Annotated in this window: 47 protein-coding genes and 1 tRNA gene (1 of these 48 running past the window's edge); 29 read left to right on the forward strand and 19 right to left on the reverse strand. The window is 64.4% G+C overall.

Annotated features, from left to right (window positions below; genetic code table 11):
- Positions 1-178 precede the first annotated feature (178 nt).
- Both Pla108_RS18235 and Pla108_RS18240 read right to left on the reverse strand, forming a co-directional pair.
- On the reverse strand, positions 179-1,621 hold the full coding sequence (locus Pla108_RS18235) for a DUF1593 domain-containing protein (RefSeq protein ID WP_146446414.1): 1,443 nt from the start codon (positions 1,619-1,621) through the stop codon (positions 179-181).
- Between the two features lie 20 nt (positions 1,622-1,641).
- A complete protein-coding gene (locus Pla108_RS18240; RefSeq protein WP_261342530.1) occupies positions 1,642-3,087 on the reverse strand; it encodes a DUF1593 domain-containing protein in 1,446 nt (481 codons plus the stop codon).
- Positions 3,088-4,069: 982 nt separating this feature from the next.
- Here Pla108_RS18240 and Pla108_RS18245 point away from each other — a divergent pair.
- The 8 genes from Pla108_RS18245 to Pla108_RS18280 all read left to right on the forward strand — a co-directional run bounded on the left by Pla108_RS18245 (position 4,070) and on the right by Pla108_RS18280 (position 20,178).
- Positions 4,070-4,606 (forward strand): sigma-70 family RNA polymerase sigma factor, encoded by a 537-nt coding sequence (locus tag Pla108_RS18245; RefSeq protein WP_146446416.1) that lies wholly within the window; start codon positions 4,070-4,072, stop codon positions 4,604-4,606.
- A gap of 42 nt (positions 4,607-4,648) precedes the next feature.
- A complete protein-coding gene (locus Pla108_RS18250) occupies positions 4,649-6,337 on the forward strand; it encodes a LamG domain-containing protein (RefSeq protein ID WP_146446417.1) in 1,689 nt (562 codons plus the stop codon).
- A gap of 138 nt (positions 6,338-6,475) precedes the next feature.
- Positions 6,476-7,201, forward strand: coding sequence for a hypothetical protein (locus tag Pla108_RS18255; protein WP_197526685.1), 726 nt, complete (start codon positions 6,476-6,478; stop codon positions 7,199-7,201).
- 453 nt (positions 7,202-7,654) lie between these two features.
- Positions 7,655-10,291 carry a sialidase family protein gene (locus tag Pla108_RS18260; RefSeq protein ID WP_146446419.1) on the forward strand — a complete coding sequence of 879 codons (2,637 nt, stop codon included), beginning with the start codon at positions 7,655-7,657 and terminating at the stop codon, positions 10,289-10,291.
- A gap of 106 nt (positions 10,292-10,397) precedes the next feature.
- Positions 10,398-15,050 carry a beta strand repeat-containing protein gene (locus Pla108_RS18265; RefSeq protein WP_146446420.1) on the forward strand — a complete coding sequence of 1,551 codons (4,653 nt, stop codon included), beginning with the start codon at positions 10,398-10,400 and terminating at the stop codon, positions 15,048-15,050.
- 101 nt (positions 15,051-15,151) lie between these two features.
- Positions 15,152-16,117 (forward strand): DUF1559 domain-containing protein, encoded by a 966-nt coding sequence (locus Pla108_RS18270; protein WP_197526686.1) that lies wholly within the window; start codon positions 15,152-15,154, stop codon positions 16,115-16,117.
- A 70-nt stretch (positions 16,118-16,187) separates the two neighbouring features.
- Positions 16,188-16,625, forward strand: a complete 438-nt coding sequence (locus tag Pla108_RS21060) for a carboxypeptidase-like regulatory domain-containing protein (RefSeq protein WP_197526687.1) — start codon at positions 16,188-16,190, stop codon at positions 16,623-16,625.
- 292 nt (positions 16,626-16,917) lie between these two features.
- Positions 16,918-20,178 carry a LamG-like jellyroll fold domain-containing protein gene (locus Pla108_RS18280; protein WP_197526688.1) on the forward strand — a complete coding sequence of 1,087 codons (3,261 nt, stop codon included), beginning with the start codon at positions 16,918-16,920 and terminating at the stop codon, positions 20,176-20,178.
- Between the two features lie 339 nt (positions 20,179-20,517).
- Here Pla108_RS18280 and Pla108_RS18285 read toward each other — a convergent pair whose 3' ends face one another.
- The 4 genes from Pla108_RS18285 to Pla108_RS18300 all read right to left on the reverse strand — a co-directional run bounded on the left by Pla108_RS18285 (position 20,518) and on the right by Pla108_RS18300 (position 24,231).
- Complete coding sequence (locus tag Pla108_RS18285; protein WP_146446424.1) at positions 20,518-21,006, reverse strand: transposase; 489 nt, start codon at positions 21,004-21,006, stop codon at positions 20,518-20,520.
- Positions 21,007-21,021: 15 nt separating this feature from the next.
- A complete protein-coding gene (locus tag Pla108_RS18290; protein ID WP_146446425.1) occupies positions 21,022-21,375 on the reverse strand; it encodes a transposase in 354 nt (117 codons plus the stop codon).
- 493 nt (positions 21,376-21,868) lie between these two features.
- Positions 21,869-23,857 (reverse strand): esterase/lipase family protein, encoded by a 1,989-nt coding sequence (locus Pla108_RS18295; protein ID WP_146446426.1) that lies wholly within the window; start codon positions 23,855-23,857, stop codon positions 21,869-21,871.
- Positions 23,858-23,994: 137 nt separating this feature from the next.
- A complete protein-coding gene (locus Pla108_RS18300; RefSeq protein WP_146446427.1) occupies positions 23,995-24,231 on the reverse strand; it encodes a carbon storage regulator in 237 nt (78 codons plus the stop codon).
- A 387-nt stretch (positions 24,232-24,618) separates the two neighbouring features.
- Here Pla108_RS18300 and Pla108_RS18305 point away from each other — a divergent pair, with 387 nt between their 5' ends.
- The 7 genes from Pla108_RS18305 (at position 24,619) to Pla108_RS18335 (ending at position 31,704) form a co-directional block, all read left to right on the forward strand.
- Positions 24,619-25,713: a M24 family metallopeptidase gene (locus tag Pla108_RS18305; protein WP_146446428.1), complete on the forward strand. Its 1,095-nt coding sequence runs from the start codon at positions 24,619-24,621 to the stop codon at positions 25,711-25,713.
- A gap of 124 nt (positions 25,714-25,837) precedes the next feature.
- Positions 25,838-26,629 carry a tyrosine-protein phosphatase gene (locus Pla108_RS18310; RefSeq protein WP_146446429.1) on the forward strand — a complete coding sequence of 264 codons (792 nt, stop codon included), beginning with the start codon at positions 25,838-25,840 and terminating at the stop codon, positions 26,627-26,629.
- On the forward strand, positions 26,629-27,486 hold the full coding sequence (locus Pla108_RS18315; protein WP_146446430.1) for a hypothetical protein: 858 nt from the start codon (positions 26,629-26,631) through the stop codon (positions 27,484-27,486). Before Pla108_RS18310 ends, Pla108_RS18315 begins: the two co-directional genes overlap by 1 nt.
- Before the next feature lie 177 nt (positions 27,487-27,663).
- Positions 27,664-28,224 carry a carboxypeptidase-like regulatory domain-containing protein gene (locus tag Pla108_RS18320; protein ID WP_146446431.1) on the forward strand — a complete coding sequence of 187 codons (561 nt, stop codon included), beginning with the start codon at positions 27,664-27,666 and terminating at the stop codon, positions 28,222-28,224.
- Positions 28,225-28,385: 161 nt separating this feature from the next.
- Positions 28,386-28,961, forward strand: a complete 576-nt coding sequence (locus Pla108_RS18325) for a carboxypeptidase-like regulatory domain-containing protein (protein WP_146446432.1) — start codon at positions 28,386-28,388, stop codon at positions 28,959-28,961.
- A gap of 159 nt (positions 28,962-29,120) precedes the next feature.
- On the forward strand, positions 29,121-29,702 hold the full coding sequence (locus Pla108_RS18330; RefSeq protein ID WP_146446433.1) for a hypothetical protein: 582 nt from the start codon (positions 29,121-29,123) through the stop codon (positions 29,700-29,702).
- 247 nt (positions 29,703-29,949) lie between these two features.
- Positions 29,950-31,704, forward strand: a complete 1,755-nt coding sequence (locus tag Pla108_RS18335) for a serine/threonine-protein kinase (RefSeq protein WP_146446434.1) — start codon at positions 29,950-29,952, stop codon at positions 31,702-31,704.
- Between the two features lie 103 nt (positions 31,705-31,807).
- Here Pla108_RS18335 and Pla108_RS18340 read toward each other — a convergent pair whose 3' ends face one another.
- On the reverse strand, positions 31,808-32,359 hold the full coding sequence (locus Pla108_RS18340; protein ID WP_146446435.1) for a transposase: 552 nt from the start codon (positions 32,357-32,359) through the stop codon (positions 31,808-31,810).
- Positions 32,360-32,657: 298 nt separating this feature from the next.
- Here Pla108_RS18340 and leuC point away from each other — a divergent pair, with 298 nt between their 5' ends.
- From leuC to Pla108_RS18365, 5 genes are all read left to right on the forward strand, one after another.
- Complete coding sequence (gene leuC, locus Pla108_RS18345) at positions 32,658-34,070, forward strand: 3-isopropylmalate dehydratase large subunit (protein ID WP_146446436.1); 1,413 nt, start codon at positions 32,658-32,660, stop codon at positions 34,068-34,070.
- Positions 34,070-34,456 carry an aspartyl protease family protein gene (locus Pla108_RS18350; RefSeq protein WP_146446437.1) on the forward strand — a complete coding sequence of 129 codons (387 nt, stop codon included), beginning with the start codon at positions 34,070-34,072 and terminating at the stop codon, positions 34,454-34,456. The genes leuC and Pla108_RS18350 overlap by 1 nt, the downstream gene beginning before the upstream one ends.
- A 390-nt stretch (positions 34,457-34,846) precedes the next feature.
- Positions 34,847-35,464: a 3-isopropylmalate dehydratase small subunit gene (gene leuD, locus Pla108_RS18355; RefSeq protein WP_146446438.1), complete on the forward strand. Its 618-nt coding sequence runs from the start codon at positions 34,847-34,849 to the stop codon at positions 35,462-35,464.
- Positions 35,439-36,335, forward strand: a complete 897-nt coding sequence (locus Pla108_RS18360) for a hypothetical protein (RefSeq protein ID WP_146446439.1) — start codon at positions 35,439-35,441, stop codon at positions 36,333-36,335. The genes leuD and Pla108_RS18360 overlap by 26 nt, the downstream gene beginning before the upstream one ends.
- A gap of 22 nt (positions 36,336-36,357) precedes the next feature.
- Positions 36,358-36,678, forward strand: coding sequence for a hypothetical protein (locus Pla108_RS18365; protein WP_146446440.1), 321 nt, complete (start codon positions 36,358-36,360; stop codon positions 36,676-36,678).
- Positions 36,679-36,773: 95 nt separating this feature from the next.
- On the opposite strand, the gene Pla108_RS18370 is transcribed toward Pla108_RS18365, so the two are convergent.
- Positions 36,774-37,034 carry a hypothetical protein gene (locus Pla108_RS18370; protein WP_146446441.1) on the reverse strand — a complete coding sequence of 87 codons (261 nt, stop codon included), beginning with the start codon at positions 37,032-37,034 and terminating at the stop codon, positions 36,774-36,776.
- Positions 37,035-37,220: 186 nt separating this feature from the next.
- Positions 37,221-38,936: a SpoIIE family protein phosphatase gene (locus tag Pla108_RS18375; protein ID WP_146446442.1), complete on the reverse strand. Its 1,716-nt coding sequence runs from the start codon at positions 38,934-38,936 to the stop codon at positions 37,221-37,223.
- A 195-nt stretch (positions 38,937-39,131) separates the two neighbouring features.
- Between Pla108_RS18375 and Pla108_RS18380 the strand changes: the two genes are divergently transcribed.
- Positions 39,132-39,203: transfer RNA gene (locus Pla108_RS18380), tRNA-Gln, on the forward strand.
- Positions 39,204-39,470: 267 nt separating this feature from the next.
- On the opposite strand, the gene Pla108_RS18385 is transcribed toward Pla108_RS18380, so the two are convergent.
- From Pla108_RS18385 to Pla108_RS18405, 5 genes are all read right to left on the reverse strand, one after another.
- A complete protein-coding gene (locus tag Pla108_RS18385; protein ID WP_146446443.1) occupies positions 39,471-42,944 on the reverse strand; it encodes a beta strand repeat-containing protein in 3,474 nt (1,157 codons plus the stop codon).
- Between the two features lie 287 nt (positions 42,945-43,231).
- Positions 43,232-44,005 (reverse strand): UvrB/UvrC motif-containing protein, encoded by a 774-nt coding sequence (locus Pla108_RS18390; RefSeq protein WP_146446444.1) that lies wholly within the window; start codon positions 44,003-44,005, stop codon positions 43,232-43,234.
- Between the two features lie 151 nt (positions 44,006-44,156).
- Entirely contained in the window at positions 44,157-44,615 is a 459-nt protein-coding gene (locus tag Pla108_RS18395) for a hemerythrin domain-containing protein (RefSeq protein ID WP_146446445.1), read from the reverse strand.
- 389 nt (positions 44,616-45,004) lie between these two features.
- The gene (gene arfB, locus Pla108_RS18400; protein ID WP_146446446.1) at positions 45,005-45,439 is read right to left on the reverse strand and encodes an alternative ribosome rescue aminoacyl-tRNA hydrolase ArfB; all 435 of its coding nucleotides are present in this window, start codon (positions 45,437-45,439) and stop codon (positions 45,005-45,007) included.
- Positions 45,421-46,278, reverse strand: coding sequence for a sugar phosphate isomerase/epimerase family protein (locus Pla108_RS18405; protein WP_146446447.1), 858 nt, complete (start codon positions 46,276-46,278; stop codon positions 45,421-45,423). The genes arfB and Pla108_RS18405 overlap by 19 nt, the downstream gene beginning before the upstream one ends.
- Positions 46,279-46,569: 291 nt before the next feature.
- Between Pla108_RS18405 and Pla108_RS18410 the strand changes: the two genes are divergently transcribed.
- Complete coding sequence (locus Pla108_RS18410) at positions 46,570-47,199, forward strand: response regulator (RefSeq protein ID WP_146446448.1); 630 nt, start codon at positions 46,570-46,572, stop codon at positions 47,197-47,199.
- Positions 47,200-47,286: 87 nt separating this feature from the next.
- On the opposite strand, the gene Pla108_RS18415 is transcribed toward Pla108_RS18410, so the two are convergent.
- Together Pla108_RS18415 and Pla108_RS18420 are read right to left on the reverse strand one after the other, a co-directional pair.
- Complete coding sequence (locus Pla108_RS18415; RefSeq protein WP_146446449.1) at positions 47,287-47,610, reverse strand: hypothetical protein; 324 nt, start codon at positions 47,608-47,610, stop codon at positions 47,287-47,289.
- Between the two features lie 164 nt (positions 47,611-47,774).
- Positions 47,775-48,227: a ferritin-like domain-containing protein gene (locus Pla108_RS18420; RefSeq protein WP_146446450.1), complete on the reverse strand. Its 453-nt coding sequence runs from the start codon at positions 48,225-48,227 to the stop codon at positions 47,775-47,777.
- A 275-nt stretch (positions 48,228-48,502) separates the two neighbouring features.
- Here Pla108_RS18420 and Pla108_RS18425 point away from each other — a divergent pair, with 275 nt between their 5' ends.
- The 7 genes from Pla108_RS18425 (at position 48,503) to Pla108_RS18455 (ending at position 55,465) form a co-directional block, all read left to right on the forward strand.
- Positions 48,503-49,042, forward strand: coding sequence for a fasciclin domain-containing protein (locus Pla108_RS18425; protein ID WP_146446451.1), 540 nt, complete (start codon positions 48,503-48,505; stop codon positions 49,040-49,042).
- 149 nt (positions 49,043-49,191) lie between these two features.
- A complete protein-coding gene (locus tag Pla108_RS18430; RefSeq protein WP_146446452.1) occupies positions 49,192-50,706 on the forward strand; it encodes a deoxyribodipyrimidine photolyase in 1,515 nt (504 codons plus the stop codon).
- 86 nt (positions 50,707-50,792) lie between these two features.
- Positions 50,793-52,376, forward strand: coding sequence for a cryptochrome/photolyase family protein (locus tag Pla108_RS18435; RefSeq protein WP_146446453.1), 1,584 nt, complete (start codon positions 50,793-50,795; stop codon positions 52,374-52,376).
- Between the two features lie 152 nt (positions 52,377-52,528).
- Positions 52,529-53,167, forward strand: a complete 639-nt coding sequence (locus Pla108_RS18440; RefSeq protein ID WP_146446454.1) for a peroxiredoxin — start codon at positions 52,529-52,531, stop codon at positions 53,165-53,167.
- 303 nt (positions 53,168-53,470) lie between these two features.
- Entirely contained in the window at positions 53,471-54,157 is a 687-nt protein-coding gene (folE, locus tag Pla108_RS18445; protein ID WP_146446455.1) for a GTP cyclohydrolase I FolE, read from the forward strand.
- Positions 54,158-54,255: 98 nt separating this feature from the next.
- A complete protein-coding gene (locus tag Pla108_RS18450; RefSeq protein ID WP_197526690.1) occupies positions 54,256-54,735 on the forward strand; it encodes a 6-pyruvoyl trahydropterin synthase family protein in 480 nt (159 codons plus the stop codon).
- Between the two features lie 7 nt (positions 54,736-54,742).
- Complete coding sequence (locus tag Pla108_RS18455; RefSeq protein WP_146446457.1) at positions 54,743-55,465, forward strand: DUF429 domain-containing protein; 723 nt, start codon at positions 54,743-54,745, stop codon at positions 55,463-55,465.
- A gap of 19 nt (positions 55,466-55,484) precedes the next feature.
- Here Pla108_RS18455 and Pla108_RS18460 read toward each other — a convergent pair whose 3' ends face one another.
- The 3 genes from Pla108_RS18460 to Pla108_RS18470 form a co-directional block, all read right to left on the reverse strand.
- The gene (locus Pla108_RS18460; protein ID WP_146446458.1) at positions 55,485-56,387 is read right to left on the reverse strand and encodes a hypothetical protein; all 903 of its coding nucleotides are present in this window, start codon (positions 56,385-56,387) and stop codon (positions 55,485-55,487) included.
- Between the two features lie 167 nt (positions 56,388-56,554).
- Positions 56,555-57,106 carry an AhpC/TSA family protein gene (locus tag Pla108_RS18465; RefSeq protein WP_146446459.1) on the reverse strand — a complete coding sequence of 184 codons (552 nt, stop codon included), beginning with the start codon at positions 57,104-57,106 and terminating at the stop codon, positions 56,555-56,557.
- 35 nt (positions 57,107-57,141) lie between these two features.
- Positions 57,142-57,671: the 3' portion of a sigma-70 family RNA polymerase sigma factor gene (locus Pla108_RS18470; protein WP_197526691.1), read on the reverse strand. It continues 322 nt past the right edge of the window; 530 of the gene's 852 nt are visible here — the last part of the coding sequence; the start codon falls outside the window, past its right edge — the gene reads right to left on this strand; the stop codon is at positions 57,142-57,144.

Below are 57,671 nucleotides of genomic sequence, written 5' to 3' on the forward strand. Positions count from 1 at the left end.
TACGCACCACTTCTTCCGCGCTGTGACGCTTCCTTCGCTTCTCTGACATCGCGAGTCTCCTTGAGGCCCCTCCGGGGCGGTTGAGACTCTCATAACACCTGGATCCGCTTTTGGGGAGCAGGCCAGGACCTTTGGAAGTAAGCGGAATCTCCTGATGATTGCGACTTGACGCCGCCGTTCAAATTGGATCGACGGTGACAATTACTCTCTTGTAGCGCGACAGCGGCGGGTTGCCCTTATCGGTAACTCGGAGGATGAAGTGCAAGGTCTCACGCTTCGTGACTTTCGGCGCCACGCGGAATACCTGGTAGACGTTCTCCGGACCGATGCCGATATCGATGTTGAGCGGCGCTGAACCGGCCTCCGGATACTGTATCCACGCGTAGCTTAGGTTGTCGCCATCGGGATCACTCGTGCCCCCCGCATCGAGGCGAAAGCCTTCGCCGGACTTGACCGTCAATGGTTGTGGATGAGCAATCGCGGGTATCGGTGGGTGGTTTGCCTCTCCATAGGCGGAAAGGCACCAATCCATGCGTGCGGCAAAGTCGTTTTGAAAATCATCGCGCCAACGCCAGAGGGTAACTCGGTTGTCTGAAAACGATCGCTCGCCGGGACGCGTCGCTCGTCCATACTCGCTAACGACCCGTGGTGAGTAAGTATCCACCGCGTTCGTCCAGATCGGCCGCGGCTCAACCTCGATGGGGACTCCGCCCTGGACAGTGCCGCCAACTTCGATGTCGGCGGGATCGGGCTTGTAGAGTTCGTAGCGGCCGCCCCAACCACCCCAGTCGGGTCGGTCAGGGACATTCAATCCATTGGGGATGAGATTCAGGAAGGCCGGCGTATCGCCTTCGAGCCCCCAAGCGACGTCGGGGTACTCCGCCCCGAGCGGGCCGTGCCTTTGCTGGATCTGGCTTGCCAACCACGCGTTGCTGATCGTCGCGTTGTCGATCCCCTTGATGACGCTATTAATAGCCCCCCACGTGGACCTCTCGTAGCGGCCGGGGCTGACGATATAGAACAGATCGGGAAACTCTTTGCGAATCCAGATTGCGCTGTCGTCTTGATCGGAAATCGTAGAGACGCGCAGCTTGCCGATCAGACGCGAGGATTCTTCAGCACTCTTCGTATTCCGGATCTTAAAGAGCGCTTGCGCCAGCGTATTGGGACCGCCCCAAACGGAGACCCATAACGGTCGTTCGTCGTCGCGTTCCAGGATCTCGATGATCCGATCGGAACCGGACGAGTTCCAACCCTCCCCGACCCCTCTCATGCCGTACTCAGGAACGCCTTGCGTGACGCGATCGAGCAAGACCTGAGCCGCTGGGAAACCTGGTTCGTGTTCTAGAAGGTTGGCTTGGACTTTGGCGTAAGCATTGATGACCCTTCGGATCGACTCGGGAGCCACGCGGTCCTTCTGGTGGACCGACGTCGTCGCGATGATCGCTTCGATGTCGATGGAATTGGCGTACAACAGCAAGCGAACCAGCGACTGAGTATCGTCTGGGTCGGCCTCAATATCCGTCAGGACGATCAAGCGGTGCGGCTGTTCCGTAGCGTAAAGCCGCGGAGCCAATAGGCTAAGAATCAGCCCGGCAAAACCGAGTGCTAAGCGGGTCATGATCCTGGGATTCGATCGTATCATTCGGACTTGACGACGGCTCGCTGGTATCTCGTTAGTTGCGGCGTACCGGAATCCGTCACTTCGCAGATGACGTGGATCGTCTCGCTTTTGCCAAAATCGTTCGGCAGAATCAGCGAAACGTTTGGCTGATCGGCGTCCTGGATTTCAACAAGTCCGTCATAGGACCCCGCTTCCCGGTATTGCCACCAGTGATACTTCAAGTCATCGCCGTCTGGGTCGTTCGTTTCCTGCGCGCTCAGGTTAACAGTCGCCCCTGGCCGAGCCTTCAAATCGTTGGCGTGTGCCAGCGCAACGACGGGTGGATGGTTCGCCTCGTCGTAGGGCTTGACGCACCAGTCCGCCCGCGACGCGAAGTCGTTTTGGAAGGCCTCGGACCAACGCCAAACTGGCTTGAGGTACGCCACTAGCTCTTGATCGTCAGGAAGTTCTTCCTTAATCCGCCTACGGCCCCAGGCCGATTCGGTGTACCACCGTCCCTCGGGGTACTCGTACGCTGGGTCGGCAACCGGGTCGAGCCATGTGTTGTCGCGGACCTTCGTGTAGCGGCCTCCCCAACCGCCCCAGCCTGGAGATTCGAGGCTTCGGAGCCCATTGGGGATCGTGTGCAAGAAGGCGGGCGAGTCCCCCTCGGAGCGGAAGTCGCCGTTTTCTTTCGCCTTGTAGAGTGCGCAGAGCGGACCGTGGTCCTTAAGAACATGCTGGTTCATCCACTTCCCGACGAATAAGGCTCGCTGCTCGGGCGGGAGGATCGTGTCCCAGTAGTACGCAAGGGCGAGGAACTGGTCAGAGATGATGGTCGGTATCTCGTACTTGCCCCAGTGAGGCCGGATGTAATCTTGATAAGTCGCGTCCTGCTCCCAGATGAGAAAGAGGCGAAGCTTGTTCGCCACGTCCTGCATTCTTTCGGGATGCGACTCTTCGATCGTTTTCAGCGCACGGGCGATGGTGTTTGTGCCGCCCCAGGCCTGGACCCAGACGGGGCGGTTGTCGGACTCATCCAGGAGGACCTTGACGATGTGCTGCGACCCGTGCGTGATCGCTTCCATCTCGCCCTCCGTTTCCACGTTGCCAAGGAACGTCACCGCCTGGAGATGCTCTGGCGTGGGGTACCGCGAGTCGTGCTTGACCAGATTTGGATATACTTCCGTGTAGGCGGAAAGGTACGGCTGTACCCAGTCATCGCCGGCCCAATTGTGCCCGTGCCAGTGATACTGAGAGCTTGACGTAACGATGCCTTCGATGTCCCATTCGTTCGCATAGAGGAGGAAGCGCACCATCGAGCACTCGTCGTCGATCTCACCATCGCTTGTGACCAGAACTCGAGGCCGCTGGGTATCGACTGTCGTAGTAGCGCCGGGCTCGCCCTGCGCATTCAGGGAGACAAACGCGACGCTTGTTAGACAAGCTGGCGCTATGATGAAGGCTGAGAGTGGGTGTCTCACTACGGCGTTCCCTGTTGGCGCGCATCGTTCTAGACTGGCGTGCCGACGTATTTGGCGGTCGAAGTTGACCCAACGGCGGTTGCCGGAGTTTTAGGCGCTAGATATTCAGATAGAAGAGTCGGGCGAGGATCGACCGCGGTGACGCTGTGGATCAACGGGGGCTAATTCTAGAGCAAGCCCGTCGTTGCTCCAGAAGTAAAATTGCCTTGTTTTTGGCCGGTAGTCAGCGAGTGCGTTGTGCCAACCAGTAGAGCGGCGGGTAGGATTGCCGGTCGGACCTGCTACCAATCCCCTGATGGCGGGCGGCTTGCCTAGCGCTACGAAGGCGCTGAGCATTCTCCAGCGTGGGGCGATTTCGGCGAAGCAACGAATCGGTTGAGGTACTTGTGCTAGGCGTTCAAGCTAGCCTTAACGTGAGACTTGGCGGTAGCGGCCGGGCCGCGGTTGTGTCGGCTGCTCTATCTCTCCCACCCATTCTGACCTTAGCGGCGGAACTGTCTCAGGCACTCACCCCGCTCCCGCGATTCCTCGCCAGAGCTGTTACGGCGCCTGATCTCGGCGTTGTTCCGCGATGGGATGACCTGTGCAGGTCGTCTTATCGCCCCGCTACAGTTGCTTCCACTGGTCGTCGGCGCCATTGCGGCTCCAGACGCCCGACTTGGCCCCCATCGCAGGACGATCAATTGGCTAGAGCATTCGGGCATTATGGGATTATGGGGGGGAAGCGTTGCTCAAGTAAGGCCCGAACGGCAGACTTCGACCGCCTCCCGCTTTCTACCCGTTATCGATAATTACTCGGGTCCGAGTCGGCAAGCTTGGTTGCGCGTACCCCTTTCGGAGTTACTAAATAGGACGCCGGATCCCGCAAGATTTCCGCCTGCGGGGTAGGCCCGTTGCGGTTCACTGCAGCGACCCGCCCCTAGCGACGAGGGTTCGTTCTTAGGGCCGTCGTCGCTACCTCCTCTTTGTTCGCGAGTCCCGCTTGTCCAGTTCACAGCTGCCATCTGACAAGTTTGTCGGCTTCTTGACGGCGAGTCAGGACAGACTACGTGCGTACGTTCTGGCATGTGTCGGCAATTACAGCGATGCGGGTGATATCCTGCAGAAGACGAACGTTGTGCTGCTTAGAAAGGCCAGAGAGTTTCAGGAGTCGGTCGAGTTTGAGGCCTGGGCGATTGGGGTCGCGAAGTTTGAGGTGCTAGCATTCGTCCGCGACCGGCAACGAGAGAGGCTGAGCTTCTCGTCGGAGCTTGTCGAGCTGATGGTCGATGCGTCGGAGGAAGCGGTTGGGACGCTCGCCAAACGCCAGATCGCTCTGCGGTCGTGTCTCGCCTCCCTGCCAGAAGAGAAGCAGCTGCTTATCCGCATGCGATACGCGGAAGATCTCTCGATGGGCCAGATCGCGTCGCACCTCGGCAAGTCGGTTGGATCGGTCAAAGCTTTGGTGCGTCGGGTCCGCGCCCTGCTGCACGAGTGCGTCGCGACGAAGCTTGCCCAGTCATCACCATCCGCGTCTTAATTGGTCGCCCGGACCTCAGGCCTTGCCTGAGGAATCTGCATTATGTCTCCAGAACGTCTCGAAGAGCTGCTTTCAGCCGCTATCGACGGCTCACTCACAGATGAGGCAATCGACAGGGAAGAGCTCAACGCGGCCTTGCTGGGAGATGAGGTCTTACGCCGCTCAGCGGCGGCGTGGCTGAGCGAGGAGTCACTCCTGCGCCAGGAGGCAGCCACCCTCCCGGTTAGCAACACCCACCACAAGCATGCCGGCGCAGCGGCGCCGACGTTTCGGCGCGAGCGGGGTATCGGCGCTTCAATCGTCCCGCCGCCCTCGATCGCCGCGGCGATCGGCTACGTCGCACTCGCCTGCTCGCTTCTGCTGAATGTGACGCTCTGGCTCGCAAGCCGAGAGGCAGGGCCAGCCGCCCCGAGCAATCCAACCGATCCGGTAGCGAGGCTTACACGTGTGACGGGCTGCATCTGGGAGCCCTCCAGCAACCATGCCCCGGAGCGGGGGGATCTGCTCCCCACAGGGGAACGCCTCTCGTTGAAACAGGGAATCGCTGAGATCGAGATCCGAAACCGCGATGTGCAAGCCACTGTGCGGCTAATCGGTCCTTGCACCGCGAGAACCCACGCGGGCGGAATCCCCGATCTCCAGTCGGGCAAGATGGTGGTCGACGCCAGGGTCTTCGGTCGATCGCTGCACCTCGACACTCCCGCGGGACACCTTAAGTTCGACGACAACTCGAGCCTTGGCCTAGTCCGATCGCACGACAATTACGAGCTCCACATGCTGGATGGCTCCGTCGGTTGGACGCCTGGCTTGTCGACGGTCGCGGCTGACCCATTCTTGATTGAAGGTCAGATCACTGAGGGCGACGCGATCCGGTGCTATTTGCGGGGCAGAAATGCGGTCCGCATCGAGCGGATTGCCCCGGCGTCAAACAAGTTTGCCGAAGAACTTTCCATGACGAACGACCGACTGGAACTCGGCGCGAGTTACCGTCGAGCGGTCATGGAGTCGTTGCCGTCCAACTACTGGCGGTTCGGCCGCACGAAAGGCGCTCGGCTTCAAAACGAGATCGCCGACGGGATAGAGCTGACCATCGGGGGCGACGTCAAAACCGTAAGCTACGGCGCCAACACGGCTCTTGAGTTCGGCATGACACGACAAGCTGGCTACTTAAAGAGCGAAGACCGCTGGCCGAAGGCGCCGCTAAGGGATCTAACCGCAGAGGTCTGGGTCAAGCCGAGCCACTACCACAACGGCACGGTCGTCGCTCTTACTACCGAGCGGTTGTCCGGGCACTTTCCGCGTCATGCGCTAGCACTCGAACTGGGCGGCTCTGAGGCACACTGGCGTTCACCAACTCCACTCACCTCGCTCCGCTACCTGCTCCGCGACGAGCCGTCGGATCTCCCGGACAACGAGTTCGGATCGAGTGTCTCGAATGGGTACGACATCCGCCGGTGGCAGCACTTGGTCTACGTCAAGCGAGGCGATCGCCTTGAGCTCTACCGAGATGGCGTGCAGGTAGCGTCCAACGACGCCGGCCAAGACAAGCACGTGGCGGCGAGCTTGCAACTCGTTTGCGGACGGCTCTACCCTCCCGGCGCACCGGCCGAGCGTCTGTACATCGGGCAGATGGACGAGCTCGCCCTCTACGAGCGAGCGTTGACCGCGGAGGAAGTGAAAGAGCACCACGACATCGGTACGCAAAAGCCCCCTCCACCAGGATCGATTTGATGCCATTCGCGCGCCGACCTTGAGCCCCATCTAATGCACACCCAACGCTGATCCCTCTTCTACTGTTTTGGCGACGACCGTCGCCACGATCTTCAAGCGTGAGTCCTGTTCCTCTTCTCAACCTGAAGGATGCATCTAATGACTTGGCTACGTAGTACTTCCAACCTCCGAGCCCCCACGGTTGCGGCCCTTTCTATCGCTGTGTGCTCTGCGGCGATGGCGGGCAGTCTCAGCATCGTTAATCCGGGATTTGAAGTGGATGTCGCACCGGCGACCGGAGCCACCGGCTGGACGATCACTTCGGGGGGCACAGATTGGTTCGTTGCCGATGGCAACCAAGCCGACTCGTCGAATGATCCGTCTGCAGCTTTTGAAGGGAGCAACTGGCTCTCTGGCAACCGCCTGGTCAACGGCGCGAGCTCGAGTAGCAACCCCCAGACGATTGAGCAACTGATCGATATCTCGACGGAGGCCGCACTGATTGACGCCGGATCAGCGTCAGTGGATCTGTCCTTTCAATTCTCGGACAGCGACCAAAACGACGACTCCACAGTGAATATCTCGTTCTTCTCCGATGTTGCGGGAACGTCACCACTTGGGGCCGTGCTGACTTCCAACGTCCTCGAGCCGACCGCTGCGGACGGCGTGGCCGATGCTCCTTGGGCGCTGCGTGAGCTGTCCGGCGCAATTCCGGTCGGTACTCGCTCGATGAGCCTCGAGCTTGTGATCCAACGGTCTGCTGGCTCGGCTGGCAACACGCATTTCGACGACTTCCGCGGCTCCATCGTGCCGGAGCCAGCGGCGACGTCATTGATAAGCCTGGCAATCGTTTCGCTAGCCGCTGCCGTTCGCCGGCGCGTCTAAGCGCCGGCTGTGACCGAACCCGAGCGGGCAGCGACGCTTGTTCGACATGGCGGCGCCTCACTGCCTCTGAGGCGCCGCCTATCGGTCGCTAAGCGATTTGGGCGCCACGACTACGACTACTCTGTTACCCCACCTGGATCAACTGTGCGTCGAACCGATTTTCTAAAACGACTTCGCTGGTTTCTATCCGCGGCTCTTGCTTCGCTCGGCTTGTGCTCGTGCTGCATCTCGGCTCAACCGATCGTCCTAACGAACCCGAGCTTCGAGCAGGGCGTTATCGGCACTCTGCCTTCCGGTTGGCAGGTCACGCCGGGCTACGAGTTGCTGTACGCAACTGATGGGGCTGGGTTGAGTGAGATCGACCCAGCCGGCGCTTTCGACGGCGACCGATTCGCTACGGCGACATGGCAGGCAACCCCGGCTGGCTCCACCCCATTCCCTGCCGGTCAGACGATGAGCGTGTTCCAGGACGTCGATCTGTCTCCTTATGCCCCAATTCTGGCCGCCGGGGACCAAGCAATCAACCTGGCGCTCGCCTACAACGACGCCGACGCCTCGGACTACGGCGAGGTCTCTCTGACGTACCTCGACGCCGCTATGCAGCCGATGGGTTCGCCTGCATTGTTCACGACCCTGGACCGAACGACTGCACCGGGCGAGTGGGGCACGCGGACGCTCTCTGGGCTTGTCCCCGGCGGCGCCGCCCACGTGCGTGTATCACTATCGGCATTCCGAAACGGCTCGGGTACGGCTCGCAACATCAGCTACGACGCCGTCGCCGCAGAGATCGGCGACTACGTTCCGCCGCCGGCTCCGAATGTCGTGAACGGCACGTTGGTGCAGTTCAACCCGAACGGCGCTTGGAGCTGGTATCAGGACGAGCGCGCCATAGTCGATGTTGATCGAGGCGAAATCCTGGTCGGATCGATCGCCAGCTACGGCGGCCTTGGCGGCGAGGCGGAGGACGGCAAGGTGCAAACCTCGCACTTCAGCCTGGCCGACCGCTCGCGGCGAATCGTCACGCACAACGACATCGAGTCAGACGGTGGCGGCGACGACCACAATGTGCCGGCTTACCTTAAGAAGCAGGACGGCGACATTCTCACGTTCTACGCCGCGCACAACCGACGCAACGGGGTCACTGGCCTCGACGACGCCAGCTACTACCGCACGTTCGACAACGACACCGAGACCTGGGGAGCCGAGACAATCTGGCACTGGTGGCCTGAGATCCCCAACGACGCGCCGGGTTCGGGAGGCACCACCTACTCAAACCTGTTCCAGCTCTCGTCGGTTGATCCCGATGGCGATGGCGCCGGCCGCATCTACAACATCGCGCGGACCCAGCAGAGCCCGCACTTCATGTACTCCGACAACAACGGAGCGAGCTGGGAGTATGGCGGTCAGTTCACCGAGGCTCCCGCGGCGAGCCCGGCCGGCGGCAACTACGTGAACGGGTACTACAAGTACTGGTCCAACGGCGTCGATCGCATTGACTTCGTCGCGACGGAGTACCACCCGCGTGACTTCAATACGAGCATCTACCACGGATACATCCAGGACGGAAAGGTCTACGACTCGCAGGGAGAGGTAGTCGACAACGACATCCACGACGCGGCCGACTCGTTCAACCCGGCGTTGGTCCCCTCGACCGACGACTTCACTTCTGTGTTTGTCGCGGACGGAGTGAACCACTCGCGGGCGTGGAACACCGACGTGCTCCGCTACCCCGACGGGTCGATCGGCGCGCTCTTCAAGACCCGCCCGGCGCCGTACGACGAGAACCCGAATGTCGATACCGGGGACCACCGCGTGTGGTACGGGCGGTTCGACCCCGCGACTCAGCAATGGTCGACACACGAGATCGCGCGGGCTGGGGCGCGGCTGTTCAGCGTCGAACAAGATTACACGGGCCTCGGGGCGCTAGACCCGCGTGACCCGAACACGATCTACATCTCGACCGAGATCAACCCGATCGACGACAGCGCTACCGAGCACCACGAGATCTACAAAGGGGTGACGGCCGATAAAGGCGCCACGTGGACTTGGACGGCGATCACGGAAAACTCGTCGTTCGACAACCTGAGGCCTATCGCCCCGCAGTGGGACGACAGTAACACCGCTGTCATCTGGTGGAGGGGATCAAAGTTCAGCCACGCCAATACGAATGCAGCGGTGGTGGGGGTCATCCTGTCCGACGGCGAGTCGTTGGGGCTACGCCAATACGCCGACGCGACCACCGACAACACGACGCTTGCCGATGGGTCGCCGCTCAGCCTCTCGGTCGGCAATGGCCCGGGAGCCGCCGACAACGCGTGGCGGCTGCGGACCGACGCCGGAAACGGGGCAACCGTATTCACGGCTGACGAGGTCGGCAGCGAGGATGCGCCAACGCTCAAGACCACGGTCGACGGTGTCGATGCTGGCGTCTACGACATATTCGCATACTTCTGGGTCGACGGCGGAACCGATTGGCGGTTGCGTGCCGGGCTTGAACAGGGAAATCTCTCGGTATTCCGCACCCGTGGTAGTCAGCACGCAGACGGCGAATTGTTCGCCCCGATACTAGTCACTGAAGAAGCGAACCGTGTGCTGTATCAGGCCTACCTGGGACGAGAGGCCGTTGACGAGACGGGGGTTATCGATGCCTTTATCGACGACGGCGACTCAAGCGGCGACGGCAGCGTCTGGTACGACGGGCTTGGCTACGCACTGGTCACCGAAACGCTACTCGGTGACTTCAACGCCGACGGCGTGGTCAACGCGGCGGATTACGTTGTGTGGCGTGACAACCTTGGTCTGTCGGTGACGCTGCCGAACGAAGATCCTTCGGTTTCGCCAGGCGCCGTGACAGCCGACGACTACCAGACTTGGCGAGAGAACTACGGCGCGTCACTGGCCGGTGTCGCGAAGTCCTCGACGCCGACGCCCGAACCGGGGTCGATCTGGCTGGTCTGTGTCCTCGGAGGGTGCGTCGCCGGCGCCTCGCCCTCGAGGGCATCTGTCGTGGAGCCGTCCCTGCATGTCAGTCGTCACAATGCAACCCTTTCGGTTGGAGAAGAATGTCCCGCGAGGGCGAGGGCGTTCTGAGCGGTCGAACTCCCAAGCCATCATTAGATGCTCAATACTCCTCGCATAAAACACCCCCTTCTCTTCGATCGCACTTCTCAATAGCGTCGCCCCAGGTGCTCATCCGATGAAAAAAATCCTTCTTGCCTTCGCTAGCACGTGCCTCGTGACGAGCGGGGCCTACGCAATCAACGTCGTGAACAGCGCGGGGACTCAGATCGCGTCCGGCGTGTTCTCTTATGATTACACAGTCCAGCAGCCCGACAGCGTGCTAGTGGTCGCAACCTACCGCGACGGCGGCGGTTCGGCATACCCGTCGCTCGAATTCGGGGGAGACTCGCACGACGGATCCTTGGTCGGCAACCGCACATCGCTCTTTTACTACCTGGCGCCGAGCGTTGGTGACCTGACCATCAGCACCACGGCCAACAACGCCAGCAACTCGGGGATCTACGTTTGGGAGTTGACGGGTGTCGATCTCAACGCCCCGGTCGCTTCGGCCATCGGCGCCACCGGAGATGCACTCAACACACAGATCACGACGTTTGGTGATAATTCGTTTGTCGTTGACGCGATCGGCTGGAACCCATCGTCTGTGGCGAGTGGAACCACGGTAGAGTTGACGCCCGACGTGGATAACTCGGTCATCGCCGGGTCGGATTTCGCCTTCACCATCAATCTGCCTGCCGGCGGAGTCCTTGGCGGCGGGACCGGCATCGCAGGTCCAGAAGGCACCTACGACCTGGGCTGGACAATCAATCAGAGCGAAGGGGTCCAGCTCGATTTAAACGAGCTGGCGTTCGCCTTCGCCCCCCCTGGGGCGGTTTCGCTGGTCTCCTGGGCGGTTGATGGCAATGGCGAATGGTCAACTGGTGCAAACTGGTCGTCCGGCAGCGCTCCGATCGCGGGCGGCTCGGCGCTGTTTGGGTCGGCTTTGTCGGCGGCCAACGCACCTGCGATCGTCAACCTGAACACGGCCGGGATCAGCGTCAGCAAGATCACGTTCAGTAACCAGAGCAGCTACAACATCGCCGGCCCAAACACGCTCACGCTGTCGGGCTCGACGCCGGAGGTCGAAACTGCTTCGGGAACGCACGAAATCAGCGCTGTCATTACGGGCTCCAGCGGGCTCACGAAAACCGGCGCCGGCGCCCTGCGGCTCTCGGGAGCGAACACCTACTCCGGTGGAACGAGCATTGAGGCCGGCGAATTACAACTCGCCAGTGCCGGCGCACTTCCGGGCAACGTCACTGTCGCCGCTGAGGCGGAGCTCGCCTTCGTCGATGGCTATAGCGGATCCTATGTCGGCACGATCGGCGGCAGCGGTTCGGTTGTCGCGGACGAGAGTCTTGCGGGCGGGACCGCGACTCTGTCAGGCGTCAACACCTACGATGGCCCAACGATCGTCCGTGGCGGCACGCTTACGGTTGCTAACAGCGAGGCCCTCGGCTTCGGCGGCGATGTCACGGCGTCAGGAACCGTCGTTGAAGGCAGCGCATCGACGGGCACGCTGGCGATCGTCGGCGGTACGACGGTTTCTGGCGAGGTCTTGACACTAGGAGCTCGCGAAGGTGGAGCAATCGATGCGGCGCATGTTAGCAGCACGGGCAACAACGCCTGGAACGGTCCGATCCGGGGCGATCTCGGCGGCGCCAACTACAACTTCGAGTCGACTTCCGGCACGCTCACCCTGGGCGGCACAATCTCCGCTCCAGAAGTTAACCCGCGTAACTTCGTATTCTCTGGAGACGGCAACTTCTCAATTGTCGGCAAATTGACCGACGTAGCCACCGACGAGAATGGCGCTGCGCCAGTTGATGCAAGCCTTGCAATCAGCGACGCGTCGAACGTCAACGTGGTGAAGAGCGGAAACGGTACGCTGACCATTGCTACGGAAACGAATGTGAATGCGGACTACTGGTACGGCAGCACCGTTATTGAGTCGGGAGACGCCAATACGGGTCGGCTAACCGTACTGGCCGACAGCAGCGACAACGGCGAGCTACGTTCTTCAAGCATCACGGTTCAGGCCGGCGCCACGCTGGATATCAGCGACTTCGGCACGTACAGCCTTTGGACGCAAGACTTCTCTGATGCGGCTTTTAGCGTTAACCCCGTGCCAAGCAGCCTGGGCGGCAGCGGCACGATCGACGCCAACGGGGGCGGCGTGCTGAAGACGTTGCGAGTCTTCGAGGCCAACACCATCTCGCCCGGTGACGGCGTGGGTACCCTCACGGTTGACGGCAACCTGCTTATGACCTATTTCGACAATGGCGCGTTAGAGGCGCCGACCCAGCCGATCGTGCCTGATACCGGGTCGCTGAATTTCGAGCTCGGGTCGGACAACACGACCGTCGGCGGCGGCGTCAACGACATGATTGCGGTCACTGGCAACGTGACCATTAACCAGTTGGGCGATTCCGGGGCGAACCAATGGGTGGTGAACGTCACGGCGGTCGAGAATGAGCTTTCCGGCGGCGGCTCTGGCAGCTACGCCCTAATTGATGCGGGAGGGGCACTCAACGGCAGCGCGAACAGCGGCAACTTCGCTGTCTCGCTGTCGGACGCCACGGGCAGCGACTTGACGGGAACCACCCGGCAAAGCCTCTCGGTCAATATGAACACGGCCGCCAACCAGCTGCAGCTGGTTGTGACTGGCGCCGCCGGCGACCTCACGTGGACCGGCTTTGGAGGCGCCGCGTGGGACATCAACAGCGCCGCCAACTGGTCGGGCGGCCAGACATTTTACAACCTCGACCATGTCCGATTTGACGACACGGCGGGCGTAAACACAGTGGCGGATATCTCGACGGCGGACGTGGTCCCAGGCTCGGTCACCTTTGACAGTGGGACCGGCAAGACGTTCACGATCACAGGCGCCAGCGGTATCCGTGGCGGCGGCGCAATTAGTGTGACTGGCGACGCCAGCGCGGTCTTGGCCGGAAACAACGAGCTCATCGGCCCGGTCAACATTGAGGCCGCCGCGACGCTGCAGCTGGCTGGCTCGCCCGCCTCGCGAACAACGCTCAACGGTGTCATCAGTGGAGCCGGGGCCTTGAACGTCACCTCGGGGGACCACGTGATCTCTGGCGACAACACGTTCACCGGCGCCGTGACCATCAGCGGGGGGCAGCTCAACATGAACTCGCCCACCGCCCTCGGTGATTCGGCCACGGGAACGACCATTGTCACCGGTGGCACGCTCGCATCCTTCTCGGACACGTACACGACCAACGAGCCGCTGAACATCGACGGGGGCCGTTTGCTTGTCGGCTCCGCCGGGGCGCCCACTCTGGCCGGCCCGATCACGGTCGGCGCCTCGGGGGTCGAGTTCGAGGTACAGGACACGGCGTCGACGCTGACCATCGCGAGTAACATCGGCGGCGCCGGTGCCCTCACAAAGACCGGCGTCGGAACGCTCGTCCTTAGCGAGGCCGCATCGATCGCTTCAACCATTGAGGTTGCTGTGAATGGTGGAACCCTGGACGTCACGGCCCCAGGCGGCATTGCGATCGCAAGCGGTCAGACCTTGGCTGGCTCAGATGGGGTGGTGCTCGGCCAGGTCACCGCGTCCAGCGGTTCTACCATCCGCGTTGGCCAGGCCGTGATGGCGGAACTGCCGGTCGGCCGCTACGTCGATGCGACCTTCGGGCCGGGCGGCAACACTGAGCTCGCCGCCGGCGGTGAGTTCAATCCGGTTCCTGCGCCGGGGTCGGGTGGAACAGACGACACCAACTGGGTGACCCGCTCGTTTGCCAACGGCGCCACGGTGCTGCAGGGCGCGACGGCCACTGAAAATCCCAACGGCGTGCCAGTACTTAAGACCACCATCTCGGGCCTGACCCCGGGTGAGGACTACACGGTTCACGCCAACTTCTGGGACGACACCGTTACAGCCTGGCGCATCCTGGCGGGTGACTCCGAGTCGAACTTGACACTGTTCGCCTCTCCTCTGGACGGCCTCGAAGGTGCAACCGATGGCGTCGATCCGAGCAAGTCGTTCGTGTACGAAACCGAGACGCTCGTCGCTGAAGGCAACCGCACTATGTGGGGCGCCAACCTCGGTACACTCACAGCGGACGGCCTGGGCGAGATCGAGGTATTCCTTGATGAGTCAAGCTCCGTTGGTGGTTCGTTCGACCGCACCTGGTACGACGGACTCTCGGTCAGCACGGGCGAGTTCGCGGCGATCGGCGAGACCTTCACCATCAACGGTGATCTAAGCCTATCGGCGGGATCGACGCTTGAGGTCAACATCGCGGGATCGGGGATCAACGATTTGCTGAACGTCGCCGGTTCGTTGTCGGTCGATGCGGCCGCGGCTTTGGTGGTCTCGCTCGACAGCGCTACTGACGCTGCGAACCTGGCGGGGGGGGACTCGTGGGACCTGATCGACTTCGCCACAGGATCGGCCGGTTTCAATGCAGCAAACCTGACGCTGCCGTCGGGGCTCGGATCCGGGCTCGCATGGGCGTTCGACCAAGCGACCGGCGTCCTGTCGGTCATCGAGGGAGGGCTCGCCGGCGATTTTAACGGCGATGGCTCAGTTAACGCCGCCGACTATACGGTCTGGCGTGACAGCTTCGGCAGCGGCGACGCCCTGCCGAACGATGGGGGACTCGGCACGCCTATTTCTTCGGCCCACTACGACCTATGGGCGAACAACTTCGGCGCGACCTTGCTCGGCGGGAGCGCGGCGGCCGCGACGCCGGAGCCAACTTCCCTCGGCTTGGCTGCGATTTTGCTCGTCGGCGTCGGGACCCGTCGGAGGGGCGTGTGAACAACCCCACCACGCCAGTGGCCCTACAACCCGCTGACTGCTTTTCCAATTGTTATGCTGACTGCTTTTCCAATTGTTATATAGATCGGAGGGCTGAAAAGATGAAGATGACAGCTCAACGCGCGGCCCGTCTTCTGACCGGTTTTACGCTGGTAGAGCTCTTGGTCGTAATCGCGATTATTGGGATTCTGGTAGCGCTGCTGCTGCCTGCGGTTCAAGCTGCTCGAGAGGCCGCTCGCAGAACGCAGTGCGCGAATAACTTGAAGCAGATCGGGCTGGCGGTCCAGAACTACGAGTCTACCAGAAAGCAACTTCCACCTTCACGTGTGTCCGACCACCACCCAACCTGGCTCTACTTGATCTTGCCCTTTATGGAGGAGAACAGCCTGATTTGGGACGATGTCTTCAAGCAGAGTGTCTATCGGATGCCAGAAGCGATTCGTACGCACGTGGTTGAAGGCTACCTTTGCCCGTCGCGTTTCCGCGACGCCGCGGTTACCGAGGTAGATCCGCAACCGCGATATGGGGTGCCGACGGCGCCAGCAATCACCGGATCGGTTTCAGACTACGCGGCTTGCTCGGGGTCGTTGCCTTTAGGGTTTGTCTACACCACAGAGAATCTAGAGAACCTAAACGGCGCGTTGCTCACCGCCGAGGCCACGTTAAGCGGTTCAACGATCACCTCTTGGAAGTCGAGAACCAGCCTCCGCAAGATCACCGACGGCACAAGCAAGACGTTCCTATGCGGCGAGATCAGTGACTGCCAGCTGTCCGGTGAGTGCAACACCTCCGGTCCGACCGACTACGACGGCTGCCATGCCTACAACGGCGACCAGAACTATGGGATGACCATTGGCATCCTCACCCCGCCAGCCTCGGTGAGGGAAGACTACGCATTTGGCAGCGATCACGCCGGGGGAGTCTTCCTGATGGGAATGTGTGACGGCTCCACCCAGACCTACTCCAACGACACCGACACGGCGATCCTCGAAGCCTTCGCGACGCGAGCGAATTCCGATCTGTTCGGCGAGCTCGAGCGCAGCGGTGGTGACGATGGCGGGTTCTGACGCTCGCCCCTTTTACCTGTTCACGACCGCCTGACTAACTAACTCCGGCACAAAGCCGGTCGCACGAAGAATGATACGGCTCCACAAGACGGCACTTGCTACGTTTGCGTCCCCCTTGCTGGTGTTGGGCGTCGCAGTATCAACCATCTGCTGTGTCGGCTGTTCAGACGGTGGGGTCCGTGTCACCGGCACCGTCGCCGACCCCCGGGGCGTTCCAGCGCCAGCAGTTCGAGTGCTGTTCCGCCACGTAGAGCAGCCCTCAATCAAGGCCAACGGCCTGACCGACGAGAGCGGTCACTACACATTGCGGCGCGGCAGCGAAGAATTGGTCCCGGCCGGTGCGTACGACGTGGCCCTGACGCCTGTCCAAACGCTCGGCGACACCATACCGCACACAGTTAAAGTGCCGATTGTCTACGGCTCGTTTGATACGGCGGGCCTACGAGTCGAGGTCTCCAATGCATCCAAGGTGCACGACTTTGCGATCCACGCGTCCACTAGCCGATAGGCAGAGGACAAGGGGCGCCGATGACTGTGTTCGCCGGCGAATCGCTTGTAGTCACTTCCGTGGAGAGCAATTACGCGTCAACGCGTCAATCAGCGGGACCGTCCTTTACTGACAGTTTTTTAACTCCATTTCAACCAGCACTGATCGCTCAACACGAATTGCCGTCTCGGTCTACGGTTGTTTTAACCGAAGACTCACAACAGCGCTCAAACAAATGGCAAAGACACCACGACGAGCCATCGGCCACACTGCAGCGCGTTCGCTACGCGTTGAAGCGCTTGAGCAACGCACTATGCTGAGTTTGACGCACCACTACACATTTAACGACGGCGACGCGGCCGACGTGGTAGGAGGCAGCCACGGCGTGTTGCGAAACGGCGCCATTGTGGTCGATGGCGCCGTACTGTTGCAGAACACGGGTGTCACCAGTGGCCAAGCGTCCGATGTCCAGTACGTGGAACTCCCGAGTGACCTGCTCGCCGATGAGGGAAGCGCGACCTTGGAGGTCTGGTACACCTCCGGTGGTTTGCCGAACTGGGCCCGGGTGTTCGACTTCGGCGAAGAAGCGGGCGACTCCGACGAGAGCTACCTGTTCTTCACTCCCCAGTCCGGATCAAACGACTCCCGCGCCGTCTATCGGAAGGCGAGCTCGGCCGAGACGGTTGCTTCGACTGCTTCGACCGACGACGGCCAGCAACATGTCGCGGCCGTCGTGTACGACAACGCGACCCGTTATCTGCGACTCTACCTCGACGGTGTCGAGCAGGCTGCGACCAGTCTAGGGCGTAGCGGCTTGCTCGGTTCGGTAAATGACGCCACCAATTCCCTCGGCCGCTCCCTCTTCGCTGCCGACCCGGGCTTCACCGGATTGATCGACGAATTTCGCATCTACGACCACGCTTTGACGCCGGCTGAGGCCGCGGCCAACGCGGCGGCCGGGCCGGTCGTCGAACTGCTGCCCGGCGACTATGACCGCAACAGGGTGGTCGATACTGCTGACCACGTCGTTTGGGCCGCCAGCTACGGCTCCACAACGGAACTCGACGCCGACGGCAACCAGGACGGCGTTGTCGACGCGGCCGACTACTCGATATGGCGAGACAACCTCGGGGCTGGCGAACCCGACCCGGCCGACCAAATACTCATCAACGAGTCGCTGACTGTCGACTCGCTGTCGAGCACGGTCATCGAGCTGACCGGCCAGTCGGAGCTGCACATTAGCCACTCCCGCGGCGTGATCGTGAACAGCGAGGTGCGACTCAACTCGCCGGACGCCTGGCTTTTCCTCCACAACGTCAAGCCCTCCAACGTCGATGGGGTACTGCTTGGCCAGCTGCGCGTCGATGGCGCCCCGGCGCTGCCAGGGATCAACTTGCGAATCGTCCAACACGGTCTCGGCGCCGTCCTCATTCCACATTCGGTTGGCTTCGAGCCCCTGGAAGCCTTCGCCGGCATGCACTTCACGGGCGAATCGAAGACTTTCGAGCAGTACTCTTACCACGACTCGCCCGGTGAGTTCGGAGTTGTGGCGGGTGACCTCAGCTCGTTCAAGCTGAAGCGAGGCTACATGGCCACTCTAGCGACCCAGGCCAACGGCGGCGGCTTCAGTCAAGTCTTCGTGGCCCAGGACTACGACCTGGAGATCTCGATCCTCCCGACCGGCATGGACAACGAAGTCCGGTTCGTTCGCGTCTTGCCGTGGCGCTGGGTTTCTAAGAAGGGCGCTTCAGACATCTCACCTGTCACGCTTGACGCGGCTTGGTTCTACAATTGGAACAACAGTGCACAGTCGACGCTCGACTATGAGTACGTGCCGATCAAACAGCAGCGTTATTGGCCCGGCAACCCGACGAACAACACGGACGTCACCCACTGGCTCGGCTTCAACGAACCGAACAACCCGGTCGAAGACGCCTATACCTCGCTTGGCAATGGGTCGGTCGACAACGCTGTTGCGTATTACGCGACCATGCAGACTACCGGCCACCGAATTGGCTCACCCGCTGTAACCGACGGTGGCAAGGCATGGCTCTACGAGTTCATGGACAAGGCGTTGGCTCAGGGACTTCGGATTGACTATATCGCCATCCACAACTACCAGGCCAACCATTCGGCGACCTCATTGAAGGCTTGGCTAAAGGACATCTACGACCGCTACCACTTGCCGATCTGGGTCACCGAATTCAATAACGGAGCCAACTGGACCGGCAACGACCCGGCGTCAAACGCGGCCAACGCCGCGGTAATCGACTCGTTCATCCAGATGATGGACGACACGCCCTGGATCGAGCGATACTCAATCTACAGCCGCGTTGAAGCGGTGCGTGAGCTGACCTACTCGGATGGCAGCCTAACGCCGACGGGTGTCGTGTACGAAGCAAATGAGTCGCCCATTGGCTACACACAAGAGATCGCCGCGCCGGCCTCGGCCGCCGGGGGAGCCATTGCGCAACTCAACTTCGACGGCGACACTCTCGACTCCTCCGGCTACGGCCTAAACGGCCACGCGTTTGGCGTGCCGCGGTTTGTCGCCGGCGTCTCCGGCCAGGCGCTCGAATTCGACGGCGTCGACGATCGCATCCAGCTGCCTACGGGGGTCGCATCGGGCGACTCTTTCAGCTTCGCAGGCTGGGTCAAGTGGAACGGCGGCGGTAACTGGCAGCGGATCTTCGACTTTGGCAAAGACACCGACTCTTTCTTGTTCTTGACCCCCTCCAACGGTTCGACGATGCGATTCGGCATCAAGAACCACGGAAGCCAGCAGATCGTCGAGACAACGCCGCTGACCGTCGGCGAATGGACGCATGTTGCCGTGACACTCGGCGGCAGTCAGGCGCGGATGTACGTCGATGGCGCGCTGGTCGACACCAACAACGCGGCCACATTGCGGCCCAGTGTCCTCGGCGTCAACAAGAACTACCTGGGCGACTCACAGTACGCACACGACCCGAGCTTTAACGGTCAACTCGATGAGGTGCTGTTCACCGATTATGTCCTTACGCAGTCGCAGATCCTTGCTTTGATGAGCGGCAATCAGGCGCCGGTGGTCGCCGACCGTGACGTCGATGGCGGCTCGGTTATGGTTGGGGCGACCTACTCCTTCCCGCTTGCTAGCGTAGCGACTGACGCCGAAGGCGCTACGATCACCTACTCGATCGCCCATGGACCCGGCTGGGCGAGCATCGACTCCCGGGGTGTCCTGAACGGAACGCCCAACGGGCTAGAAGTTGGTGCCAATCAATTTGTCGTGGTCGCAACCGACGATGCCGGCGCTGTTTCGTATGCAGTGGTGTCGGTCGAGGTGAACGAGTTCCCACCGTTTGCATTCGTGACCAGCAAGTCTGGTCTGAACACTGTCACACTGCGGGGCCGGCCTCCAGCCCGCGCGACGCTCATCGCCGACAGAATCGACCAGGCGATGTTGCTCGTGACGCAAGACGGCTCATCGCCGAGAGATTCGACCGACCTTTCTGTCGAAGTAGAGCATGATGACGCCGAGACCATCCGCGAGGCCGATGACGGGCCGCTCCAAATCGCTTTCGCGGCGTTTTAATGCAACTCGCCCGTCTCTGTTCGCACGGCAATTAGGGAGTCGTGATTCATTCACGGCTTGCCGTGGGGCCATTGCTGGTCGATTTGAGCGGTCCCTGAACCGGCTTCATACTTGGAGGCCGTACCGGAACTGAAACCCGATTATCGACTACGCATTATTCCGACCGCCGCCGAGACGGTACGCCTGGAGAACGCGTCTTCTGCAGGTTCAGCGAAAGGTCGGGTTATCCGTATTAATTGCTTGCAGCACAATTCATCGTGCCGGGAGTCTGGGTCAGCTCAGTCTGCGCTAGCTTTCGAGGCACCCTCTGTGGCTATACTCGCGGCCGAGCCTTGTCGCCTAACCCCACGCGAACAGAGGCATGCCGAGGGGCACGAAGTGATTGAGGAGTTTGCAGCGTAGAGCGGCCTCGGTCGCTTGGTTGGGGAGGGTGCGGTTCTTGAGGCGGTCGCCGCAGTTGGCTTTCAGCCGGCTCATCGCGGTCTCGCCGAGGCTGCGGCGGAGGTAGCCGATCGACTCCTTCCACGCCTGCTTTCCGTCGCGTCGGATCTGCCGCACGCTCTCGTCCCGCTCCAGCGGGTCGGCCGAGCTGTTGCCATGCTGCTTGATCCTGGCGTTCTTCCGCGGCGGGATGATCTGGTGGATCGACTCGCTGTTCAGGTAGTCCCGCACGGCCCAGCCGTCGTACGCCCCGTCGCCGTAGAACGTCTCGACCTCCGCGTCGATTTGCTCGACCAGCGGCTCGACCTGCGAGGCGTCCGTGGCGCCGCTCTCGGTGAGCGACTCGGCCAGGATCAGGTGGGTCGAAGGATCAAATGCCAAGAGCAGCTTCCGCCACGTTCGTCACTTGCCGGCGCCGTGCTTCTTAACCTTCCACTCGCCGCCGCCGAAGACCTTCAGGCCCGTTGAGTCGACGACCACATCGATCGAGACGCCCAGCCCCACCGCCCGCTTCTGCAGGCTGATGTAGTCGGGGATCGGCATGTCGGCATTCATCAGCCTCGCCAAAGCCTGGCCGAAGCCTTCGGTCTGGCGGTAGGACAGCCGGAACAACTCACGGATCGTCAGCAGGGTCTCGATCGCCAAGTCGCTGTAGACGAACGGGTGGCCCGCTCGCTTCTCGGCGTTCTCGTGCTCCCAGGCGTCGATCACCTCGTCCGAGAACCAGAGCGTGATATCGCCCCGGCTGATCAGCAACTCGTTATACTTCGCCCAGTTCTTGACCTGTTTAGGCGATCTGCTTCGGCTCGCTTGCGGCTGCTGACATCGCTTCGCTCCGTCCGTTGAAGAAAGAGGACTCCGTCCGACGGCGAACTCGCCGAGGTGGCCCCTCGCCGGCGAGACCTCGGGCGTAAGCGTATGCGGTCAATCTGATCGCGTTGCCCGACCAGGCGCCGACCTCGCTTAGTCGGTCTCGGCGATCTCGGAAGTTTTTCGAAGCCGCACCGGCCCGACACTCCTCGGGCTGATTCATCCTCCCCGATATCCGCATCGGCTTGAAACGCCAAAGGCGCCTCAGATCACCCGGCGCCCCGGCGGACTCTTCCAACGGCGAGACGGGTCTCAACCCCCGATTTGGCCACGTGCGCGAAACCGAATTGTTGGAGCGACCTTGCGCCCCGTTCGGGGCCGCGTTCCAAAAAAGGACCGATTTGGCCACCCGGCGCGGACCCCCGTTGGCCCCGCCGCGCTAGTCCATCACGCCGCTCACCAGCCGCACCGGTCGCTGGTCGATCACCGGCGGTAGGTTGCGGATCTCGGCGTTGAGGTCGGCGTAGCGGTTCGGCCCGAGCGACGCCAGGTGCTCCATCAGCACCCGCCGCACCTCGGCGATGCTCTGCGGGTGGCGGTGCAGCGTGACATGGTCCTCGGGGACGATGATCTGCGAGGCGAGTTGCGGCAGGTCGTCGAGCCGCGCGCTGTCGAGCGACACGACGCCGTCGCCCCGTGAGCTGAACCAACCGGTGAGCCCGCTGCGCGGCTGGTCGCCGACCACGTTGTGGTAGCGGACCCACGGGCCTGGCTTGGCGGCGAGCAGGGCGTGGAGCATCGGCGACTCGGGCGACAGCGAGTCGATGCTCGTCATGACGCGGGCCGCCATCCGCGGGTGGAAGAAGCCCGGGTTGCGGCGGAACAGCTCCTGCCGCTTCGCCATCTCTTGCATCGGGAAGGCGATCAGCTTGGCGCCGACCCATTGCGTGAAGCCGTTGGCGAAGCGGCTGCCGCGGTGGGGCGTGCCGATCGTGACGACCCGCTGCACCGACGCGCTGGGCTGGAAGTAGAAAAGGTTCGATAAGTAGTCGCGCACCTCGGGGTCGGCGTCGAGTTCTTCGAACTGCCGGTCGCTGACGAGCCGCCAGAATTCGTGGTCGCTATCGACCGACTGGAGACGCGAGATGAGCCCCCCCATGCTGTGGCCGACAAGGATGGTCTGGTCGAGCGCGAAAGCCCGGCCGCCGGGGTCGAAGGTGGTGCGGAGCTGCGCCAGGTCGGTCCGCATCTTGGCGGCGCTGACCCAGAACGGGTTGCCGGTCGGGTAGAGATAGAACCAGAACTGGTAGCGGCTGCGGACGCGGGGGTCGCTCCGCAAGTCGTTGAACATCTCCATCCAGGTGGCGGGACTTGACCAGAGGCCGTGCACCATCACCACGGGGATACGGTCGGGGTCGTAGGGCTCGAGCAGGTAGAGCCCCTCCAGCGGCTTGACGCTGTCGGGCTGCAAGAGGCCGATGGTCGAGACGTCTTTCTCGTGGAGGTCGGGCTGGTCGAGGTAGTACGCCAGCGGCGTCGTGAGGTCGGTCTCGAGCGGCCGGCGTTGGCCGGCGAGATCGAACGTCTCGTGGTCGGTGGTGTCGTGCAGCTCGAGGACGAGCCGCACGCCCCCCTCCGGCGCCGCAAGCGACGGCGGGTAGCTCTCGGCGCGGGCGACCGCGGTGAGGGGGTAGCAGAGCTTCCGCGGGTAGTACTTGTCTTGCGGGTGGTCACGGTCCGGGTGGAAGCGGACGCCGATCAGCGGGGTCCCCACGCCGCTGGTGTGGTAATGGTTCCGCAGGGCGAGGACCTGGAAGTCGCCGGCGAACTCGAAGCCTTGGAAGTCGGCCTCGGTCCATCGCTTGCTGTGGAGCTCGATCGCGATCGAGCAGGCGCTGTGCGTCAGGGGCAACGGCACCAAGGCGCCGGGCCGGACCTGGTCGCGTTCGCGGAGGATCCGCAGGAGGGCTTCGAGCGATTCGTTGTAGCGCCGGGTCGTGCCGGGGATCCGCTGGCGCTCGTCGGCGGCGAGGGCCCGGTAGCCGTGGACGAGCGATTCGGCATAGAAGCCGACGGCCGCGTCGGGGTCGGTCTCGGCGTGCTCCTGGGCCTGGGCGGCAGCGAGCTCGCTGAGGGCGAACTCGAGGTCGGGAGAAAGCCGGCTGTGCGCTTCCTGCTCGAGAAGTGCTAGCAGCTGCTCACGCTGCGCGGAGTCCGCTGGATCGAGCCCCCGTGGCTGCGCGACCGCCAGCGTGGCGGCCGACAGTTCGGGTTGCGCTGCCGTCGACCAAAACAGTCTCGACGCGAAGGGCTGGTCCGGCGGGCGCCGTTCGATCCACTTCTCGTGGCTCGCACAGCCGCCGGCGAGCGCAATCGCGACGACGAAGAGCGCTAGGGTCGCCGGCGTTGGTCGCGTGCGGCAGGTCACCGGGACGGCATACAGCGGGCGGGAGACCCGACGTACGCGGGCCCGCACTGCAGCGGACTCGGGAGACGACACGACGCCGGACTGCGGACGCTACGAGGATCGCGTTAAGCGGTCAAGGCGAGTGCAACCGCCGCGAATCAGGCCGAAACCGCGGTCTGAGGGCACAGATCGCTGAGTTTGATCGTCATCGTCGTCTCCTCCTCGTCGCCATCGAACCCGAGGGCGGACTCCTTCAACTCGCTCCGCAGAATCCGCACGTCGCGCGGCGCCTGTACGGCGAGGGCGACTCGGTTTCCAGAAACACGACGCACCTCGATGGTGATGTCGTTGCCGATCTGGATCTGCTCTCCGGCTTTGCGGCTCAGTACTAGCATGGCTTGGCTCTCCGGTGCTCTGCGATGACGGCTCCGCCGTCGCAAGGGGGATTAGGGACTCGCACGCACTTGTCTTGCAGATCACGTGCCAAGACTTCCCCAGGCCGGATAATCCGCCGCTATCACCGCCGTATTGGGGGACAGGTACCGACTTTGCATCAAGCCACGAGCGGTGGAATGCCGAAGAGAACCGGATCGGAAGTCTCTACCTGAGACGAAAGGGCTAGGGTTGCGTCTCGTATTGAGATTCTAACGACGCGACCGCCCCGCCGAACGGGGCGAGCCGACCCCCTCTCCATCCGCAGCGTCTCGCTGCGACAATGGCGGCGGAGGCTTGCGTCAGCCGGCCCCACCGATCCAACGAGAGTCCTCAACGAAGGAAACGCTGTGATTGATTCCGTCGCACTGAAAGCCCGCCAAGATCGCCTCGTCGCCGAACTGAAGCGGCTCAAATGCGGGATGGCCGTGCTGCTGCGTCCCGAATCGATTCAGTGGCTGACGGGCGCGTATGTCGGGCCGCTCTTCCAGCCGGCGGCGTCGATCGACGACGAGGGGCGTGTCACGCTGGTGATGCCGAGCCGGAAGGTCGAGACGCCCGCCCTAGCGGACAAGGTATGCGCCTACGAAGAGAAGCGGCTTTCAACAATGCGGGACGCTAGCGAACAGCGCCACGACGCCATCCTGACGCTTCTGGATACGTTCAGCTCGGCGCCGAACCGCGCCGCGTGCGAGTTTTCGCTGGCGCCGCAATCGCTCTTCTCCGCCCTGGCGGGAGACTGGATCGACTTTGATCCGGTCCTCTTCCGGCTGCGTCGCAAGAAGGCCGCCGACGAGCTCGCCCTGATGGCCCGCGCCAATCAGGCGAACGAGGCGATGTACGCCCGCGCCCGCGAAATCATCGAGCCGGGCCTTAACGAACTCGACCTCTACAACGAACTGCAGACGGTCGCCGTAAGGACGCTCGGCGAGCCGTTGACCTACTTCGGGCAGGACTTTCGCGCGAACGCACGCGGCGGCGCCCCGCGGGACCGAGCGGCCGAGGCGGGCGAAATGTGGATCCTTGACCTCGGCGTCGGCTACCGCGGCTACTTCACCGACAACGCCCGCACGATCGCGGTCGGCGAGCCGACCGATCTGCAACGGAAGGCGCACGAGCGGCTCGCGGCGGTCTTCCCGATGATCGAGGCAAAGGTCCGCCCCGGCGTGAAGTGCCAGGACGTTTTCAACGAGTCGGTAAAGATGCTAGCAGACGCCGGGCCTGGCGTGTTCAACCACCACCTGGGCCACGGCGTCGGCCTCGCGCCGCACGAGGCGCCCCACCTAAACCCCAACTGGGACGACACCTTCGAGGTCGGCGACTACTTCACCGCCGAGCCGGGCCTCTACCACGACGACCTCCGCCACGGCTTGCGGTTGGAACAGAACTATGTCGTGACGGAATCGGGAGTCGAGCTGCTCACGGATTGGCCCCTGGGGATGTAGGCCGCGGGATACGGCGGTGGCGAGGGGCGAGAGTTTCGGCTTCCCTCGCTGGGGAGGCGTCCCTACACTCCGCGCCGCGTCGGGCCGCGCTGGCGGACGCCCCCCTCGGATGGAACCTCCCGCGATGAACGGACTCGTCGATATCCATTGCCACCTGTTGCCAGGGATTGATGACGGGGCCGCCGACCTCGAGGCGTCGCTCGCGATGGCGCGCTTGTCGGTCTCTCAAGGGGTCGAGACGATTGTCGTCACGCCCCACCAGCTCGGCGCCTTCGAACACAACCACGGCGACGAAATCCGCCGACGGACCGCCGAGCTCCAGGCCGAGCTCCGGCGGCACGACATCCCGCTCCGGGTGCTGCCCGGCGCCGATGTCCGCATCGAAGACAACCTCATCGCGGGGCTCGAGTCGGGCGCGGTGGTGTCGCTCGGCGATCACCGCCGCCACGTGCTGCTCGAGCTGCCGCACGAGCTCTACTTCCCGCTCGAACCGGTGCTCGACTCGCTTGAGAGGCTGGGCATGGTGGGCGTGTTGTCGCATCCGGAGCGGAATGCCGGCCTGCTCGCTCGCCAGGACCTCATCGACTCGCTGGTCGGTTACGGCTGTCTGATGCAGGTCACGGCCGGGAGCCTGATCGGCGGTTTCGGCCCGAAGAGCCAAGCGATGGCCGAGCGGATGGCGACACGCGGCATGATTCACTTTCTCTCAACCGACGGGCACAGCCCGACGCGTCGGCGGCCGCGTCTCGGCGACGCCTACCGCGCGGCGGAACAACTCGTTGGCGAAGAAGCGGCGCGGCTCTGGTGTTGTGAAAACCCCCTCGCGGTCGCCGAGGGACGCAGCGTCGCGGCGGGCCCGACACAAGTCCGCCGTCCCCGCCGGGGTTGGTCGCTGTTCGCCCGGAGCGCCGCCTGATGCCGGGCCGCCGATCGGCAGGACCGATCACGCGTCGGCAGGCGCTGGCCGCTGGACTCGCCGCCGGGGCTAGCTTGCTGGCGGGTCGTTCTTCGCTCGCCGCCGCCGAGCCGGTTTGGGTCGATCAACGGCAGCTCGGCCCGTTCATCTGCCGCTCCGCGTTTCGGCTGGACGATCGGTTGCTCGCCGAAGCCGATTTGTCGCGCCTCGAGCAAGAGCTGCGGCGCGTGCTGGCGCTGGGTCCGTGCCAAACCCAGGTCGAGGTATTGCTGCTCGGCGACGCCCAGCAGCACCGCGCGCTAATTGCCGAGCGGCATCCCGACGCCCCCTACCGCCGCGCCCTGTACTATCAAACCCAACGCCGGGCGGTGATCTATGCCTACCGGCACCGCGAGCTGGCGATCGATCTCCGCCACGAGTGCACCCACGCGTTGCTTCACGGCGACCTGGCGATGGTGCCGCTGTGGCTCGACGAAGGCCTGGCCGAGTACTTCGAACCCTCGACCAACGAGCGTGCCCGGGGCCCGGGGCACCTCGACGCGGTTGTCGCGGACGCGGCGCGCGGTCGGCTGCTAACGCTGGCGTCGCTCGAGTCGAAACACGACCTGGCCCAGATGACCGAGGTCGACTACCGGTACGCCTGGGCATGGACGCACCTGCTGTTGCACGGCCCTCCGATCGCGGCGATGCAGCTGTGGGCGACGCTGGCGTCGCTGCGGCGATTGGAGCCCCCCGCGGCGGTGTCGGAACGGCTTGCCGCTACGTTGGGGTCGCCCGAACAGGCGTTTCTACAGCATTTTCGGGCGTGGCCCGGCGTGTTGAACGCGTCGCGACGGGGCGCCAGCAACCGACGCTGACTTTTCCGGTTAAAGAGTTGAGAGAAAGACTGGATTTGGCTCAGAACCCATGCCGAAAGCGGAGGTAGGAAAAGTCTTTGATGCGGTCTCTCTTTGCGGCCGCTTAAATCGTACCGAGCGCGGCGCCTCCATTGGCGTCACTAGGACGACTTCCGTCACTAAGGAGAGAGACGAGTCATGAAGATCGTAATCGCTCAACGCGTCGCCGCCGTAGTGGCCTGCGTTGGAATGGTCGCCCAGCCCGCGCTCGCGACGACTCCGGTCGCCGTTCCCGCGATCGCCGACATCGCGCTTGCCGAAGGTGGCTTGTTCACCGGCAAGGTGGTGAACGCCCAGGGCGCCCCGCTCACTACGTCGGCGGTTTCGCTGCAGCAAGCCGGTAACGAAGTCGCCTCGACCGTCACCGACGAGCAGGGCGTGTTTGCCGTGCAGGGGCTGCGTGGCGGGCTCTACCAAGTGGTTTCGGAAGGTGGCGTCGTGTCGTACCGCCTGTGGGCGCCGAACACCGCTCCTCCCGCCGCCAACCAGTCGGCCCTGATCGTCACGGGCGACGAAATCGTCAACGGCCAGTACTGTGGGCCCGCCGGCTGTCCGCCGGCGAGCTGCCCCCCGGGTGGACGTGGCGCTGGCGTCCTCGGTTGGATGCGTGAGCACCCGATCCTGGTGGCCGCCGGCATCGCCACGGCGATCGCCGTGCCGCTCGCCCTCGCCGACGACGACGATCCGGCCAGCCCGTGAGAACGCGGCTCCGAGATACGTTAGAAGGATGAACCACCAACCCCGCCTGCCGGCATCCGGCAGGCGGGGTTTGCTATTGGGGTTCCTTCCGCTCTCCGCTACGGTCCCGGCCGCGTTCGCGCGAAACCGACTCTACAGACCGTCCGGGAGCCACAAGTCCCATGTCGACCCGCCTCGTTATCCAGCCGTTTCTCCGCAGCCTCCTCAGCATGGCTGTCCTGCTCGCGCCATCGCTGGCGACTGCCCAGGACGCCGTCCGCTCGAAGGCCGCTGCCGAGCCCGTAGCGTCCGCTCCCCTGGCGATCGATGTCGCCCTGCAAGCGGACGGCTTGCTGATCGGCCAACTCGTCGGGGCGACCGGTAAGCCCGAAGCTGGCGCCAAGGTGCAGCTCACCTTGGCCGACGGCCGCGAGGCGGAAGCCAAAACCAACGCCGACGGCGGGTTTGCCTTCAAAGGCGTCCATGGCGTCGCCAGACTTGAGAGCGACAAAGCGGCCCTGCTCGTCCGGAGTTGGACCGCCCAGGCGGCGCCGCCAAATGCGACCCCCGCCGTGCTCCTGGTGGAGCAAGGGGAAGTCGCCCGCGGGCAGCGGTACGCGGGGACGGGCGTCCAGAACACGGTAAGTCACAGCAAGCGGCTGCTCGCCAACCCGCTGTTCGTCGCCGGCGTGATTGGCACCGCTGTGGCTATTCCCGTGGCGATCCACAACTCGGACGACGACGACCCCGCCAGCTGAAACGCCCCAAAAGGCCGCCGGGCGGGCGCCGCTTCCGCAGCCGTCACGCTTTCTCATCGGCCCTCGCCGGCCCGCCTCGCGGGGGCGACTTCCGCTGTATCGCCGCGGCCGCCGTGTCGATTACTAGGGTGAGTCGCAGGGACGCGACGATCCACAGGATTGGCACGCACGGAAGGCGCCATGGCGGTCGGCGATCTATTCAGGTACGCGCGTCGCGCGTTCTTCTCGAAGCCAACGCCCGAGAGGCAGTTGCTGCGCCTGGCGAAGCAGCACGCCATCCGCCGCGTTGTCGAGGTCGGTCTCGAGTCGGTCGACTCGACCGCCCAGCTGCTCGACCTACTGGTCAAGCAAGCGAAGGGCGAGCCGGTTAAGTACACGGCCCTCGACCTGTTCGACGACCGCCCCGCCGAGGCCCCGTCGATGCCACTGGTCGCCGCCTATCGGCGGTTGGTCGGCGTCGGCGCCAAGGTGCGTCTCACACCGGGCCGCTTGGGGGCGTCGCTCGCCTCGGAGGCCAATTCGCTGGCCGACACCGACCTGCTGCTGCTGTCGCGGGACGCGTCGGACGAGGCCCTCGGCCCCGCGTGGTTCTACGTGCCGCGGATGTGCCACCCGGGGACGCTCGTCCTGCGTCGCATCGATGGCGAAGGCGACGACCCCAGCAGCGAGTGGCGGGAGATCCCGCTGCCGGAGGTGGCCGCTCGGGCGAACGCCCTCCTCCCCCGACGCCGGGCCGCGTAGCCAAAGGTGCGTAGCCAAGTCCCGTAGTGAGGCGCCGGAGCGTGCCCCGTTTCACCGTCGGCGTGGCGTTGTGCCCCCCGATTGGGTTGATAGCTGCCCGTTTCGTGGCGAACCAGCTACCATCTAGCTGCGTCCACTAGGGATCGGTGACGTGTCGGCTTCCGAACGGGGAGTTCGACGCCGCCGCCAGTCCCTGTCGCCACGCCCTTAGGGCGAAGCCATCGCCCGTGGCGGGGAGGACGACTCTATGGGAGCCGCGGCTGTGCCGGCTGAATCGATCGATAACGCTGAAACCGTCGCCGCTCCGGTCGGCATGTTGTCGGCTATCCGAGCCGGCGCCAACGCCTCGAACGCGAAGGACTCGGGCTCCCGCGGCTCGGGCGCCATCAGCGCCGCCGCGCGCGGCCTGGTCCGGCTCGTTGAGGGGGGCAGCCTCCACCTGAGCAGCGAGACGCGCGACATCCTGCAACGGCGGTTGCTGCTTGCCGCCGCGTTGTTCACGTTCGGCTACGTGGCGTTCCTGGTCCGAGGGCTCCTGTACTGGGACCAGACGTTCTCCACGGCGGCGGGAGGCATGCTCGTCTTCTACGCCCAGGTCGCTGCGACGCTGTTCACCGGCTTGATCGCCCTCGGCCTCGCCAGGTCCAAACGACTGACCCTCGCCCCGCTGCGGATCGCCGAGTGGTCGATCTTCGGCGTCGCGGCGGCGTTTTTCACGCTGATCACGCAACACCGCCTCCACGCCGCGGCCAACATGGAGATGGGCAGCCACCTGCCCGTCGTCGTCGGCCCCTGGCTGCTGCTGATCTTCATCTACGCCTTGTTCATCCCGAACACTTGGCGCCGCGCGCTCCGCTTCCTGCTGCCGGCGGCGGCGCTGCCGATCGCGGTGATCTACTTCCAGAAGACGGTCTGCACCGGTTTCCAAGCCTGCCTCTCACGGGGCGGCTACGGCGACTACATCACCGAGCAAGCCTTGGAGATGCTCTTCGCGCTGTTCATCGCGGTGGTGGGCGTCTACACGATCAACACCCTGCGGCGCGAGGCGTTCGCCGCCAAGCAGCTCGGCCAGTACCGGCTGAAACAGCTGCTCGGCTCGGGCGGGATGGGCGAGGTCTATCTGGCCGAGCACCAGATGATGAAGCGCCCCTGTGCGATCAAGGTGATCCGGCCCGACAAGGCGGGCGACAAACGCAACATGGCCCGCTTTGAGCGCGAGGTCCGGTCGACCGCCAAGTTGTCGCACTGGAACTCGATCGACATTTACGACTATGGCCGCACCGATGACGGCACCTTCTATTACGTGATGGAGTACCTTCCCGGCCACAACCTGGGCGAACTGATCGAGCAGGAAGGCGCGCTGCCCGCTGCGCGGGTTGTCTACCTCATGGACCAAGTCTGCCGCGCCCTCTCCGAGGCGCACGGCATCGGGCTGGTGCACCGCGATATCAAGCCGGCGAACATCTTCTGCTCGTACCGCGGCGGCGAGTTCGACGTCGCGAAGCTACTCGACTTCGGCCTCGCCAAGCCAACAGGCGTCGAAACCGAAGGGACCGCGGGCGCTTTCCTCACGCAGGAAGGTGCGATCACCGGGTCGCCGATGTTCATGTCCCCCGAACAGGCAACCGGCGAGCGTGAAGCGGACGCCCGCAGCGATATTTATTCGCTGGGCTGTGTCCTCTACTACCTGCTGACAGGTAAGTCGCCCTTTCCGTACGAACAGGTCGTGAAGGTCATCATCGCCCACGCCTCGGAAGAGGTCGTGACCCCACGGGAGCACAACCCGCTGCTGGCGATCGAGCTCGAAGAAGTGATCCTGCGGTGCCTCGAGAAGGACCCCGAGGACCGCTTCCAGACGGTCGAGCAACTCCGTCGGGCGCTCGTGGACGTGCAACTCGACGACGAATGGTCCCCCGAGCGGGCCGCCGATTGGTGGAACTGCAAGGCGTGCCCCGAGCGAAAGGCGATGGCCGCCGCCGCGATTGAAGCCGCCGCGGTGTGAGGAATACCGATGCAACTTACCAACCCTTCGGGCCTGAGCCGAGGGCGCGAGCCCTCGGTGGGAAGTGAGTACCCGGCTCCCACCGAGGGCTCGCGCCCACGGCTCAGACGTTTTCGGGTGGTTGATTCCAGACGCACAGCGGCTTTTGTTGGTTGAGCACGTAGTTCACGGCTCGATCAAGCGCACGGACGTCCCACAACGGGCGGCGCGAACCGCTCCGCGTCCACCAGAGATCAGCGCCTTGACTGCCGGCGTGCTGGTTCAGCGCCCGGCTGGCGTAGGCTTTGAAGTCTCGCAGCAACTTCTCGGCTCGCACGTCGGGAGGAGCGCTGGCCACAACGTGAAAATGGTTCGCCATGACCGACGAAGCGTGGAGTGTCCATCCGCGATACGCGGCGGTGGCGACAAAAGATTCAGTGACAAGGGAGGCGTGCTGGGCGTTCAGCCAGACGGCGGAGCGAGCCATCTGCGCCGTAGCGCATTGCGCCAGCTTCGGGATCGGCGCCTCCCACAACTCGCCATGGCGGTCGTGCTCAACGCGAACCCTACGGTCGCCGTCCGTGGTCCGGTAGTCGCGGACGGACGTTACCGATCCCCGGGCGTCGCCGGGCAGCCAGGTCCCGTAGGTCGTGCTGGTTAAGAGCCAGTGTCGCATTGCGAAGGACCTTGAGGGTCGGGGGGTTCTGGAATAGTGGACAAATTAACACCTCCACTTGGGGCGTCAAGAAAAACCTCCAGAAAAACGTGCCGATCTCGAACCGTCTGAGCCGTGGGCGCTAGCCCTCGGAGTGTGGCGGGTACCAGCTTCACTCCGAGGGCTCGCGCCCACGGCTCAGACGGTTACGGTGGCTCAGACAACTACCGATGGGCTGCAACTACCGCCGCGCGAACCGGCGCCGTAAACTGAGGGTCTGTCGAGTGTTTCCGCCCCTTACCGGTTGCCCCTGCCCGCGATGTCTGCCCCGCGTACGCTGTTCGAGAAGATCTGGGACCAACACGTCGTCCACGCCGAGGCGGGACGCTCAACGGTCCTCTATATCGACCTGCAACTGGTCCACGAGGTCACCAGCGCCCAGGCGTTTGAGGGGCTCCGGCTCGCCGGCCGCCAGGTGCGGCGACCCGAACGGACCGTCGCAACGGCCGACCACAACGTCCCCACGACTGACCGCAGCCTGCCGATCGTCGACCTCGTCAGCAAGACGCAGATCGACACGCTGACGAAGAACTGCGCCGACTTCGGCATCACCTACTACGGCCTGGGCCACGTCAACCAGGGCGTCGTCCACGTGATGGGCCCCGAGTTGGGCTACACCCAGCCCGGCATGACGATCGTCTGTGGCGACAGCCACACCAGCACGCACGGCGCGTTCGGCGCGCTGGCGTTCGGCATCGGCACCAGCGAGGTCGAGCACGTCCTGGCGACGCAGACGCTGCTGCAGTCGAAGCCCAAGACCATGGAGCTGCGGGTCGATGGCGAGCTCGGCCCCGGCGTCACCGCCAAGGACATGGTGCTCTACCTGATCGGGCAGCTCACGACGTCCGGCGGCACCGGCTACTGTCTCGAGTTCACCGGCGACGTCGTCCGCGGTCTTTCGATGGAAGGCCGCATGACGGTCTGCAACATGTCGATCGAGGCGGGCGCCCGCGCCGGGATGATCGCCCCGGACGAGACGACCTTCGCCTACCTCAAGGACAAGAAGCACGTCCCGCAAGGCGCCGCATGGGACGAGGCGGTCGCGCGTTGGCGTGAGCTGCCGACCGACCCGGGCGCGAAGTACGACAAGTCGCTCAAGTTCAATGGCGCGGACATCCCGCCGCAGGTGAGTTGGGGCACCAACCCGGGACAGGTCGTTGGGGTGAACGACAAGGCGCCCAACCCGGCCGACTTCAGCGACCCGACCGACCAAAAGACCACCGCCGCCGCGCTGGAATACATGGACATCGCGGCCGGCACGCCGATCACCGACCTGATGATCGATCGGGTGTTCATCGGCAGCTGCACCAACGGTCGCATCGAGGACCTTCGCGCGGCCGCCGCGGTCGCCAAGGGGCACAAGGTCTCTGACCGCGTCAGCGCGATGGTCGTGCCGGGCAGCGGCGTGGTGAAGCGTCAGGCCGAAGAGGAAGGCCTCGACAAGATCTTCACCGAAGCCGGCTTTGAATGGCGCGAGGCTGGCTGCAGCATGTGCCTCGCAATGAACCCCGACAAGCTCGCCCCCGGCGAGCGCTGCGCCTCGACCAGCAACCGCAACTTCGAGGGCCGCCAAGGCCGCGGCGGCCGGACGCATCTGGTGAGCCCCGCGATGGCCGCCGCCGCCGCGTGTGCGGGGCACTTCGTCGATGTTCGGGAGTGGGGAGCAACTTGATGGGACGTATCGTCGCGCAAATCACCGTCGGCAACTTCGCCTTTCCAGAACAGCGCTTCGAATGCGCCGCGATGGTTGACACGGGCGCTTCGCATCTCACTTTGCCGAACTCCTGGAAAGACAAGCTCGGCAGCTTCCCGATCAATCGTAACGAGACGCTGCACATGGCGAATCAATCGACGATCGCCGGGCAGGTATGCGGCCCTGTGAAGATCGAGATCGAAGGCTTTGAAGCGATTGCGTCGGAAGTCTTGTTCATCGAGATGGACGAGGCCGACGGCGGCTACGAACCCCTGCTAGGCTATATCCCTTTAGAACAGTCCAAAGCCGCCGTTGATATGCTCGGCCATCGGCTCGTGCCCGTAAAACACCTCGACCTCAAATAGTTCGATGTCCCTCCTGACATGCCATCCTGCCCACACCTGGATAGGTCTAAGCCTCTTCGGTTTGGCATGGGCTACTGGAGGCCGCTGGGATTCACTATCAACGGCGTGTCTATTGACCGGCTTGCTACTCCTACTCAGTGGAAGCTTGGCTATCGCCTATGAGTGTTGTGTAGAACGCAATGAGAGCTTCCATCCATTCGTCTGGGGATTAGCGTCCGTTGTCGTTGTACTGATTAACGGCTTGTTTGCATTGTTATCCATTAATGCTGGAGAAGCGGACGCAGTGTCGTTAATTACGCTTGCGTGCGTCACAACGATCGCTTCAACACAGCTAGGTTTCTTGTGGCTAACCCGCCCAATCCGCAATCCGAAATCCGAACTCCGCAATCGATGACCCCCTTCACCACCCACACCGGTCTCGCCGTCGCCATGGATCGGGCGAACGTCGACACCGATCAGATCATCCCCAAGCAGTTCCTCAAGCGGATCGAGCGGACCGGCTTCGGTCAGTTCCTCTTCTGGGACTGGCGGGCGGATGAGAACGGCGTCGAGAACCCCGACTTCGAGCTCAACAAGCCCGAGGCGAAGGGCGCGAGCGTGCTCCTCACACGCCGCAACTTCGGCAGCGGCTCGAGCCGCGAGCACGCCCCCTGGGCGCTGGAGGACTACGGCTTCCGCGTCATTGTCGCGCCGAGCTTCGCCGACATTTTCTATAACAACTGCTTCAAGAACGGCATGCTGCCGATCGTGCTCAGCGAGGAACAGGTCGAGGACCTCTTCCAGCGGGCCGCCAAGCACGCCAACGACGCGGGGGGCTATCAGCTGACGGCCGACCTGACGTCGCAAACGCTCACCGACGAGCACGGGCTCAGCCTGTCGTTCGACGTCGACCCGTTCCGCCGCCACTGTCTGCTCAACGGGCTGGACGACATCGGCCTGACGCTTGAGAACGAGGACAAGATCACCGCCTTCGAGGCCCAGCATGTCCACGCCGCACCGAGCGCGTAAGCGGCTCGCCTGGGCGGTCGCGTTTGTCGGGATGGCTGGTGGCGCAATGGCCGCCGAGCCGACCGTCGCCCTCGACGGCCTCGACAACCCGGCAGCGATCGCGGTCCGTGAAGGGCCGCGTGGCGGGATCGAACTCGTCGTCGCCGAAGCGGGCGCCGGCCGTGTCACCGCGGTGGTGCTGCTCGGCGAAATGCGGCAGGGCGCGGTGACGCTCGCCGATGGCGTTGCCCCAGCGCCGGCGGCGCTCGCCTGGTCGGCCGACGGCTCCTTGTATGTCGCGAACACAGCGATCGCGGCGTACGCCGTTGAACGCCCCGCCCTGCCCGCCACGCAACGGTCCGTCGCCGAGGCGGCGACTCCGCTGCATCGGTTCACCGCGCTCGCTCCCATCGGGGAGTTCGTCTACGCGATCGGCGACGGCGCCCTCTGGCGCTGCCGCCGTCTCGCCGATCGCCTTACCGAGATTCGTCGCGTCGAGACGAGCGGCGACTTCATTGGCCTCGCGACCAACCGATTGGGCTACCTCGCGGCGCTCACACAGGGACAAGTCGGCCACGCATTGCTTTTTCTCGACCCCGAAAAGCCCAACGCCGCCGCGACCGACGCCATCTTGGTGACCGGTCTCAAGGAGCCAACCGCCCTGGCTTATGGCGCAGTCGCCCGGCCGAGCGAACCGCGGCTGTACGCGCTCGACCACGACGGCGTCTATCGCCTCGACGCCCGTGTCGGCGCCGACGGCTTCGCAACGGCGACCGCTGTCCAGGTCGCCGAGGCGGCGGCGCCCGTCGCGATGGCTTTCGGGCCCGACGGCGCCCTCTATCTTATCGAAGCGGACGGCAGCCAGGTGCTCCGGTTCGCAGGCGACTTCTAACCCCCTACCCCTCGGCGGCGCCATGACCCGACGCGAAAAGATCGAGACGATGCTCGCCGACGACCCGACCGACACGTTCCTGCGCTACAGCCTAGCGATGGAGCTCGACAAGGAAGGCGACCACGACGCGAGCCTCACTCGGTTTGCCGAGTTGACGAAGGACGCGACGCCGTACGTCCCCGCCTACTTCATGGCCGCTCAACAACTGGCGCGCCTCGACCGAGTGAACGAGGCCCGCACCTACTTGCGCGACGGCATCGACCAGGCCCGCGCCCAAGGCGACGCCCACGCCGCCGGCGAGATGAGCGAGTTCTTGGCGTCGCTCGGCGCGGCGGGGGAATGATTGTCTAGCGCAGAGACGCGGAGACGCAGAGGGGGCTCACGCTAAGGCGCGAAGCAGCAAGCAAAGCCGAACCGCGACCGTCAGGGAGCGACCAATCACGATTCCGTTAAGTTGTACTCAGGCCACACCAGACGCACTGCCAGCTCGCAATCTGAAAAGATGCCAGTCAGATTATCGGTTGCGTTATCGGGAATGACTTTGTGGATCCGTCGCACCATCGCGCCGAGTTCGCCAAGCATTTCTGACGAAGTTGTGTAGGCATCCGTACGCGTCTGGCGAAGCCAGCTTGCATCCTCGTACAGCCCAATTTCTTGAAGGCCGCACTCCAGGGCCTCAAAACAGTCAAGGTTTGGCATGATGTAGATGCTCGTCGATTTCCAACCACCATCGGAGTCGGTTGGTCGCTCCCTGACGGTCGCGGCTCAGCTGCTGGATAGCGCTGCTTTGCGCCTTCCCGTCTTGGCGTGAGACACTCCGACGACTTGCGTCGCCGGCTCGCCTTCATCGCTCTGCGTCTCCGCGTCTCTGCGCGAGACAAAACGCTAAACGGCGTCGCGGCCGAAGACGCACAGGCACATGTCGTCGGATTGGTCGAAACCGTCGACGAACTTCTTGACGTCGTCCAGCACGTGCTGCCCCAGGTCGGCGACGCTGACGGCCGCGAGCTTGACCTGCTCGATCAGACGCTCGGTCGTGTAGAGGTCGCGGTCGGCGTTCATCGCCTCGCTGAAGCCGTCGGTGTAGATGGTGAGCGACTCGCCCGGCTCGAGGGTGATCGTGGCCGACTCGAACTCGAAGTCGTCGATGACGCCGATCGGCAGGCCGGTGATCTCCTCGTGGACCTCGACCGCCTCGCCATTCACGCGGCGGAGGATCGGCGGCATGTGGCCGGCGTTGGCGAGCGTCACCTCGTTGGTCGCCGGGTCGACAATCGTAAAGATCATCGTCACGAAACGGTCGTCGAGCCCCTGGGCGGCGAACGCCCGGTTGACGTACTGGACGGCCTTGGCCAAATCGGGCTCGGTCGCCAGGGCGAAGCGCACGTCGCTCGAAAGGCGGGCCATGACGATCGCGGCGGCCACGCCCTTGCCGGCGACGTCGCCGAGGATCACCGCGAAGCGGCCGCCGGGCAAGTTGATGTAGTCGTAGTAGTCACCGCCGACCTGCCGGGCCGAGTCGTAGTAGTCGAAGAACGTGTAGCCGATCGTGTTAGGGGGCGTCGACGGCAGCAGGGCCCGCTGCATGCGGGTCGCCAACTCGAGGTCGCGTTGCAAGGCGCGTTGCGAGATGACCTCGTCGTGCATCCGGGCGTTGTCGACGGCGACCGACGCTAGGCTCGCCACCGCGGCGAGGACGTCGAGGTCGTCCTCGGTGAACCGGCTGCGTTGGTTGAGCGTGTCGATCTGGATGACGCCGAGCGGCTCTCCCTCGCTGTCGAGCAGCGGGACGCACATCATCGAGCGGATCTGGAACTGAGCGATCGATTCGGCCATGCCGAACCGTTCGTCCGTCGCGGCGTCTGCCGAGAGGATCGCCTTCTTGCCGGTCATCGCCTCTTCGACGATGGTGCGGCTGATGCGGGCCGCCTCCTCCATCTCGCCGCGGCGGGTCTTGGCGGCGACCGGCACCAGGGGGGCGTCGGGCGCCGGCCGCATGACGACAAAGCCCCGGTCGGCCTGCGTGAAGACCTTGAACAGGCTGTCGAGCAGCTTGGGCAGGACCTCGTCGATCGAGATTGCCCGGCCGAGGCCCTTGGAAATCTCCACCAGGGCGGCGAGCTTCACCTCGGGGCGGGCCGACATCGACCAGCCGGTGTTGCCGCCGACGTCGCCGCCGAGCTGGATCGTCTTCTGGTAATCGCCCCCGCTCTCCTCGGCGGTCGACTCTTCGCGACGGTCGTCGACCATCTGGACGAGGCTCGACTTGGTCTCGCCGGTGCCGCCCAAGAGCGACGGCTTGCTGCCCGGGAGGCCTGATTCGTAGGCGAATTCCTGGTCGCAGATGCCGATCCGGTCGCCCTCGCGGAGGACGGTCGAGGCCTCGATCCGTTGGCCGTTGACGAACGTGCCGTTCCGGCTGCCGAGGTCCTCCACGACGAACTGGTCCCCCTTGCGGATGACCTCGGCGTGGCGACGGCTGACGGCGGCGACGTCGAGCGAGACCTCGCAATCGCTGCTCCGCCCGATCGTCGAGCGCTCGGCGGTGAGGGGGAACCGCTTGCCCGGTTCGACTCCTTGGACGAGACGGAGGTGGGCCATGGGGTCGCGGCGGGTCAGCGGGGAGGCGGGCGACAGCTTGCGGCCGACCGAGAAAACGCGGCCGACTGCCGGAGTTTAGGGCAGTGGCCCCCCTGCCGGAAGACGTCCGGACTTGATCCCCCGCCCGCTGCGCCGTAATCTTCTGAATCTCGCGGCCGACGCCGGGCTCCGGCCCTCAGCGGCCGCGGGACCGATTGGGGATTGGTGTAATCGGTAGCACGATGGATTCTGATTCCATTAGTCGGGGTTCAAGTCCCTGATCCCCAGCTTGCGGTTTTCTTGCCGGCGGTGTTATCCCTTGCCGGCGATGCTTTCCGAGGCGGACGCGTCACCGTCCTTGACCTGCCCGGTGCGACTGCCCGCGGCTAGCGCCGTTCGGCTCAAGCAGCCGCGCCATGCAGTGAGCCGACGGCGCTAGCCGCGGGTCGTGGCGGGTTCGACTCTCCGCATCAGAGCTCGCCCCCCTAACGAACACCGACGCCCCGGCCCGATCGGCCGGGGCGTCGGTCGTTCATAAACTCTCAACCGGCTCGTTCAACCGCGGCGGCGGGTCGCTAGGCCGGCCATCGCGATCAGCACGAGGCCCGCCGCGGCCGGCTCGGGGACCGAGGCCGCCGTCGCGAAGGCCATCGCCGGCGCCGGAGCGACGGCGCCGTAGTTGGCCGCCCAGACGGCGTGGTCCGCGGCGGCGACGCTCCCCGGTGTCGGGTCGCCCGGCAGCGTGACGGCAAGCCCGAGGTTGTCGCGGTAGACCGTGTAGTCGGCGGCGTCGACCATGCCGTCGTTGTTGAAGTCGCCCGGCAGGAGCAGTTCGACCCGGACTTGCACGGTCGTGGGGTTGTAGACCGCCTCCCAGACGAGGCCGTCGCCGAGCGGAGCGGCGCCGGTGTCGAGATCGGCGAACGCGCCGAGAACGCCCCCCGCAGCCGACAGGACGGTGAAGCTCGACCCGAGCCCCGGGTTGAACCCGCCCAACAGGTCTAGCGACAGCGTCCCGTCCACCTCGGCGATGCCCGAAGCGACGATCCGGTCGAACGCTCCGACGCCGGCGCCGGCGATATCGACGTTCCAGAGCCCGGCGACGGACTGGACGAAGTCCGCCACGTCGCCCCTTCCCGTCCCGCTGCCGGCGATCTCGAGGTCGCCGTCATTGGTGACTTGCACGCCCACGGTGGCGCCATCGAGCAGCGTCATCCGGCTGCCGTTGACGTTCCGGAGTTCGCCGGCGCCCGCGAAGCTCGCCCCCACGGCGATCACCGTGTTGAGGTTCTCGACTTCGAGATCGGCGTTGAGTGTCGTGCTGCTGCCGTTCTCAAAGACGACCGTCCCCCCGACATTGATCCGCGACCGCGCGCCGGAATCGACGATCACCGTGCCGCCGATGTCGGTCGCGTTGGTCGATCGATAGGTGCTCTCGAACAGCCGGAGCGTCGAAGCGGGCTCGAACTCGAGCTCGAAGCCGTTCGCATAGACCACGCCGAGGCCTGCGTCGACCGTGCCGGTAAAGAGCACCGGGGCGTTGTCACGCAGTTCGAGGGTCGCCTTGCTGGCGTTCAAGGAGCCCGTTCCGGTTGTCCCGTCCCAATCGTTGAGCGGGTTATCGACGACGAGGGTCCCTGAGTCCGACGCGGTAATCGACGAGTTGTTGATGACGCGGGCGTTGATGGTTCCCTTGCCGTTGACGCCGCCGACGCCGTTGTTGGTGATGGTCGAACCGGTCAGGGCGCCGAATTGCAGCGAGACGCTGTTCGTGACGTTCGTGTTCCAAGGGTTGGTGACGTTGAGCACGGCTGCGACGCCATTGGTCCCGATCGTACCGACGTCGGTGACGCCTCCGTTGATGTCGAGCTGCCCCCCTTCGGCGATCACCTGGGCGGTTCCGTCGGCGTTGATCGACGCGTTGATGACGCCGCTGCCGCGGAGAGCGGCGCCGCTGCTGATCTGCAACTCGCCTGGGCCATTGATCACGCCGCCGTCGATTTCGTTGGTCGCTCCGGCGACGAGCGTCCCGCCCTGCAGACGGAAGTCTTCGCCGACACTGTTGATATTCAGCGCGCCGCCGCTGAGCTTGATGCGGGCGTTGGAGGTTCCGTCGCCGGTGACGTTCAGTTGGGAGCCGCTGTCAAAGCGGAGCGCCGATCCTCCTGCGGGAGCCGGTAGGAACAGGTTGCCACTGGCGTTGCCGTTGTAGTTGAGGCGGCCCGCGTTGTCGAAGACGACGTCGCCGCCGCCGGCGAGGTTGACGGTCAGTGAGCCGGTGTCTTCGACCGTAATCGTCGTGTCGATGCCGTCGCCCGAGTCGTCGATGCTGTTCGCATTAATGGTGAGCGCCGCCCCGTTGTTGACGGTCGTTGTGCCGTCGTCGAGGTCGATCGTATCGACGCCCCACGTCGTGTTGTTGACGATCGTGGCGGTCCCTTTCTTGAACACGCCGCCGCCGTTGTAGGTTCCGCCGCTGTACGAAGCGACGCCGTGGTCCAGAACGCTGCCGGCCGCAATCACGACCCGTGCGGACGGGCTGTATTCGCTCGCGGCGTTGATGCGGAGCGTCGAATCGCCGGTGACGTCGATGTCGCCGTCGATGACGAAGGTCTCGCCGTTGATCGTCGAGGTGGCGCCGCCGGCGGCGTTGATCTGGCCGTTCGAGGTCAGGCTCCAGTCGTTGTCGGCCGTGGTGACATCCAGCTCCCCGCCGTTGAGATTGATCGTGTGATCGAAGTCTTCATCGGCGCCGACGCCGAGGTCGAGGTCGAGGTTGCCGCCGGCGTTGATCGTGGTGACGTTGGTGACCAAGCCCTGCCCATCAAGATTAAAGTCGGGCGTGTCGATGTTCACGGTCGCATTGACGATCAGCGACGCGTGGGAGTCGCCGCCGGGGATCATGTTGAAGTCGACGCCGCTCAGGAAAGTCGCGTCGGCGTTGAAGATCATCGTCCCGCTGTTATTGATAGCGCCGGCCGATGCGGTCACGGCCGAGTCGAACTGGAGCGAGTCCCACGCGTCATCCACATTGATGACGCCGCCCGTCATCGCCCAAACGCCGCCCGCGATCCGCGCCGCGGCGCCGGGCGACGGGTCTTGGCCGATGATGACAAAGCCGAACGCAGGGGTGTTGGCGTTGATCGTTCCCGACGAGAGCGACCAGGCGTCTTGGATATCGATCGTCGAACCGGTCGCCAGGTTCATGGTCCCGTCGAACGAGTCGCCGAAGGTGCTGACATCGATGTCGAGCGTGGCGTTACCATTCGCGTTGAGCACGCCATTGCCGCCTCCGTCCCAGTCGAAGCGGGCGTCGGGGCTGGTCGCTGTGATCTGCAGCGTGGTCGCTGGCGGGGCGAAGAGGAAGATCGATCCGAGGCTCGACGCGGTGATCTCGCCGTCGTTGGAGAGCGCCGTAAACACGGCCCCGGCGCTGGCCGTTTCGAGGTCGAGCCGGCCGTTGCCGATGATTTCGCCGCCGGTGTTCACGTCGAGCAGCCCGCTGTCGACCTCGACGACGGCCGTTCCGACCCCCGCCTGCGAATTGAGCGACACCGTGCCGCCGCTGTTGATCGTCAACGTGTTCGTATCGAGCCCGTCGCCGGGCCGGCCGTAGATCACGATCGAGCTGCCATTGTCACCGACCGTGGTGGCGCCGTTGACAATAAGCTCGCGCGTGTTCGCCGCCGTGGCGCCGTCGTCGGTGCTGTTCACGACGTCCGCGCCGTTGGTGATCGTGAGCGAGCCGATCTGAGTGGCGATGTCGAACAGCGTCCGATCGTTCGCGGCGTTCGCCAGGTTGCCGATGAAAATGTCGGCGTTGACCGGGACGGCGCCGTCGGGGCTCCAGTTGCCGTTGTCGCTCCAGAGCTTGCTGGCGCTGTTGCCGGCGTCGTCCCAGTTGATCGCGCAGGCGGCGTCCGGGGCCATCACGATTGAGCAAGCGGTCGCGGCGCCGATGGCCGACCTCCGCAGCGCTTTTGTCAGGCGGCTCGTAGGGGTCCGGTGGCGCGAAAAAGGCCGACGCATGGCAGGGCTCCGAAGAGAGGGACAGATCCAGAGCGCCGCCAACGGACGACGCCAGTTGTCCTGCCAATCAGAGAGCCCCGCCCCGGCCCGACAGCGACGGAGAGAGAAATCTGAGAAAAGTTTCCTGGAGCCCGCTCCGCCGTGGGCCACTGAGGGACACAGGGGGGAGGGGGGCGCCCCGGGTACACAGGTTCTTCACCCCTCCCCGACCCTCCCCATCAAGGGGAGGCGGATATAACTGGCGACGGTTTCGCCCAATGGAGTCGCCATGAGAAGGCGAAGACGACCTAAGCCTGGCGGCTGCTGTCGAGCCGGCTGCGGCGGGCGATGCGGTCGCGCAATTCGGCGGCCAGCTCGTACTGCTCGCGGGCGATCGCGTCGGCCAACAGCTCGGAGAGGGGCGCCTTGAGGTCGTACTCGACCAGGATCGAGCGACGCAGCTCCTCCAGGCGGTCGACGAAGTCGAGCGACTCGTCGTCCCCGAGGTCGTCGCCGATGATGGCGGAGAAGTCCGCCAAGGCCTCGCGAAGGGTGCGGACCCCGTCGTCGATCACCAGGACCGCTGCTTCCGGGTCGGTCCGCTGCAACTCGGCGAGCGCCGCCGCCTGGGTGCGATGGAACAACACGAAAGGGCGGTACTGCTCGTGCTCTTCGACCCACTCGTCACTGGGCGCGTAGGCGGAACTGAAGTCCATCAGAGCGAGCGTGTGGTCCGCGTCGGCGACCACCTTGTCGAATTCCCGCAGCGCGAGCCACGCCACCCGGCGGTGATAGTACTGGACAAACTCGCGATCGATCTCAGAGCAGTGTTCGTCGTCAAGCTCGAAATCGTCGCCCGCGGTCGCCTCTTCGACCCGAAGGGCCTCGAGGTAGGAGTCTTGCCCGCCGGGCCGCGTGCCATCGGGCCTGCCGGCGACCTCGATCTGAAGGACCCCCAAGTCAATCCGCAACTGCAGGACCGGCCTGCCATCGGCGCCGTGGGCGCGGCGGGCCGAAACCTCGCCATGGGCGTACGACCAATCCTTGAGTAACGAATCGAAGTCCAGATTCGATGGATTCATTTCAGGGCCGCTAGGTTGCTACGAATGCATTTCACTATGAGCATTCTACTACGCAACCGGTCGTCGAGGCGAGCCGCGAGCCGGTCTCCGGGGCAAATGGCGGTTTGCCCCATCGGAAACTCCGCCCCCTCAAAAAATGCGGGCGCGACGGTCAGCCCTCGCCCCCCTCGTCCATCGTGTGGGTCTCTTGGAGCAGAGTGATCTCGTCGCGGTCGTGGCGATCGACCTCGTCGAGCAATTCGCGAATCGCCCGGCAGGCCGACTCGAATCGCTCCGATTGCCAGACCCCCTCGTCCTCGATCTGAGGGATGAGCTTGCCGATATGCTCGCGGAGCTGCTTGTGCTCGGCCCGCAGCAGATCGACGCGGTGCTCCCAATTCGGCCGCACGCTCGAGACGCCGGGCAAGTAGCCCCCCTCTTCCTCGAAGCTCATGAGCCGTTCCAGATGCCGGCAGAAAGACCGCAGGGCAAACCGGACACTCGAGCGTTTGCGGCTCTGGCTGACCGAGGGCGCGCGCCAATCGACCATCACCCGCAGCGCTTGTTTGATGTGCGAAAAAACTTGCTGCTCGGTGGTCAGCCCATGTGTGGCGACTTCATTAGCGATCATCGATCCCTCCCTTCAGACTGGCGACAAACGGTCGCGTCCAACCCGGCCTAGCCACAGACCCGGGTCAGAAACCGACCTGAAACAACGTCCCTCCGCGGCAGCCAAGACCTAAAACCCTGCCGATCGTTCCGACTTCCGGAAAGACGACTTCTCTTGCTGGCGAACTTATCTTGTTGGCGAACCTACAAAATCAGCTGAACGGCTCGAGCGACGCGTGACGCCCCGGCAGATGAAGAAGAGGAGGAGCGATCGATGAAAAGAACCGGTCGCATCACGCGGGCTGCTGTAGCGAGCGCCTGCAGTTTACCCACCAAGAACGCGGAATCAAAAGAATTCTTGAGCCGGCAAACCGGGCAAACTGGGGAGAAAATCGCCGTCGGTCGCCCGCGCTACGACTCTTCGTCCGGCTTTGCCCGGCGAGACGCCTTTTTCGCGGCGGTGGTCCGCTTCGCCCGTAGCCGGCGTTCTTGCGAACCGCGGGTCGCCTTGGTCGGGCGGCGGACCTTCGGCCGCGCAACGGCCGACGTGATCAGCGCGCGGAGCCGATTGAGACACTCGCCGACGTTACGGCCCTGTTCGCGGTGCGTGTCACTCGCGATCACCAAGTCGCCGTCGCGCGTGAGCCGCCCGGCATGGCGAGCCAGCAGCCGCTGCAACACCGCCGGCGGCAGAGCGGCCGATTCGGCGGGACGCCACCGGAGGACCGCCTTCGTGTTGACCTTGTTGACGTTCTGGCCGCCGGGCCCGCCGCTGCGCGCGAACGAGAACTGGATCTCGCCCCTCGGGATCGCCAGCCAGTCGTTGATTACGAGATCACTTTGCACGCGTCGATGCGGGTGGGGGTCGGTTCACTCAAGACATCCGCTGTCAGACGTGTGAACGCCCGACGCGACTGCCGCAAGACGCCATGATAATCGACCGCATCGAACGCAGGCCCCATCAACTTGACGTCGAAGAACCCGGCGTAGCCCGCTTCGACCAGCGTTTGCACGATGCCCGCGAGCGGGGCCTGTCCCTCACCGAGCGGGACGCGGCTCTGGTCGACGTCGTGCGGCTGGTCGACATCGCCCAGATGGACGACCGCCAAGTAGCCGGCAAGTTCGCGCAACAGGGGCCAATCGGCCGCTTCGATCGGGAAATGGTAGGTGTCCAGCGCCATCCGCAACGCGGGCGACCGGTACTCCTCGAGCAATTGCAGCGTTTCGGGCAGGCTGGTGAGGATGGTCCACCCCTCGGCGCACGCCGCGTGCATCGGCTCGATGGCGATCGGCACGCGGGCCGCTTCGGCGTAGGGGAGCAGCCGGTCGAGGGCCGCCCGCAACAGCCGGCCGGCGTGGCGGTTGGTGTGGCTGTTGCGACCGCCGCTGTGGATGGTCAGGCACTCGGCGCCGAGTTCGCCACAAAGTTGGAGGGTGTCCTGCGCAGCGGCGATATTCTCTTCCGACCCGGCGGCGTCGGCGCCGGTGAAGCCCCCTTCCCACGAGACATTGGCGACGGCCAGCCCGCTCTCGAGGAGCATCTCGGCGGCCCGCTCCTCGCCGAAGTCGCGGAGCTTGCGGACCCAGACGCCGATCCCGTCGTAGCCGGCGTCGCGGCAGTGCAGTAGGTCTTCTTCAAAGGACCACCGGTAGGTCGTCAGTTGGTTCATGGACAACCGCGCCATAGCCGCTCCGTAGCCGTGGGGTGTCTTGTCGGCGCCGTGGTGAGGCGTCACTAGGCCGAGGAGTATGCCCGAATCGCCCGATACGAGTAAACCTTGCTAGCGTCGAGGTTTTTTGCGATTCGAGCCGGCCCACCCAAGGGACGCCGCCATCGGCTTTTCGGTTCCTTGGCAAGGAACTTGCTTTACCGCAGGCCGAACCTGGGCATAATCGCCAGTGGAACGAGAAGCCCCTCGCGGGGGGCGCCTGGAACGGCTTGCCGAGCGTGTCCCGCCCCGCCCCGCCAAGAATCTATGCCTACCACTGTGCTGCTTGCGGACGACCACCCCGTCGTCCGCGCCGGACTCCGCGCCTGGTTTGCTGACTCACCCATCCAAATTATCGGCGAAGCCGAGGATGGCTCGCAGGCCTACCGGCTCGTGGAAGAGCTGCGTCCCCAGGTGCTGCTGTCCGAAGTCCTGCTCCCTCAGATCGACGGCCTGCAGTGTCTGGGAAGGCTCCGCGACGCCGGCCTCGAGACCCCCTGCTTGTTCTATACGGGACACACGAACCCGACCTACGCGGCGCGGGCCTCGGCCCTCGGCGCGGCGGGCTTCGTCGCCAAGTCGGCCGACCGCGACGAGCTCGCCGCGGCGCTGCAGACCGTCGCCGCCGGCGGCGTCTGCTGGCCGAGCGAATTGGTCCGGCGCCTCAGCGGGCCGATCGCCAACGGCTCGCCCTCCGGCGTCGCCTCGCCATTAACAGCGCGCGAAGACGAGGTGCTCAAACAACTCGCCTTCGGTCTGAGCAACAAGGAGATCGCCCAGGCGTTGGGCATCAGCTACGAGACGGTCAAAGAGCACGTCCAGCACATCCTGCGGAAGCTGAACGTCGCCGACCGAACGCAAGCTGCCGTCTGGGCCGTCCGTCAGGGGCTGGCGTAAAGCGGCTACCAATCAAAAAAAAGGCCGCGACGGGTTCGCCCGTCGCGGCCTTTTTTTTGTTATCCCGAAGTTCGGCTCGACGCCCTTTCAGTAGAGCGGCGTCACGACGGTCGTGTACGGGTAGCGGACACGGGTCACGGTGCCGCCGAGGATCGGTCGGTAACGCCGCGTCACGACCGGCCCGCCAACGACGACAGTCGGGGCCGAAGCGACCACAGCCGGGCCCGGGGCGACGACGACCGGCGAGTAAGCAAAGTAGGGCGTCGCGGGGCGGTAAACCACGGTCGGCGCTGGGTAGACCACCGGAGCGGCCGGCGCGTAGCCGGTCACGTAGACGACCTGGGCCTCTGCCTCGGCGGCGGCGAAGTAACCTATAGCGACAACAGCGGCGGCGATGGTGGCGAGTCGCATGGGGGGACCTCTTCCAAGCGGTGGTGACGGGCGGCTACCGGATCGTTGCACTCCAAGAGCCAGGGAGGCTCGGGGAACGGCGGACCGTATCCCTGAACTGTACTCCGCCGCCGACGCTGGCGCCGCTTGTCGCGATCAGAAAAACCGCCTCGACCCGCCTCCCCTCACCGGTCGTATTCCTTGAGGAAGCCGCGGAACAGCACCAGGTGCTCTTCTTCGTCGCCCATCAGCTGGATCGCGAGGTCCTGGGTGACGTAGTCCTCGCCGTCGGTCGCCTTGACGATCTTTCGGTACTGGGCGACCGCGGCCTCCTCGGCGGCGATCACCGCCTTGATGACCCCGACGACGTCCGTCGTGTCCTCGGGGGGCTGGATCTGGTTGCCGAGCTTTACGCCCGAGGAACCGGGAGCGACGCCCCCTATTTGCTTGATCCGCTTGGCCAGCATCTGGGCGTGGCCGAGCTCTTCGACGATGTCGGCCGCGAGCGACTTCTTGATCTCTTCGGCGCGAACGCCGTCGAGGTTGGTGCTGTTGGCGAGGTAATTCATGACCGTCTCGAGCTCCATGCTGTAGGCGGTCGTCAGCAGCTCGATGACTTCGGCGGGGGAGGCAGCCATTTCAGAGGCCTTGGTGGTTCGCTGTGAAAAAAAGGGGGGACGCGGGCACTGCATCCGCGCGTCGGCAGTTCCCGAAGTGTCCGTCGTCAGCTGGCCGTCGGCAACCGTCCGTTGGCTTCAAAACGACCGCGACGGTCGACCAGCGAGCAAAAAGGCCTATTTCCCTCCGGAGTTGTTGCCACAACCGCTTGCCGCCCTATAGAGCCAGGACAACCCCCCAGCGCACTCGGCCGAGCCTCTCTCGGTCGGTTCTCTCAACCTCAAGGATTTGAATCATGACGAAGACCTTCTTGCTACTTGCTGTCGCTCTTGGATTTGCTGCATCGACCGCCGTCGCTTGCGACACCTGCGGCTGCAAAGACGCCAAGCACGACGAAGCCCACGCCGCCTCGGCCGACCATCAGCACGATATCGTCGACACCGCCGTCGAAGCGGGCGACTTCTCGACGCTCGTCGCCGCGGTGAAGGCCGCTGGCTTGGTCGAGACCCTGAAGGGCGAGGGCCCGTTCACGGTCTTCGCGCCGACCGACGCCGCGTTCGCCAAGATCGACAAGGCCACGCTGAATTCACTGCTGAAGCCCGAGAACAAGGAAAAGCTGGCCGGGATTCTCACGTACCACGTGATTCCCGGTAAGGTTCTCGCCGCCGACGCGGTCAAGCTCGACGGGGAAGAGGTCGAGACCGTCAACGGCGCCAAGGCCGAGATCAAGGTCGACGGTGAAACCGTCTCGATCGGCGGCGCCAAGATCGTCGCTACCGACATCGAGTGCACCAACGGCGTGATCCACGTGATCGACACCGTCATGATGCCGTAAGCCGTTTGAGCGACGTTCTGCTAATCTACCGGCCCTCGGCGACCGTCGCCGAGGGCCGGTTATTTTTGTTGAACCACGAAGGAGCTTAGGACTGGCGCGATGAGAAGCGTTGGTTCCGTCGTTCCATCGTGGTTCCCCTATCTGAAAGCATGGCAAAGATCGACTCGGCCGTTCCCGAAATTCGTCTCCGCTCCGGGCACGGCGAGCGATGGGGCGACGCCAGCGATTCCGGCGCGTATGTCCTGTACTGGATGACCGCGTTCCGCCGCCCCCGGTGGAACTTCTCGCTGGAGCGCGCGGTCGATTGGGCGCGGGCCCTCGACAAGCCGCTAGTTGTTTTCGAGGCCTTTCGGGTCGACTACCACTGGGCGTGCGATCGCTTCCACGCGTTCGTCGTGGCGGGGATGCGGGACAACCGCGACGCCTTCGCCGGAATCGACAGCGTCGCCTACTACCCCTATCTGGAGCCGTCGCCCGGCTCCGCGTCGGGATTGCTCGCCGCGCTCGCCGAGCGGGCGTGCGTCGTCGTGGGCGACGACTTTCCCAGCTTCTTCCTCCCGGCTCAGGCCCGCGCCGCCCGGCGGGCGATCCCCTGCCGGTACGAGCTCGTCGATTCCAACGGCCTCTATCCGATGCGGGCGACCGACAAGGTCTTCAGCCGGGCGTTTGACTTCCGCCGCCAACTCCACAAGGACTTGGCGCCCCACCTGAGCGAACTCCCCAAGCCGGCGCCGCTGCAAGGGACGCGGCTCCCTTCGGCGGCGGGCGTGATCGACTCGGTACAAGCAAAGTGGCGCCCCGTCGGCGACGCCGATCTCGAAGAGCCGGTGCAATTGATCGCATCGCTCCCGATCGATCACAACGTGAAGCCGGTCGAGCGCGAACCGGGGGGCTACCTGGCCGCCGGCGAGGCGCTCGACCGCTTCCTCGGCAAGCGGCTCGAGGGCTACGGCGAGCTCCGCAACCAACCCGAGGAGGACGCCGCCAGCGAGTTGTCGGCTTATCTCCACTGGGGGCACCTCTCGGCCCACGAGACCTTCGCCGCTGTCGCCGAGCACGAGGAGTGGAACCCGTCGCGTCTGGCCAAAAAGCCAACCGGCGCCCGCGAAGGCTGGTGGGGGATGAGTCAAACGGCCGAGGCGTTCCTCGACGAGCTCATCACGTGGCGCGAAGTCGGCTTCAACATGACGAGCAAGCGGTCGGACTACGATCGCTTCGAGTCACTCCCGGAGTGGGCGCAAGACACGCTCGACGAACACGCCGCGGACGAGCGAGAACGGGTCTACACACTCGAAGAGTTCGAGCAGGCCCGCACCCACAACGAGTTGTGGAACGCGGCCCAGCGGCAGTTGGTGCGGGAGGGCCGCATCCACAACTACCTCCGCATGCTGTGGGGAAAGAAGATCCTTCACTGGAGCGAATCGCCGCGCGAAGCGCTGCGAATCATGATCGAGCTCAACAACAAGTACGCGCTCGACGGTCGCAACCCCAACAGCTACTCCGGCATCTTCTGGGTGCTCGGGCGCTACGACCGGGCCTGGGGGCCCGAGCGGCCGATCTTCGGCAAGATCCGCTACATGACCTGCGACAACACGGCCCGCAAGGTGCGCGTCAAGGACTACGTCAAACGCTACGCCGCCGACGCAGAGCGCTCGCTTTTCTGACTAACCACGGAGGACGCGGAGAGCGCGAAGATCAAGGGTGACGCTCGAAGAACTCCGCGCTCTCCGCGTCCTCCGCGGTGAATTTTATGCCGAAGACGAAGACCTTAACGATTGTCCTTGGCGATCAGCTCGATCGGGAGTCGGCGATCTTCGATGACTTCGATCCGCAGCACGACATCATTTGGATGGCCGAGGTCGCGGGCGAGTCGACACACGTCTGGTCGCACAAGGTTCGCACCGCCTTTTTCCTCTCGGCGATGCGGCACTTCCGCGACGAATTGCGCGAAGCAGGGCGCCGCGTCGACTATCGCGAACTCCCCGCCAAGTCGGATGGCCGTACGAAGGTCGGCGGCGAAGAGACCCTCGCGGCGGCGCTCCGCGACGCGATCGATCGGCTCAAGCCAGAACGGCTCGCGGTAGTCCATCCGGGCTACTGGCGGGTGCAGGACGACATGCGCCGCGTCGCCGAGGAAGCGGGCCTTGAACTCGTCGAGCTTGACGACTCGCACTTTTACACGACGCCCGCCGACTTTGCCGCCCACGCCGAGGGCCGCAAGCAAGTGCGGCTCGAGTACTTCTATCGCGAACTGCGAAAACGCTTCAACGTGCTCATGGACGAGGGCGACCCCGTCGGCGGGGCCTGGAACTTTGACAAAGAGAACCGCGGCGCCTTCGGCAAGAAGGGCCCAGGCGCGTTGCGGCAGCCCCGTCGCAGCAACCCCGACAACACGACGCAGGCGGTGGTCGATCTCGTCAACGAGCGCTTCGCCGATCACCCGGGCGAACTCGACGACTTCGACTGGCCCGTCACGGTCGGCGACGCCCGCCGCGCGCTGACCGACTTTGTGAAGCATCGGCTGCCCGATTTCGGGAACTATCAAGACGCGATGTGGACCGACCAGCCTTGGCTCTACCACTCGCGGCTCTCCGCGGCGTTGAACGTGAAGCTGCTCAATCCCCGTGAAGTGGTCGAGGCCGCCGTCGCCGCTTACCACGCTGGCGACGCGCCCCTAGCCGCGGTCGAGGGGTTTGTCCGCCAGATCCTCGGCTGGCGCGAGTACGTCCGGGGCGTCTACTGGAACCACATGCCGGCGTACCTCGACCGGAACACGCTCGGCGCCGACCAACCGCTGCCCGCCTTCTACTGGACCGGCGAAACCGACATGGCGTGTCTCCGCGACGCGGTCGGCCAGACGCTCCGCTACGGCTACGCGCACCACATCCAGCGGCTGATGGTGACGGGGCTGTTCGCGATGCTCCTGGGCGTCGATCCGCGGCGGGTCCACGAGTGGTACCTGGCGGTCTACGTTGACGCCATCGAGTGGGTCGAACTGCCCAACACCCTGGGAATGTCCCAGTACGCCGACGGCGGGCTGATGGCGAGCAAGCCGTACTGTGCAACCGGCAAGTACATCGACCGGATGAGCAACTACTGCGGCGGCTGCGTCTACGACCCCGCCAAGGCGATCGGCGACGAGGCGTGCCCCTTCACGACGCTCTATTGGGACTTCCTGGCCCGCCACCGTGACCGGCTCGCCGGGAACAACCGGATGGCGATGCAGCTCAAGAACCTCGACCGGAAAGCCCCCGACGAGGTCGCGGCGATCCGCCGGCAGGCCGACGCCCTCCGCGAACGGCTGGCCGAAGCACCCGACAAGCCGCGGGCGTAGGCCGCATGGCTCGTATACGGACGGCGCATGGCTGGCGGCACTTGTGAGGCCCCTGTGGGGGTCTATAACTACGGAATCCAAACGCATTTTCCCGCCCGTCGGGCGTTTCCTGCCCCACCGTCTTACCGGCCCACCGTTATAGGAGCTCAGCCATGAGCGATATCGACAGCTACGAGGAATTCGAGCTCCCCCCCGCCTCTCTGGTTCAGCGGGAAGCCCCCGACTTCGCCGCCCAGGCCGTGATGCCCAATGGCGAGTTCAAGGAAGTGAAGCTCTCCGACTACCGCGGCAAGCACGTGCTGTTGTTCTTCTGGCCGCTCGACTTCACGTTCGTCTGCCCGACCGAGATCATCGCCTTCTCCGACGCCGCCGGCGAGTTCGAGAAGCTCGGCGTGCAGATCCTGGGCGTCTCGGTCGACAGCCACTTCACGCACCTCGCCTGGACCAACACGCCGCGCGAGCACGGCGGTATCGGCAAGACCGCCTACCCGCTGGTGGCCGACCTGACCAAAGAGATCGCCGAGTCGTACGGCGTGCTGCTGCCGGGCGGGATCGCCCTGCGGGGGCTGTTCCTGATCGACGAGAAGGGCATTGTCCGCCACCAGGTGGTCAACGACCTGCCGCTCGGCCGCAGCGTCGCCGAGGCGCTCCGTATGGTCGAAGCCCTGCAGTACTTCGAGAAGAATGGCGAGGTCTGCCCCGCCAACTGGAAGTCGGGCGCCGCGACGATCAAGCCGACCGTCAACGACTCGAAGTCGTTCTTCTCGACCGAGTACGCCACCAAGGCGTGAGGCCCCACAGGGGCTTGAAGGCCTCTTCCTCAGGCCGCAAAGTCTTCCCGAGCCCGTCCGCCGGCCTACCGGCGGACGGGCTCGGTCCTTTTCCGCCCCCGTCAGGCCCGACCGGTTGTCTCGGCGGTCCGTTTACCTACAGTTACCTGATCGCAAGCAGGTCGCACCGATCGGGCTCCGACCAGCCCCGCCGCGTCGCCACTCGCTTCCGGCCCTTTCCAAGAAAGGGAGCGGTCCTAATTGACGGGGACTTATCCTCACGGCCAGGCGGCCTGGGTCCCCCAAACACACGGAGACCCCGGCATGTCAGTGGCTTTTGAATCCGGCGCGACAGCCGGCGGACGCCCCTCCTCGAACGGCAATTGCTGTTCGTCTAACCGCATCGAATCGGTGAAGGACTCCACAACACCAACGGGTTCCGACTACCCCAACGTCGACCTCGAGGCGATCAAAGGCGCCGTCCGCACGATCCTCCTCGCCGTCGGCGAGGACCCCGATCGCGAGGGCCTGCTCGAGACCCCGCGGCGCGTCGCGAAGATGTACGCCGAGATGTTCGAGGGGCTCACGAAAGACCCCGGCCGGCACCTCGACGTCACCTTCCCCGAGTCCTACGACGAGATCGTGCTAGTCCGCGACATCCGCTTCACGAGCATGTGCGAGCATCACCTGCTCCCGTTCAGCGGCGTCGCCCACGTGGCGTACCTCCCTAACGGGCGCGTCACGGGCCTCAGCAAGCTGGCCCGCGTCGTCGAAGAGGTCTCGCGGCGACCGCAAGTCCAAGAGCGGATGACGCAGACCGTCGCCGACCTGGTGGAATCGAAGCTCGACTCCGCCGGCGTCGCAGTCGTCGTCCGCGCCGAGCACTCTTGCATGAGCATCCGCGGCGTCAAGAAACACGGCAGCAGCACCGTCACCAGCGCGCTGCGCGGCGTCTTTAAGACGAACCAAGCGAGCCGCGCCGAAGTCATGTCGCTTATCAACAACGGATGAAGCGATTGCGGATTGGGGATTTCGGATTGCGGAATGAATCGCAAGCGAACCTCGGTCTCTCGCCAATCCGCACTCCGCTATCCAAGCTCCGCCGTCCCATGATTATTCAGAAGCAGTACAAGTTCTACGCGGCTCATCGCAACGAAGAGCTGCAGGACAAGTGCCACAACCTGCACGGGCACCGCTACGGACTCGTGTGCCACTTCGAGGTCGAGCGGACCGGCGCGTTGACGACGCTCTTCGGCGACTTCGACGCCAAGATCGAGCCGCACCTCAAGGAGCACTACGATCACGGGATGCTTATCAACCGGACCGACCCCCTCTACGAGACGCTGCAGGACCACGAGCGGCGGACCGGCGAGCGGTTCCGCTTCAAGGTGTTCGACGCCCCGACCACGGTCGAGAACCTGGCGTTCATGCTCTTCAGCGAGATCACCGAGATGGGCTTCCGCCTCGCCCACCTCGAGGTGCGCGAGACCGACTCGTCGGTGATCACCTACTCGCGCGAGGACTGGATCGCCGACAACCGCGACGCCTCGCGGCTGACCGGCCAGCAATCGGCCGGCGCCACCGAATGAGCCGTCGATGACGAGGAATGCCCCGCTGGTCGCCGGCGTCGACGGCTGCCCGCGGGGGTGGGTCGCGGCGGTCGGTCCGCTCCAAGGCGACGCCATCTGGCTATCGGTCGCCAGCTCGTTGCGCGAACTCATCGACTTGCACCCGGGGGTCGTCGCATGGGCGGTCGATATCCCGATCGGGCTGGCCGAAGACGGGCCGCGCGAATGCGACGGGCTCGCCCGGCGGCGGCTCGGACCGCGGCGGGCGGTGAGCGTCTTCTCCGCCCCGCCCCGCTGTGCGGTCGCCGACGTCGATTACCCCGAGGCTTGCCGTCTGGCGGCCGCGGCGAGTGGCAAGAAAATCTCGAAGCAGGCGTGGCATATCGGTCCAAAGATCCGCGAGACACGGTCCCTGCTGATCGCTGAGCCGAGACTCCGCCGCCGGCTCTTTGAGAGCCATCCCGAGCTTTGTTTCCAACGGCTCGCTGGCGGCGCCGCCCTCGGGGAGCCCAAGAAGTCAATCGCCGGCTCCGTCCAGCGACGCCGACTGCTCGCCGAGGCTTTCGGCGCCGAGGCGGTTGATCGTGTCCTCACGCAAGCGGCCGCGAGCCGGCGTGTCGGCGTTGACGATGCGCTCGACGCCATGGCGTGCTGGACCGCCGCAGCCCGCGCCGCGGCGGGAGAAGCCGAATCGCTGCCACCGAAGCCACCGGCCGACGCCGACGGGCTGAGGATGGCGATGGTCTGCTGAGGCGTGCGGCTCTCGAATCTTAGTAATCGAGGTTGGCTCCGAACTCCGGCGTCTCGCCCCGTTCGACTTGATCGGTCCATTCGGACAGCTTCTCGCCACCCATTGCCCAGAACTTGCGGCAGCGCTGGAAGTATTCAAGCACGGTTTCCTTCTCGCCCTGCTCGAGCAGCTCCTTGGCCAACTTCATGTTCGGTCCGAATGAGTTCATCTGCGGCGAACCCTTGCTCTCGGCCGAAGCGAGCAGCCGCCCTTTCGCTTCTTCGACATTGCCGTCGGCGAGGGCGATCCGGCCCAGCACCTGATTCGCGTCTTGAATCGCGTTGCCGTAGTTCCAGTCGCGTTGGTAGAGGGGCGTCATCTTCTCTAACTCGACGGCCAGCTGACGCGCCTCGTCGATCGATCCCTGATCCATCGCGCGCATCGCGGCGGCGCCGAGGGCGTAGAACCGCTCGCGCGGGTTGGTCGCCGCGTCGAGATCGCCCCTGGCCACCCGCATCCCGCGTTTCTCTTCGTCAGTTGACGGTTGTCGATCCGCCATCTCCGGCATCGCCGGCGTGAGAAGGAATCCCAGCGGCGCGATCCTCGGTTGGCCCTCTCGCGCTCGGAGGCGGCCCTTGTGCACCAAGAAACGAATCGAGTCCCCGACCGCGTAGTCGCTCCGGCTGATCGGGTCGGAGACCACGACCTCGCGCCCCTTCCAACTGACGAGGTAAGCGACGAAGCGGTGGCCGTCGTCCTCCGCGGAGAAAACCCGCAGCACGTCGGCCTCCGCCGTTTCGTGTGACGACTCCGTGTCTGACGCCGGGGTCTTTGAGGTCGGGGCTGCGGGCGTCTCCGGCGCCATTGGATTCGCCGATGAACGACCGGGACACAGAGCGACCACAGCGAGAGCGGACAACAACAGTGCGGCGAGGGATCGCATCGAGCACTCCGGCAAGTTTTGTGCGGGGGTGAAGGTCACCGTCTATGGCCGCATCGTAGCGGATATCCGATGGCCCTCGCCATGCTCGCCGATCGCCACGCCCACCGAAACGTCGTGGGCTTATTCGCGATCAGCCCCGATTGCTTCCGATCGCGCACAGACTTCCGCTAGCGCACAGGCCCACTAACGCACAGAGCCGTCGTCGCCTCGGCGACGTAATCGGGGCGTTCCGACGCCGAAGCGAGCGCCCGCTTCCAGACGACGGCGCCGTGGTCGATGAGAGCCATGCCGCCGAGTTGGAACCCATCCCCTTTAAGCGGGCCGACGCCGTGGCGTTCGAGGAGGCATGCACGGAAACCTAGTGAGAACTCCCGCCAGCCGAAGAGCTGACCAAGGCGGCCGCGGGGCAAGCCCAACTCCCGATAGAGCCGGCGCTCGGGGTCGGCGACGTGGGTCACGTCACGGAGGTCGTAGCGCGGGCTAGCTCGTTCAATCGCGTCGTTGGAATCCCCCAGGTGGACAATCGCCAAGCGAGCACCGGCGGCCTTGATGGCCGGCTCCGCCTGTTTGAGGTCCGCCAGGGCTTCGCGATGGAAGGTACAGCCCGCATGGCGGAGCAGCACCAGAAAGACGGGCTGTTGCTGCGACAACTCCGCGAGCGTTTTACCCTCCGTCGTCGTCGGTAGCGTGGCGACCGCCGAGCTCGAGGGGGCGTCCATGAGCAGAGACCTTCGGAAGACGAGGAGGATTCCGCTTAGGTTACCAAACCCTCCAGACGATGCTCAGGCGCCCATTCGCGCAGCTTCTCGAGCGCGCGGTTGGCGAGTTGCCGGACGCGTTCCTTTGAAATACCGAGCCGTTCTCCCAATCGGCTGTAAGACGCCCGCTTGCCGCTGTCGTCGAGCCCGAACCGATAGGTCATGATAAACCGCTCGCGGTCGTCGAGCTGCCCGAGCATCTGTTGAATCGAGCCGCTGAGGTGGTTCCAGGTCGCCTCGGTTAGTTCGCCTTCGTCAGCAGCTTCTTCACCGCAACCGTTGAGATACTCGTCGGATCCCGTCGCGAAGCGCTGGGCGTCTTTCTTACGGCTCATCACGTAGCGGTACAGGTCGCGCCGCACGGCGCAGGTGGCGTAGGTGCTGAAGCGATAGCCGCGGGCGTAGTCAAACTTCTCGACCGAGTGCATCAACGAGGAGAAGCCATGGCTCAACAGGTCGTCGAACGCGTTCCGCGCGTCGGCGAACTTGCGGGCGATCGACATCACCAGGCGCGTGTTGGCCTGGA

Source organism: Botrimarina colliarenosi, from assembly GCF_007859955.1.
Classification (GTDB): Bacteria; Planctomycetota; Planctomycetia; order Pirellulales; family Lacipirellulaceae; genus Botrimarina; species Botrimarina colliarenosi.

What these genes read in the sequence shown, in the direction of transcription:
- Pla108_RS18235 (WP_146446414.1), bottom strand. Translation starts at nt 1,621, where the DNA reads ATGACCCGCTTAGCACTCGGTTTTGCCGGGCTGATTCTTAGCCTATTG.
- Pla108_RS18250 (WP_146446417.1), top strand. Translation starts at nt 4,649, where the DNA reads ATGTCTCCAGAACGTCTCGAAGAGCTGCTTTCAGCCGCTATCGACGGC.
- Pla108_RS18255 (WP_197526685.1), top strand. Translation starts at nt 6,476, where the DNA reads ATGACTTGGCTACGTAGTACTTCCAACCTCCGAGCCCCCACGGTTGCG.
- Pla108_RS18260 (WP_146446419.1), top strand. Translation starts at nt 7,655, where the DNA reads ATGAGCGTGTTCCAGGACGTCGATCTGTCTCCTTATGCCCCAATTCTG.
- Pla108_RS18265 (WP_146446420.1), top strand. Translation starts at nt 10,398, where the DNA reads ATGAAAAAAATCCTTCTTGCCTTCGCTAGCACGTGCCTCGTGACGAGC.
- Pla108_RS18270 (WP_197526686.1), top strand. Translation starts at nt 15,152, where the DNA reads ATGAAGATGACAGCTCAACGCGCGGCCCGTCTTCTGACCGGTTTTACG.
- Pla108_RS21060 (WP_197526687.1), top strand. Translation starts at nt 16,188, where the DNA reads ATGATACGGCTCCACAAGACGGCACTTGCTACGTTTGCGTCCCCCTTG.
- Pla108_RS18280 (WP_197526688.1), top strand. Translation starts at nt 16,918, where the DNA reads ATGCTGAGTTTGACGCACCACTACACATTTAACGACGGCGACGCGGCC.
- Pla108_RS18300 (WP_146446427.1), bottom strand. Translation starts at nt 24,231, where the DNA reads ATGCTAGTACTGAGCCGCAAAGCCGGAGAGCAGATCCAGATCGGCAAC.
- Pla108_RS18310 (WP_146446429.1), top strand. Translation starts at nt 25,838, where the DNA reads ATGAACGGACTCGTCGATATCCATTGCCACCTGTTGCCAGGGATTGAT.
- Pla108_RS18315 (WP_146446430.1), top strand. Translation starts at nt 26,629, where the DNA reads ATGCCGGGCCGCCGATCGGCAGGACCGATCACGCGTCGGCAGGCGCTG.
- Pla108_RS18320 (WP_146446431.1), top strand. Translation starts at nt 27,664, where the DNA reads ATGAAGATCGTAATCGCTCAACGCGTCGCCGCCGTAGTGGCCTGCGTT.
- Pla108_RS18325 (WP_146446432.1), top strand. Translation starts at nt 28,386, where the DNA reads ATGTCGACCCGCCTCGTTATCCAGCCGTTTCTCCGCAGCCTCCTCAGC.
- Pla108_RS18335 (WP_146446434.1), top strand. Translation starts at nt 29,950, where the DNA reads ATGGGAGCCGCGGCTGTGCCGGCTGAATCGATCGATAACGCTGAAACC.
- Pla108_RS18340 (WP_146446435.1), bottom strand. Translation starts at nt 32,359, where the DNA reads ATGCGACACTGGCTCTTAACCAGCACGACCTACGGGACCTGGCTGCCC.
- leuC (WP_146446436.1), top strand. Translation starts at nt 32,658, where the DNA reads ATGTCTGCCCCGCGTACGCTGTTCGAGAAGATCTGGGACCAACACGTC.
- Pla108_RS18350 (WP_146446437.1), top strand. Translation starts at nt 34,070, where the DNA reads ATGGGACGTATCGTCGCGCAAATCACCGTCGGCAACTTCGCCTTTCCA.
- leuD (WP_146446438.1), top strand. Translation starts at nt 34,847, where the DNA reads ATGACCCCCTTCACCACCCACACCGGTCTCGCCGTCGCCATGGATCGG.
- Pla108_RS18360 (WP_146446439.1), top strand. Translation starts at nt 35,439, where the DNA reads ATGTCCACGCCGCACCGAGCGCGTAAGCGGCTCGCCTGGGCGGTCGCG.
- Pla108_RS18365 (WP_146446440.1), top strand. Translation starts at nt 36,358, where the DNA reads ATGACCCGACGCGAAAAGATCGAGACGATGCTCGCCGACGACCCGACC.
- Pla108_RS18370 (WP_146446441.1), bottom strand. Translation starts at nt 37,034, where the DNA reads ATGCCAAACCTTGACTGTTTTGAGGCCCTGGAGTGCGGCCTTCAAGAA.
- Pla108_RS18375 (WP_146446442.1), bottom strand. Translation starts at nt 38,936, where the DNA reads ATGGCCCACCTCCGTCTCGTCCAAGGAGTCGAACCGGGCAAGCGGTTC.
- Pla108_RS18385 (WP_146446443.1), bottom strand. Translation starts at nt 42,944, where the DNA reads ATGCGTCGGCCTTTTTCGCGCCACCGGACCCCTACGAGCCGCCTGACA.
- Pla108_RS18390 (WP_146446444.1), bottom strand. Translation starts at nt 44,005, where the DNA reads ATGAATCCATCGAATCTGGACTTCGATTCGTTACTCAAGGATTGGTCG.
- Pla108_RS18395 (WP_146446445.1), bottom strand. Translation starts at nt 44,615, where the DNA reads ATGATCGCTAATGAAGTCGCCACACATGGGCTGACCACCGAGCAGCAA.
- Pla108_RS18405 (WP_146446447.1), bottom strand. Translation starts at nt 46,278, where the DNA reads ATGGCGCGGTTGTCCATGAACCAACTGACGACCTACCGGTGGTCCTTT.
- Pla108_RS18410 (WP_146446448.1), top strand. Translation starts at nt 46,570, where the DNA reads ATGCCTACCACTGTGCTGCTTGCGGACGACCACCCCGTCGTCCGCGCC.
- Pla108_RS18415 (WP_146446449.1), bottom strand. Translation starts at nt 47,610, where the DNA reads ATGCGACTCGCCACCATCGCCGCCGCTGTTGTCGCTATAGGTTACTTC.
- Pla108_RS18420 (WP_146446450.1), bottom strand. Translation starts at nt 48,227, where the DNA reads ATGGCTGCCTCCCCCGCCGAAGTCATCGAGCTGCTGACGACCGCCTAC.
- Pla108_RS18425 (WP_146446451.1), top strand. Translation starts at nt 48,503, where the DNA reads ATGACGAAGACCTTCTTGCTACTTGCTGTCGCTCTTGGATTTGCTGCA.
- Pla108_RS18430 (WP_146446452.1), top strand. Translation starts at nt 49,192, where the DNA reads ATGGCAAAGATCGACTCGGCCGTTCCCGAAATTCGTCTCCGCTCCGGG.
- Pla108_RS18435 (WP_146446453.1), top strand. Translation starts at nt 50,793, where the DNA reads ATGCCGAAGACGAAGACCTTAACGATTGTCCTTGGCGATCAGCTCGAT.
- Pla108_RS18440 (WP_146446454.1), top strand. Translation starts at nt 52,529, where the DNA reads ATGAGCGATATCGACAGCTACGAGGAATTCGAGCTCCCCCCCGCCTCT.
- folE (WP_146446455.1), top strand. Translation starts at nt 53,471, where the DNA reads ATGTCAGTGGCTTTTGAATCCGGCGCGACAGCCGGCGGACGCCCCTCC.
- Pla108_RS18450 (WP_197526690.1), top strand. Translation starts at nt 54,256, where the DNA reads ATGATTATTCAGAAGCAGTACAAGTTCTACGCGGCTCATCGCAACGAA.
- Pla108_RS18455 (WP_146446457.1), top strand. Translation starts at nt 54,743, where the DNA reads ATGACGAGGAATGCCCCGCTGGTCGCCGGCGTCGACGGCTGCCCGCGG.
- Pla108_RS18460 (WP_146446458.1), bottom strand. Translation starts at nt 56,387, where the DNA reads ATGCGATCCCTCGCCGCACTGTTGTTGTCCGCTCTCGCTGTGGTCGCT.
- Pla108_RS18465 (WP_146446459.1), bottom strand. Translation starts at nt 57,106, where the DNA reads ATGGACGCCCCCTCGAGCTCGGCGGTCGCCACGCTACCGACGACGACG.